The sequence below is a fragment of the Sediminibacterium sp. GW821-FHT12F12 genome, assembly GCF_058806635.1.
Map to the genome: position 1 here is coordinate 57,672 of NZ_JBXAPW010000004.1, position 57,671 is coordinate 115,342.

The window sequence follows — 57,671 nt, forward strand, 5'->3', positions numbered from 1 at the left end:
CCATTATTGCGCAGTTGTTTGCGGAATGATTTTAGTTCAGGTTCATTATGAATGCGAGGTCGAATTATTCCTAAAAATAAAAATTAAACACCCTCAGTAATTCATTTTTCGAATGAATTACTACCATGTATTTCTACTCACTTCAGTGAGTAGAAATACAAAAAAGCACCCCCTCCTTGCTCTGCAAGGAGGGGGTGCTCAAGCAGCTTAGCAAGGGCGGGGTGGTTATAGATGCCTGCATAAAGGCAATCATCAGACTACTACCCGCAACTAAAAAATAATTTTTAATCACAGCCGTCTAACTAAGCTTGTAAAAAATGACTCAGAGCCCTTATAATATTGAATTACAGCGAAATTTCAATATAGGAGAACTACCCCCGATATTGAACAACTGAATTTTGGCTTGTAGCCCTTTACTGGAAAAAGATACGGTCTGTTTAACCCCGACTTTGGTCGGACAATAATGGTTTTTAAAATATATTTGCAAATGTATATCAACAAAGAATCGGAGCTGATCGGAATGAAAAATAAGTAAGTGTGGTCATTGCTATACCTTAAAGGGAATGAATGAGATTGGAATTAATAATGATAAATTAATTGTATGAAAAAAAATGCTGTTATTCTTGTTTTCCTATTTGTTTGTACTGCGCCTTTTGCCCAGTACAAAACGATTCAGGATATGCTGAATACCTTCAACCCTTTGCAAATGGTGCATTTAACGGGGTCTTCTTTTTTGAAATTCCACGATCACCAGCTTGTTAAACACGAAGATTTTGTGGATAAGTTGATGGTGTACAGGCATGCATCCAAAAAACTGGCCAACGATATAGCCAAACGGCTTACAGACAAGGACTGGCCCGCCTGGATCAAAGACGGTATTTCGCCCGAAGAAGAAGCCGTGTTTTGTTCCATGGTAGGAGTGCATATGCCGGACGTGTACACCTATAATGCCACTGCCCTGATTGCATTTGTTCCCGATCTGAATTTCATGCTTCCCGAAACATATAAGTTTAAGACTCCTTTTTATTTTTTCCTCCCGAACGAATATTATTTCGACAAGTTCGATCCCCGGTACAGCGACAGTACAACCATCAATCAGGCCAATATCGACCGGTGGAATCAGGAATTATTGAAAAAATATCCTTATAAACTACCCTATGTGTTTAATGTGCAATCGGCGTTCTTCAATAATTATGGTTCACTCAGCCAATTCCTGGACGGCACTTATTTTACGGCAGATGATCTCAATTTGATAGACGCAGTTCATCTGGCAAAAAATACGGGCATCAACCCGCAATGGATCGAACATTTTTCCTGGAATAAAAATTTACCGGCTGGTTTAAGCAGTTTAAAAGCGGAGGAGTACAAACAGTTGAAAGCGTACGAACTCTACTCCGAAATAGCTGGTTACAGCTACGACAGAACCAAAGACAGGTTCGCCATTCTAAAAAATACGTACTACTTTATACCGGAGGCCGAAAACAAACACCTGTCCGATAAAATTGCATTTGGCCCCAATCGCGGTGTTTTTGGTAAAATTCGGGGATACTATAATACCGGTCATGAATATGTGAAGTACGACAGGGTAGACACCACAAAATTCAGCAAGTTTCAAGACAATTATACCGAGTACCTGTTGCCTCCTTCCCGTGAGGGAAAAATGGCCGCCATTTTAAGAGATTACCTGAACGGATTTAAAAATATTGGGAAAGGCGGTGGTAAAGAAGAAGAGAATGCAGACGCATCTTATCGTGAAGTGTATTGGTACGATCAGCTTAGTGATTACGGCCCCGAAATGGTTACACGAAAAAAAGCCGACGGCAAACTCATTTACAATGCTACGATGACCCCGATGGGTGCACAGGCCTGGACCTATGAACAGTGCAAGAAATATTCCGATGAACTATATTATTTTTTAACCAGATCCAATTTTTTCTGGGGGATGAAAGGCTTCAGTGGTGTAAGAAAACCTAAGATTAAATATGAGTTTGAGAAAACCCTGACTGGACAGGAAGCGATTGCCGGTAAATTCATTACCCAATACAGTTTTGTACACTCGGATAACTACGAAAGTCAATATGCATACGATACTGCACTGGCTGGCCGCTATGTAAACAACCTGGCCATCCGGGTGGTCATTCGAGAAGTGCCGGAGCATCCCAACAACTTCTACGTAATGCTGTTGATACTCGAAAAATAGTGGATGCTGCGACCGGGTTACATTAGTTAACCCAACGCCTGCAATATATCCGCCAGTATATCATCTCTATGTTCCAGTCCTACACTGATGCGGATCAATCCCGGGGTGATGTTGACCAATTGTCTTTCTGCTTCAGATAATTTGGCGTGGGTGGTGCTGGCAGGGTGTGAAGCAATGCTCCGTGTATCTCCGAGATTGGCAGTGAGCGATAACATTTGCAGGTTGTCCAGAAATTGACGACCGGCTTCCAGTCCGCCTTTTAATTCAAAACAAACAATACCGCCACCGTTCTGCATTTGTTTTTTGGCAATGGCATGGTGCGGGTGACTGGCCAGAAAAGGATATCGCAAAGATGCGATCTGCGGATGGCTCTCCAGCGATTGGGCTATGAACAAAGCATTGGATGCATGCCGTTCCATCCGCACATCGAGTGTTTCGAGGCTTTTGCTTAATACCCAGGCGTTGAAGGGCGATAAAGCCGGTCCGGTACTTCTGCAGAATAAATAAATCTCTTTGATCAGGTCTTTGCGGCCCACTACCACACCACCTAATACACGTCCCTGGCCATCTAACCATTTGGTGGCAGAATGCACTACCAGGTCGGCACCGAATCTGATTGGTTGCTGATTGACCGGTGTGGCAAAACAGTTGTCTACGTTTAAGATGATCTTATGTTTTCTGGCGATCCTGCCGATCATTTCCAGGTCAAGGATATCGAGGCCGGGATTGGTGGGTGTTTCGAGGTAAATCATTCTGGTATTGGGGCGGATGGCCGCTTCCCAGTCAGCTTCCGTTGCATTGGCACCTACATACGAAGATTCAATACCGAATTTGGGCAGGTATTTGGCAATCACCGTGTGTGTACTTCCAAAAATAGCATTGCAGGCCAGTAAATGATCGCCCTGTTTCAGTAAAGCCATAAAAGAACCAAATACGGCACTCATGCCGGATGCAGTGGCATACCCTGCTTCGGCACCTTCCAGTGCACACATTTTATCGGTAAACTCCTGCACACCCGGATTGCTGAAACGACTGTAAATATTATCATCCGTTTCATCCGCAAAAGCGGCACGCATCTCTTCTGCATTGTCAAAACAGAAACTGCTCGTCAGGAACATCGGTGTCGAATGTTCCATCTCATTGGTTCTTTCTGTCTGTATGCGGATGGCGTTTGTCTGGTTGTGCTTTGACATATTATCGGAGTTTACTTGTATATAATTTTATAAATCAGATCGATTCAGGTTTTGCAGATTAACGGATTAGCGGATGGCGGATTTGCGGATTCATTGTTTTGTACTTAATCCGCGAATCCGCAATCCGTCATTCGCTAATTCATTACCTCTACGTCCCACTCAATCGTACATCCCGCAGCACGTAGGGTGGCGGCAACGGAACAGTATTTATCGAGGGAGAGGGCACAGGCTTTCCGGGCTTTCTCTAAGGAAACATCACCGCCAAACTGAAATTGGATATGTACTTTTTTCCACAAAGCAGGTTCTTTATCCGCTTCCCGCTCACCATCAATGATCATTTTGAAAGAACGGATGGTCTGGCGTTGTTTTTGTAAGATAGAAACAATATCCACTCCACCACAACCACCCAGCCCCATCAGCAGGGTTTGCATGGGGCGGATGCCGGAATTGTGTCCACCGATGGTTTCTGCCGCATCCATACGAAGCGAATGATTGTTAGTATCTCTGGCTTCAAATGCATAGGCATCATCAACCCGGGTGATCTCAATTCTGGCCATTTCCAAAGATTTATGCAAATGTAATTTAAGCTTAGCCTTATTTTGCTGTTGAAATACGGAATAATCGATATGAAATTTTTTGACTCCCAGACAGACTTCACACTCGAGAACGGAAAGGTATTGCCTTCACTGCGTGTGGCATATCATACTTACGGACAGCTGAATGCAGATAAAAGTAATGTGATCTGGGTTTGTCATGCACTAACAGCCAGCTCAGATGTTGCTGATTGGTGGAAGGGTTTGGTAGGAGAGGGTAGCCTGATTAATCCCGATCGGTATTTTATCGTTTGTGCCAATATCCTTGGTTCCTGTTATGGAACTACGGGCCCATTGAGTAATGACCCTGCCACAGGTAAACCCTATTTTTCTTCTTTCCCACAGGTTACTATCCGCGATATGGTGCAGTCTTTTATCCTCTTACGCAAACACCTGGGAATAGATAGGATCCATTTACTGATGGGCGGCAGTATGGGCGGTTACCAGGCGCTGGAGTGGGCCATGATGGAGAAAGAAGTGATCGGGAAATTATTCCTGATTGCCACATCCCCTTCAGAGAGTGCCTGGGGCGTGGCGGTGCATACGGCGCAAAGACTGGCCATAGAAGCAGACAGTAGCTGGCAGGATTTTACACCTGGTGCTGGTGCGAGAGGGTTAAAAGCAGCCCGTGCCATTGGTATGTTAACGTATCGTAATTATGGTACGTTCCAGGATAAACAGACAGATCCTGACCCGGAAAAGATAGACGATTTCAAAGCCTCTTCCTATATCAATTACCAGGGCGATAAACTGGTGAAACGGTTTAATGCCTATAGTTACTGGTTACTCACGAAAGCCATGGATAGCCATCATCTCGGCAGAGGCAGGGGTGGTGATCTCATCAAAGTCTTACAATCTATCAAACAACCTACTTTGATCATAGGGATCCGGAGTGATATCTTATGTCCGCTGGATGAACAGCAATTCATGGCCGATCATATTCCCCATACCCGTTTTTATGAAATTGATTCTGCCTACGGGCATGATGGATTTATTATTGAAACGGTACAGATCAGCCGGTTTCTTAATGAGTGGATGAGTGAATGAGTGAATGAGTGAATGAATGAATGTTTTTTTAGCGTTTGCGTTCGGTGTAGCCGGAGGTGGAGGGGTTGAAGATGGCTTCCGGAACGGGTTTGGTGGAAATGTCAGTGGCTTTGAGGGTGGAACGCAGATTTCCCTGTGTCATAGTTACTTCGAGTGCCATACCGGGTAATTTACTGACTATATCTGCATTGATAATACCAAGGCCGGCGCCACCCTGAATCTTATCTGTGTACCAGATCGTTAGTGCAGTAGAACGGCCGCCTTTACCAACCAATGTTGCCAACGCTTTGGTACAATCGTAGCCCAATATTTTCTTTTTCTCTTTGGTGAATACGATGGCGGGTCCACTATTGGTCGACTTATTTTTTTGTTTATCCGCTTCAGGTTTGTTGGAACGGGTAAAAGTTTTCTGCCCCATTGCGTCCATCAATACCAATACATTTTTGCTGTCGCTGATGGTCTTCATATTGTACAGCGGCGAGGCCATTTCCATCACGGTCCTGTCCTGTTTGAAATAGACGTTTACAGAAGAATTGCCCAGCAAGGGATTGGCCATGCCGGAGTCATCGCCCTCAACCGTCATACTGTATTTCACCAGACCTTCCCTGATCTGTGCCTGCACAAGCGTAGTAGAGATCAGCAAACCCAGCAAAAGGAATAATCGGTTCATCATACAACAAGCTTTGCAACAAAATAAACATTATTGCGGATGATATACGCGTGCCGCGGTTCTGTACACTTCTTTTTTATCGAGTGTCATGGTTTTAGTTTGCTGACGGGTGTACATTTCCATTTGGTCTGTATAGTGCGGAGAGTCTTTTCTGGCAGAAGCCCCGTAAGTATTGATAGATTCGATGATGGGCCCGACTTTGGTAAAACGTACCAGTTCAATATACGCATCGCCCTGTGTGCCTTTCCACATACCATTTTTATAGGGAACTGAATACATAGGTGCCAGTACATCGGGTAAACCCGGCAGCGGTAATTCTTTATCACCCCTTACCAGTTTCTGGATCTCGCCCAGCTGTAGATTGGTACGGCCAAAATATTGCAGCATTTCTGCTTTTACCGAACGGAGAATAGCAACAGATTGAGCCTGCGTTAAAATACTATACCGGTTGTAAAGTGTGGGATTACGTGTAACAGTAGCATATACCAGAAAAAAAGTACCGGCCCCCACACTTTCGGCTGATGCACTTTTATCCCATTGTTGTAATTGGGTAATCAGTTCGGCTACATCCGGGTATTCACTGTACTGTAACAGAAACAAAGAATCGATGCCCGTTGGAAAAGCAAATTTAGCGGGGTACTGTCTGTCGAATTTGATTTTCCGGAAGTTCTCAAACGAAACTTTATCATAGGCCGACAGCATTTCTGAGAAACGTTTACTGCGGTTGTTCTCCAGGGTTTCGTAACCCATTGTAACATCTTTGATCACGGGATTCTCCAGCCCTTCGGTTGAATGAAAAGGGGAGTGGTTGGTATTGAATACAAAACCACTGCCAGGCTGCAATACCTGCGGCAGATCTTTCAGTGGATGCAATTGGTTCCACAAAGTAGCACTTGTGTTTCCGGGTAGGGTTGATTTCCAGTTATACTTTGCATCGCGGATGGGAATGCGGCCATTGCTGATATAATAAATGGTATCGTACCTGTCGGCATACACAATATTGTAACCGGGGATGGCCAGCATTTCGAGTGCCAACTTGAACTCAGTAAAATTCTTTGCTTTGTTAAACCGGTACCATTGTTCCAGCCCACGTATATCCATCTGTGCCGGCATACGAATGGAGAAAGTGCCTCGTTCCGTGATTAAAGTAGGGCCATATTTACTCCAGTATACTTTTTTTTTCACCCCCACCCGTATCGCACCCAGTTTTACTTTCAGCGGGGCCGTTCTCTCTTCCAGTTGTTCCCATTTACCATCAAAACGGTATTCGAGTTTGTTAGCAGGATTGATCTCTAATTGATAAATGTCAAGTTTATCCGGTGCATTCACCGTATGTGCCCAGCCCAGGTTTTCATTCACCCCGTGCAGGATGCAGGGTGCCCCCGGAAAATTAGCACCCAGTATATTCCATCCTTCTTCACTGTTCAGGTGTGCTTCGTAAAAAGCTACAGGACCTTCCAAAGGCTGGTGGGCGTTGATGTTGAGATATACCTGTCCGTCAGTAGTCTTTTTACTGTTAAAAGCAAACGCATTGCTGCCCGCGGTTTTAAAATTCTCCAGTAAAGGCACTTTGCCGTTAAAGATGGAAGCCAATGCATTATCAGCGCCGGAAAGCACACATAACTGCAGCACCGAATACTGCACCATGTCTTTGGGAGTAACCGGAAACGCTTTTTTCAACAATATTTCTTTGGGATGCGCCGCCGCATACGCATTTAATCCGGCGCAATAACCTTCCAGTAATTTTTTGAAAGCAGGACTCAGGTCAGACTCGTATTTTTCTTCCACCAGTTCAGGTATACGGAGCAGGTGAATGATATAGTCGATCTGTGCACCTTTTTTTCCCTGGTATTGAGCCAGCATGGCTTTGCCGGCCAGCAGCGACTGCTGGATAGTGGCAAAATCATCTTCAGCATGTGCCCAGGCAAGTCCATACGCTACATCAGGATCCGTTTTGCCGAAAATATGCGGCACCCCCCATTGATCGCGAACGATATCTATTTTAGCCGCATCAAATTGTGCGGAAGCGAAAAGACATACAAAGGATAATCTGCAGAACAGCAAAAAGCGTAGAGGCATAACAATCAGTTTAGGACAAAACAAATCTAACCATAATAAGTTCAGAAATTATTTCCGGATACTGTTATTACCTTTACCCGCAGGAACCAATCAACCAGTAAAGGAATCCACCAGTAAACAAATAAACCAATAAACCATCCTCCCATGGGCATCTGGAAACAAATCGCTGAATATCTCTACATCAAAAAAAGAGATCCCAATGAACCCCGCACACAATGGATGAAATACATGCATGGGATGAACCGCATCTCACTCATCATGTTTCTGCTGGCGGTACTGATCATCCTTTTTAAACTGGTGATCCTGCCTTTATTCTGGTGAGGGATTTATTTGCGAACAAAATCGCAGATGATCCGCGCTGCCTGTGCAGACGCATGGCCACCGGCTGAGAGGAGTTCTTTCAGTGCACGGTAATCGGCCTGTAAATTTTTCTGTTTTTCTGTATCGTTGAGCAGGAGCGAGAGCTCGGTAACGAGATTTTCGGTAGTGAGTGCATCCTGTATCAGTTCCTTCACTACTTCTTTATCCATGATCAGGTTCACCAGCGAAATGTATTTGATCCTGATCAGCCTTCTGGCAATCTGGTAACTGATCGCACTACCCTTATAACAAACCACTTCCGGTACCCCAAACAAAGCCGTTTCCAAAGTAGCGGTACCACTGGTTACCAGTGCCGCCTTGGCCTGTAACAGCAGGTCGTAAGTCTGGTTGCGAACCGCAGATACATTTCGATAGGCCGCCATGAAGGGAGCATAAAACGCATCATCCAGCCCGGGTGCCTGCGCCACCACAAACTGGTAATCCGGAAAGAATTTTGCTACTTCCAGCATAATGGGTAATTTTTTCTGTATCTCCTGTTTCCGGCTTCCGGGAAGAAGAGCTATGAGTTTGGCGTTGGTAGTAATATTACCCTCCCTAACTCCAAACTCCAAACTCCTAACTCCTAACTTTTTCTCCTCCACCACTTCCACCAACGGGTGTCCCACATAGTCTACTTCCCAGTTCCATTTATCATGATAATAGGCTTTTTCGAAGGGGAGTATGCAGAGCATTTTATCGATGCACTGTTTCATTTTTCTAACCCGGTTCTCTTTCCAGGCCCAGACCTGGGGAGAGATATAATACACCACTTTGAAACCATTCTCTTTGGCCCATTCGGCAATGCGCAGGTTAAAACCGGGATAATCGATTAATACCAATACATTGGGTTGATACGAAAGGATATCTGCTTTGCAGAAACGGATATTTTTCAGGATGGTGGGCAGGTTCTTTATTACTTCCGCAAAACCCATAAAAGCAAGGTCGCGGTAATGTTTTACCAGTGTGGCGCCGGCAGCCTGCATCAGATCGCCGCCCCAGCAGCGGATCTCTGCCGAAGGATCTGCCAGGTACAACTGTTTCACCAGGTTGCTGCCATGCAGATCCCCGCTGGCTTCGCCGGAAATAAGATAATACTTCATACCCCTGCAAAATACCGATTTCGGTCGGGACGCTGAAGCGGCCTGACCGATAATCGGTATTTTTAATTGGTAGTTAGTAATTAATAGTTAATAATTACTAATTATTAGTTAGCAGTTAATTGTCAGGTGTCTACACCTGAAAACCGGCGAACGCATCACTCTTAAAAAATCCACAAATTTGTTCAGATACCCCTCTCAGACTAAAAAAATAGTTTTATAACTAAAAAATTAGTTTATATATTCGTACTGTCATTAATTTCTCCTCCATGAAGCCATTAACCAAAGCAGAAGAACAGATCATGCACACGATCTGGAAACTGGAAGAAGCTTTTTTGAAAGACATAGTAGAAGCACAGCCCGAACCCCGCCCGCATTCGAATACGGTGGCAACGATATTAAAGATTCTCGTAGAGAAGGGTTTTGTAGGCATCACGCCCATTGGCCGGGTGCACCAGTATTATCCGCTGGTATCCAAAGAGGAATATTCTTCCAGCACCATCCGCACACTGGTGGATGGTTATTTTGAGGGATCCTTTACCGATGCGGTTTCCTTTATGGTAAAACAGAAAGACCTGAGTGTAAAAGAACTGGAACTGCTGTTGCAACAGATCAAACACGCTAAAAAATAATTGTATGCTTACAACTGCCTATTACTTTTTACAGGTAATACTCTGTAGTGGTATCATGATGGGGTATTACTGGCTGGTATTGCGTAACAAACGTTTTCATCATTATAACCGTTTTTACCTCCTGGCCATTGCTTTACTGGTTTGGCTAGTGCCATTGATAAAAATTCAGTGGCAGTATCAAACGGTAAGCCAAGATCTGACTATGGTGCAGCTTTTGTCTGTTGTAGCAGACAGCAATACCCGGATCGAAGAGGCGGTTACCCGAAGCGGTTTTCGCTGGAGCTGGGAAATGGCTGCCTGGGGTGTCTATCTCACTGTTGCAGCGGTATTACTGGGCGCCATGGTAATTGCCTTTATCCGTTTATACCAGTTGCTGAAAGCTCATTCCTGCAAAAATGTGGGCGAAGTGTACCTGATCCTGACACAGGCCAAAGGCACTCCTTTTTCTTTCTTCCGTTATATTTTCTGGAATGAGGAGATCGATATCCGCAGCGAGGCCGGCAAACAGATCCTGCAACATGAATTAACGCATGTGAAACAGAAACATTCGGTAGATAAGATCATTATTCAATTGGTTCTGGTAGCGGGCTGGTTCAATCCCTTTTTCTGGTTACTGAAGAAAGAGATGGAAATGATCCACGAATTTATAGCCGATAAAAAAGCCGTTACAGACGGAGACACTGCAGCATTGGCGCACATGTTATTAACCGCAGCTTATCCCAGACAGCAATTTGCTATGACTAACCCTTTCTTTTTCTCGCCTATTAAAAGAAGACTGCAGATGTTGGCCAATAACCGTAACCCCCGATTCAGTTACCTGCGCCGACTGGTGGTATTACCGCTGCTGGCCATAGTGGTGGTGCTGTTTGCGTTCAGAAGTAAGGAACAAAGAGCGGGAGGACCAATCTCAGTAGCTACGATGATGGAGAAAGTGGTGGATGTAGTGGCAGGTAATCAACCGCAGCGGAGTGTCAGTGTTGCTAATATTGCGATGCTGGATCGTACCTATACTGTTGTACTCATTCCTGGACATGGAGGCGAAAACAAAGGAGGAGTTGCTGCTGATGGCACCAAGGAATCCATGTTGACGCTTGCATTGGCAAAAGCTGTGAAAGAAATGAATAGGAATGAAAATATCCGCATCATTCTGTCCCGCGAAACTGATCAAACTATGCCTTATACAAGGGCAGTTGAATTAGCCAATCAACATCATCCCGATCTGGTTTTGTTATTGCATGTTAATGAGTTTTTGGTAAAACAAAACAGTAATAGAACAAAAGTGCAGGATCCTCTTAGTGGCATCCGATTCTATATTCCGGATGCCGCCTCATCTAATCAATCACTGTTAAGCCGGATGTTAGCCAGCGAGATGGCTTTTACCATGACCACGCTGAAATCTCCTGTAATGGGGATCCGGTCAAATAAGACTACGAATTTTATATTGAATCAATTGAATAGCCCATCTGTGCTGATCGAAACTGGTTTTATGAGTAACCCGGCCGACCTTGCCAAATTGCAGACAGAAAGCTACCGGAGAGAAATGGCAGCTTCCATTTTGAATGGGGTGAATGAATACCTCGTGAAAAGTAAAAAAATCAAAACCGATACAGTTATTATTAAAGCTGATACCATCACCGTAAAAGACGGAAATAAGCTGGTCATCATGAACGAAGGTGGCAAAGTGCAGGTAGAAAATATTAGTAAAGCAGCCACTACTGATTTACGTAATTCAATTACTGATGCATTGGTAATTCTGGATGGGAAAAAAATTGACAATGAGATCTTAGAGCTGATTGATCCGTCTAAAATTCAATCTATCAATATTTTGAAGAATGAATCTGCTAAGGCTTTATATGGCGAAGAAGGGAAAAATGGCGTAGTGATGATTACCACTAAAAAAAACGGAAATAAGGAAGAGGGAACAGTTGTTGTAACTGGTTTTAGAGCTAAACCCACAATAACATCCGTTAGCAACTATCCATCCGACAAATCAATAAATGGGATTGTCGGTCAATTTGGTTCCAAAGTAAGTGCTGTTCGCAAGTATCCGGATACATTGGTATGGGTATCTGGTATCAATAACTATAAGATCCCCAGCAACGTTTGGGTATTGATAGATGGAGAACCGGGTAATCTCAATGATGTAAAACCGGATGAGATTGCAGAAGTGCGTGTTATAAAAGACGCTGCTGCAACCGCCAGATATGGGGAAGCAGCTAAAAATGGAGTGATAGAAGTGGTTACCAAAAAAGCAGCAGAAGCGATGAAAGCAGTGGAAGCACCAGCAATCAGAAAAAAACTAGTAGGCGTAAAGCTTTTTACCAAGGCAGAAACCCCTCCTGCCTTTCCGGGTGGCCCATCAGCCTGGGCAAAATACCTGGAGCGTAACATGCGGCGCGATCTGCCCGCACAAAACGGGGCGCCTCCCGGTAAATACACAGTAACAGTCTCTTTTGTTGTGGCGGCCGATGGTGGGATCAGTAATGTAGCTGCACAGAACAATCCCGGTTATAAAACGGTAGAAGAAGCCATCCGGCTCATCAATAAAGGCCCCAGGTGGAAACCTGCTTTACAGAATGGTGTACCGGTACTATATAAGCATAGTCAGTCCTTTACCTGGGTGGTAGAAAAGTAATGCCGACAGATAGGTATTGATTCCTGATAGAAAGTAAAAGTTTCCTCAAATTGATCGATAGCCGGCTCCTCAAAGGAGCCGGTTTTTTATATTTGGGAATACTAAAACCCTGTTTTTTTCGTTATTCAGTAACAGTTACCCCCAATGAAGACAAGACAGCTTTTTTCCCTCATCCTGCTTTTGTTGCTGCTCGTATCGCAGTCTGCCCATGCGCAGACCGATAAAAGCAAGACACTGAAGCATCCCCTGAAACGGATCGTGATCGATCCCGGGCATGGTGGTCCGTCTGCTATTGCGGGAAAGTTCTATGGGGCTTCGGGTAAACACATGGAAGAGAAAGACGTGGCCCTCGCCATTGGCCTCAAACTGCGTGATGTATTGAGTGCAGAGATGCCGGATATTGAAGTGATCATGACCCGTACGACGGATGAGTACAATAGTCCGATCGTAAAAGCCAATAAAGCCAATGCCGCCAAAGGCGATCTGTTTATTTCGATTCACTGTAATGATGTATCACCCATCCGTCATTCAGAAATTACCGGTTACACTACCAAAACAGTGAAGCGGAAGGGTAAGAAGGTCAAAAAAAGAATTCCGGAATATCGTACCTGGTACACACCCAACCCGGCACAGGGTACCGAAACCTATATCTGGGGAGTAGGCAAAACCAAAGACAAGGAAGAAGCACTGATGGAGAATAACTTCAGTGATACCGCTATGTTGATCGTGGGAGAGCAGGATAATAACCCTGCCATGAAAATGATCAATTCCATGCGCACACAGGAATACGCCAACCGCAGCCGCAAACTGGCCGAAACAGTGGAAGAAGAGTTTGTGAAATCAGGTCGTGTGAGCCGTGGGGCCAAACAAAGAGACGAAAAAGGGATATGGGTATTACAGGCGGTAGCCATGCCGGCCATCCTGATTGAAGTAGGGTTCTTGTCTCACCCCGAAGAAGAAGCATTCATTACCAGCGATAGCGGACAGCAACAAACCGCCGAAGTCATCACACGCGCCATTAAGCGTTATCGCCTCTCGCTCGAGGCCCAGGTAAACGGAACCACCCTTCCAGCAGGAGTGCAGTAAGATTTACAAAAACCATTTAAAAGCCAGTGCTACAACAGCATAGATACAGGTAGCTATAAAAATGCCTGTGGCAGTTTTGTCTTTCCGCTGGTTGATATAGAGGGTGAATACCACCACGTTGGCGATCAGTGCCAGACTGATGATGCCGGATAAGAGTGATTTCTGCATCATCAATACCTGCCAGAATTCCTGCACCGAAAACACGCGGAACCTTGCCAGGTAATAAGCAGCAAAACCCACAAAAGGGGCCAGGAAACCCAGCACCAGGCCCAGTGTACGGTTGTCTTTGGTCAGCATCAGAATTTCCAGGATTTTTCGAGTTTCTTCTTCAGCGTATAGTTGGTCAGATCGAACTGAACGGGAACTACGCTCACATAATTATTCTTCAACGCCCATACATCGGTGTCCCTACTTTTATCAAAATTCACAAACTCGCCGGTTAACCAGTAATACCTTTTTCCATGCGGATCTTTGCGCTCGTCAAATTCCTCTTCGTATTTGGCATAGGCCTGGCTTGCTATCTTAATACCTTTGATCAGTTTTTCGCCACCTTTGGGAATATTTACATTCAGGCAAAGATGTTTATCGTGTGGTTCGCTGTTTAACACATGCTCTACCAGGATTCTTGCGTATTTTTTGGCAGCGGTAAAATCTGCTTCAATACTCAGGTCCAGCAAACTGAAACCGATACTAGGAATACTTTCAATTGCCGCTTCCAGTGCCGCAGACATCGTACCCGAATAAATTACATTGATAGAATGATTGGCGCCGTGGTTGATGCCACTCAGACAGATATCGGGTTTGCTGTGTATCACTTTATCAACCGCCAGTTTCACGCAATCTACCGGTGTGCCGCTACAGGCCCAGGTTTCAACTCCTTCGCTGTCAAATACACTTACTTTCTGCAAACGCAGGGGATTGCCAATAGTAATGGCATGTCCCATACCACTTTGCGGTTTATCCGGTGCCACAACTACGATCTTACCCAAACCCTTTACAGCTTCTACCAGGGCGCGGATGCCCGGTGCGGTAACGCCATCATCGTTGGTGATCAGGATCACCGGTTGTTTCTTCTTTATAGACTTCGCTTTTGCCATAACTGCAAGATACGATTAAGATTTCTGAGAGATGTTAAACCTGTATAAAATCCCTCTGTGAAACTCCCCAACTCTGTGTATTCTCCGTGTTGAAAAAGAATTTGAATAACCGACAATTTTTCAACACAGAGTACACGGGGTAACAAAGGGGCGCAGCGTACTCTTATTTCTTTTTGGCTTTTTTAGTTTCGGTAGCAGGCCAGACGGCATATTTGTATATGGGGAACTCCACAGGTTTTGTATTCACCCCATTCTGATCCAGATACGCATCAAAGAAATTCCAGTTCAGCAAGCCGTCATCCGATTGTGGTTCCAGCATATAAAAGATCAGGTTGGTAAGGGGCTGGGCCATGTCTACTTTAAAATCGCCTTTCTGCACTTTTTTGGTAACCTTTTCAAAATGCCCTTCGGCTGAAGCCATATTATGCCCTTCAAATTTCCGCTGGGCTTTTGTCAATTTCTCCACTACAAAAACCGTTGCCTCAATCGTTTGGTCTTTTTCTAGCTTCTCCAGTTTTACACCCTGTTTGATCAGGTGTTCTGCAATGGCTGACTGTGCAGCCGGAATAATATATCCACGCGGAACGATGCTTTGTACGGTGTCTTTAAAAGCACCGTAATAATTCACATCATCATAGGTAACCACATTGCCGTTTTTGATCCAGCTTTTACTGCCATCGGCTTTGGTGAAAGAAGTGTATTGGTATGATCTGAAACCGTTTAGTTGCTGGGCAGTAGGCACCATTTTAAAACGGACACCCTTGGTGGCTTTACCCGCATTGTCCAGTACGTTCCTGATGGCGGCGGCTTCAGCTTCCTGGTTAATACGGGCGATCTCTTTGCCATGCTGGTTGAAATGCGCCAGTATCTCGTTTACAAATGTGTACGTGCTGTAAATGCGCTGGTAAAAACGTTCATGCGCAAATGACTCACTCAGAATGGCCATTCGGTTACGCAGTCCCAGCTGGTTAATGATATACCGGGGATGATGGTTATAGGTATAAAAATTTTTCACCGGCCATCCTTCCCGCACATTAAAATCGCCGAAGGGACCAAAGAACAAACCATTTTTCTCTTTTACACTTTTGGTGATGGCGGGCAGCATTACCTCATTGGTATAACGGTAAGTAGCAGGCTCCCCTGCATACAGGTAACTGGGCGCCCAGGTAAGGGAATAGCCGTGCCAGGTGCCATTGGTGGTATGCAGATCAACCGTTACCTGCGGATCCCAGGCAGTGATCACGTTCCGGATCAGCGCTTCTGTTTCGGGTGTTTCCATTTTAATGCCATCGCGGTTCAGGTCCAGTCCCTGGCCGTTTTCGCGGATACCGGTTTCCAGTGGACTGTTTTCCTGGCTCGGACGCAGGCCCGGCGCCATTTTATCATTGCCATCTGTATTATAGATGGGGAGGAAGAGGATTACCTGGTTATCGAGTAAATTTTTTTTATTGCCCAGCAGGATATCGCGTAACAGCATCAGTATCGCTTCTTTACCATCCACTTCTCCGCCATGAATATTTCCCTGTATATAGATCACCGGTTTGCCGGAAGCTTTGGCCTGTTCGGGTGTGCTGATGGCAGGATGGGAGAGAATAAGGAGAGGTATATCCTTACCCAATGTGCTTTTGCCGATGCTGGTTACCTGTATGTCCTGACTTTTGGCTTTGATGGTATTGATGAAATTGATCACATCGCCGTAGGAAGATGTTTTTTCAAAATTGGAACGTTCGGGGGTAAGGATCAGATCGTCTGTCCATACCTGTTGTGCCTCTGCGGCAATGCCACTAACGGCGAGCAACAGGGTAAAAAGCCTTTTTTTCATGTGCCATTTATTTTGGGGCAGGAAAGTACAGGAAAGGTGCAAGTCTGCCTAAAAATGAAGGGGAATTTAGATGAGTGGGCGAACGCTGTGGCAGTTGATTGCCCGACCACAGGTGTTCGGAAGATGTTTAGTACTCTTTTATACAATTCTTTACTCGGGACTAAAGTCCCTGATAAAGAATTGTAATCTGATGTCTCCGCCGCTCTGAAGAGCGGGGCAAAAGGGAAAAGACAATTTGCCACGCTCTTCAGAGCGTGGATGCAAAGAATAGACCTATTTCTTGTTGGGACTTCAGCCCCGGGTAGCAAAATAGAATGTTCCGAACACCTGTGATTGCCCGACCAACTGTCAGCCTTTTCTAAAAAAAATAAAAATAAATTTTGCAGTTAGCTAAAAATATTAGTAAATTGCTAACTAAATCAGTTAGCTATGTCAAACGCCGGAAAAAATCTCCGTTACCTGCGCAAGCTGCGCGGCTGGACACAGGAAGAGTTTGCCAATAAACTCAAGATCAAAAGATCATTGGTAGGGGCTTATGAAGAAGAGCGTGCCGAACCCCGTCTGGAAGTGATGGAACAGATCTGCAGCACTTTTAAATTAAGTCTGGAAGATTTTCTTTTCAAGGATCTCTCAGCACCCAAGGCCCTCAGTTATCTTGAGAAAAGAAGGCAGCTGAAAATGGTGAACGAAGTATCTGAGATCCGTTTTGTGCCCGTAAAAGCCGCTGCCGGTTACCTGGCCGGTTATGGTGATCCGGAATTTGTAGATGAACTGAATACGTTTACCCTGCCCATGCTGGGCCCGGGGCAATACCGCGCCTTCGAAATCGTGGGTGATAGCATGTTGCCTACTCCCAGTGGCAGCGTGATTGTGGGAGAGAAAGTAGACGACCTGGAAGATGTGAAGAACAGTAACACCTATGTGGTATTGTCTAAAAATGAAGGGGTGGTCTACAAGCGCATCATGAAACACAACCGCGTAAAAAACAAACTCACCCTCATCAGCGATAATCCACAGTACGAACCTTACAATGTAAGTGCCGAAGATGTGCTGGAGGTATGGAAGGCGGTCTATATCATGCAGAAAGCCAATGCGGGGCCACGCTGGGATGTAAACCAACTGGCGGGAATGGTCAATAACCTGCAGGAGCAGGTGAGCAGTTTGAAGAAGAAATTGAATTAAATAATTATCGGATATTACCATGATAAAAGCAATGCAGCCCATAACAGGGCTGTTTTTGCTTTCCATTCATACAATTTTTCTAACCCGCCCGCTCTTATCCTTACTTTTGCGGCACTGTAGACTGTATGAGAAGATTGTTGCCCCTTATTGCTATTGCACTTGTATTTACCACATCCGCCCAGGAAAAGAAATTAGCGGCGCTGCGTATCCATACGCCTATTAAAATTGATGGGCTGCTGGACGAAAAGAGCTGGAGCCAGGCGCAACGGGCCGACAGTTTTATCACCAACTCTCCGCAGTTTGGCTTGCCTGCCGCACACCAGACCCATGCTTATATCCTTTATGATGATCAGGCTGTTTATGTTGGCGCTTATCTGTATGATGATCCGCAGCATATCCGCAAACAACTGACCTCGCGCGACGGGGAGCAGCGGAAAGACGTGGATTATTTCAGTGTATTCTTTGATACCTATAACGATGACCAGAATGGATTCCAGTTTCTCGTTACTTCCCGCAATGTGCAGTCGGATGGGCGATTGGTGGCCAGTATGGTATCCCAATTCGGATTACCCACGGATTACAGCTGGGATGCTGTTTGGGAAAGTAATGTAAAACAGCAGAAAGATGGCTGGAGCGTGGAAATGAAGATCCCGTATTCGGCCCTTCGTTTTTCGAGGAAGGAAGTGCAGGATTGGGGAATCAATTTTCAACGGTACATACGCCGCCGGAATGAAGGTTCTTTCTGGAACAAAGTAGATCCCAACCAGGGTGGTTTTGTAAACCAGTTTGGTAACCTTGCCAATGTGCAGAATATAACCCCGCCTTTGCGCTTGTCTTTTTTGCCCTATATCACTTCCGGTTTCAGAACGGTTCCCTATGCTGATGGATCCAGAAAAACAGATTTCCTCCGCAACGGGGGGATGGATGTGAAATATGGTTTTAATGAAAGTTTTACGCTGGATGCTACAGTGATTCCGGATTTTGGTCAGGTGATATCTGATAATGTGGTCTTGAACCTGACTCCTTTTGAAGTGCAGTTCCAGGAGAATCGTCCCTTTTTTACAGAGGGGATCGAATTGTTCAATAAAGCAGGTTTGTTTTATTCCAGGAGAGTGGGAGGTACACCGGTAGGTTATAGCGATGTGCGGAATATGGTATCTGCCAATCCGAATCTCGAGATCATCTCCAATCCCGGTGTAACGCAGTTGATAAATGCATCCAAATTTTCCGGGCGCACCAAAAAGAAACTCGGTATCGGTGTGTTTAATGCCATTGGTTCTTCCATCCACGCAGTGGTAGAAGATAAAATTACCAAAGCCAGCACCACCATCGAAACAGAACCGCTCACCAATTATAATATCCTTGTACTGGATCAGGCATTGGCTAACCGTTCTTCGCTCACTTTCACCAATACCAACGTGTGGCGGGCTGGTGGCCGAAGAAATGCAAATGTTTCCGGAGTAGATGTGAATCTCTTCGATGCAGGCAACCGGCATAATTTTGTATGGTCAGGCAAATACAGCCAGGTGACGGGGGTAGACCAATACAACGGATTCAGTAATTTGATCAGCTACGGAAAAGTGAGTGGTAAGTTGCAGTACCTGCTTTCCAACAGTATCAAGTCTGAAAGATACGATCCAAACGATCTGGGAATCCTGCGCTCACCCAACGAGGTCTCCGGTATCGGCAAAATCAGTTACAACGTTTTTACACCCACCAAACATTTTCTTAGTTATAACTACAGCCTTACAGTGTTGCCCGTGTACCTGTTCAAGCCGTTCAAGTTGTCCAACTATGTGTTGCAGGCGAGAGCATTTTATTTTTTCCGCAACTTCTGGGATGTAACCTTCAGTGCCAACTGGCAGCCCATGTGGCAACGCGACTATTTTGAGCTGCGTACGCCCGGACGCATGATGAAGAAAACGACCTACTGGCATATCAGTGCCAGTGGCAGCAGCGATAGCCGGAAACGTTTTTTCTTCCGCTACCAGGCAGGTTTTGCAGAGTCGCCCCTACCCAACGATCCTTATTTTACGATTCAACTGGCGCCCCGTTACCGCTTTGATGAACATTTCAGTCTTGATCTGGATGTACAGCGGGTACACGATAATGGTAACTATGGCTTTGCTTACCGCGATGCTTCCGGTGAACCGATTGCGGGCAGAAGGGCCACTACCAACCTTACTTCCATTGTGAATGCCGTGTATAATTTTTCTTCGAGGATGAACCTGTCGATGCGGGCAAGGCATTACTGGAGCAGGGTGATTTATTCCCAGTTCTTTAATGTAGATGCCAATGGCGATCTGATCGATCGTCCGTTCGAAACCGGCCGCGACCAGAACTTTAATGCCTTTAATCTCGATATGTTTTATACCTGGGATTTCAAGTACGGCAGTAAATTCATTATTGGATACAAAAACTGGTTAGGCAACGATTTCCCCGTCAGCGGTTTGAACTATAAAAGTTATATGGGTAACCTGGGCCAGATCTTTCAGCAGCCGCATGGGAATGAGTTGACTTTCCGACTGATCTATTACCTGGATTATCTCACCCTGCAGAAAAAGAACAAGGCAGCTATTCCTTTATAAAAAAATATCTTTCGCCAGCCGGAACGTATTGCAATGTGCTTCTACGATCGTTCTGATATCAGGAGAGTATCCGCCGCCCAGGGCTACAGTTACCGGAATGTGGTGCTGCTGTAATAATTCAAAAACAATGGCATCTCTTTGTTTGCAGCCTGCCAGGCTCAGTTTCAGCTTACCGAATTTATCTGTAGCAAGGATGTCTACTCCGGAGAGATAAAAAGCAAAATCAGGGTTAACGGTTTCGATCAGTTTAGGTAATGTATCAGATAAGATACTGAGATAGGTTGCATCATCCGTTCCATCTGCCAAAGGAATATCGAGATCGGATTCTTCTTTGTGAAAAGGATAATTATGGCCGCCATGCATACTGAATGTGAATACCCTCGGTTCGTTGGCAAACAGGCTGGCCGTTCCATTGCCCTGGTGTACATCCAGATCGATGATGAGGATCTGTTTGGCCAGCTGTTGCTGCAGCAGGTAATTGGCTGCTACGGCCATATCATTCAGCAAACAGAATCCCTCGCCCCGGTCGCGGAAAGCATGGTGTGTGCCACCGGCTACATTCAGTGCCACACCTGATTTCATCGCGTATATACAGCAGTCAATGGTTCCCTGTGTAATCATCAGTTCCCGCCGGGTAAGAGCAGGCGATTGTGGAAAGCCGATCTTTCTTTGTTCCGAGGCACTGAGGGTTTGTTGTACCAGTTTTTGCAGATAATCTGCATCATGTGTTAGCAATACGATCTCTTCTTTACAGGGCTTGGGTGAAAATAGCTGGTCGGCAGTAATACTGCCTTCATGTACTAATTGTTCCGGTATCAACTCATATTTCAGCATGGGAAAACGATGCCCTTCCGGCAGCGGGTGTGCATAGATGGGATCGTAGGCGATACGGATCATTGAATAGAAACTAAAGATTGGTTCACAATAGCATACACGGTATCTGCTTTCTTCTTTCTGATGATCGCCAGGCCGCTGAATTTACTGAATGCCGGCAGTATCGCCATTTCTTTACCGAAATAATAACAGGGGAACTGCAGGCTTTGTTTACCCAGTCCATTAATATGCACGCCGGGATGAAGATGTCCCGAGAAAATATAGTTTTCTCCATTGGCTTCGGCTTCTTCCGGATCGTGCACAAAATCAAAACCTGCCACAGTGTAAGTACCCGTCTGTATATCTATCCCGGCCTGCGCATACCATTCATTGGTTAGTATATCATGATTACCCTTTACCAGAACAAAAGCCAGTTTCCCCAGGTCTTGTCGCCATTTCAGAAACCAATCCATTTCTTTATTGGCCACACTGTGAAACAGATCGCCCACGGCAATCAGTTGCCTGGGTTTAAAATAACTGATCTGCTCCACCAGTCTTTGCAGATCTTCTTTATAAATTTCCTGTGGTACAGCAATCCCATGTTTTCTGAAATGTCCGGTCTTGCCAAAATGCAGATCGGAAAGGATCAGTGCCTGCTGCTCTTCCCAAAACAGACAGCGCTGGGGCGATAACCAGAAGTGTTGGTTACGAATGATATGTGCAAGAGGGGCTGTCATATGAGCGGCAAAGATAAAGGCTGTATGCTAAACTGGTCTGATGTGTCTTGTGAATGGGTTTTCCCGCAAAGGCGCGGAGGCGCAGGTGTAGAACTGTTGATCAGAGATAGTAAGTATTGCAACGAAGCAAAAATTATTTTTCCAGTTGTTGCTGCATCTTGCGCACCCGGTCTTCCAGTTTTTCAGAGGAATAGTGGTTGCGATTCAGTCCATCTACAATTATGGGGAAGGAGAGGGGTGTCAGTTTTTCCGGAAATGTAAGAACGATCTTGCTCTGGCCGATCCGTTGCATGGCCAGACGTAACCGCACTTCGTCCATCTGCTGCAGCAATACTTCCTGGTAGGCCTGTTTCAGGAGAATATTATTCGGATCATACTCATCAAATACTTTGAAAAGTAGAGATGCAGAAGATTGCAGGTGCCTGGCTTTCTTTTTTTCTCCCGGCATTCCCTGGAAGATCAATCCGCCGATCACCGCAATATCCCTGAATTTCCTTTTAGCCATTTCTGTATTATTCACACTTTTCTGGATATCAGTCAGCAGGTTATCGGGTGAAAATACATCACGCACATTGCTGTCATCCACCGGTACCGGCTGGTCGCTCAGTAATTCAAATCCATAATCATTCATGGAAATAGAAAAAGTGATGGGCGTGATCTGCCCGATGCGGTAAGCCAGAATCGCGCTCAACGCTTCGTGTACCTGCCGGCCTTCGAAAGGATAGACCAGCAGGTGAAACCCGTTTTTATCTTCCAGTTGTTCTATCAGCAATTCATTGTCGCGTGGAATATGGGATAACTGTTGCTGCAGATCAAACAATCCATGTAAACTTTGCAGTTCAATGCTGTCTTCTGCCACCAGTGCTTTGTTAAAGGTTTCGCGTAAGATCCTGCCGAGGTTAGCTGTCAGGCTCATCCGGCCCCCCATCCAGGAGGGTACGATCGTTTTTTTGGAGTTGGATTTACGCACCATCACCTGCATGTCTTTGATCATCACCAGTTCCAGGTTTCTGCCCGCCAGCGTAAATACATCTCCCGGTTCCAGCCTGCTGATAAACCATTCTTCGATCACACCCACATAGCCGCCATTCATCATTTTTACTTTCAGCATAGCATCGCTTACGATGGTGCCGATATGCATGCGGTGCCTGAAGGCGATACGACGGTTTTTGATGAGGTACAATCCATTCTCCACTTCCACTTTCTTATACTCATCATATTGCTGTAAGGCTTTGCCACCAATGGTCAGATGCAGCAGAATTTCCTGCCATTCTGTTTCCGTGATATCCGAAAAACAATGCGTATTTTTTATTTCGCAGAACAAAGCTGCCTGTTCAAATCCTTCTCCAATAGCTAGTGTGCAGAGGTATTGCAGTAATACATCAAAACAAAGCAGCATGGGCTCACGGCTTTCAATAGCCATTTCATCAATGGCTGTTTTTAATGCTGCTACTTCGAGCAATTCAAGTGAGTGTGTGGGGAGAAAATAGATTTTACTGATTTCGCCGGGCCGGTGTCCGCTTCTTCCTGCCCTTTGCAGAAAACGTGCAATGCCTTTGGGCGAACCTACCTGCACCACGGTGTCTACGGGCCTGAAATCAACACCGAGGTCGAGGCTGGAAGTGCATACAACGGCCTTCAGTTTCTCTGTATGCAAGGCTTCTTCTACCCATAAACGAAGTTCCTGTTCAATACTGCCATGGTGCAGGGCAATGGCCCCAGCCAGTTGCGGCGCCACATTCAGTAAGGTCTGGTACCAGGTTTCGCTCATGCCCCTGGTATTGATGAAGATAAGTGTGGTACGGTTCTGTTCAATGATCGGGATTAATTTCTCCGCCAGTTTAATACCGAGGTGACCGGCCCAGGGGTATTTTTCGATCTCATCGGGCAGGATAGATTCTACCACGATCTGTTTGTTAATGGACGCGCGTATGATTACTCCCTCCTGCTGCAGGGGAGCTAATAATACGTCTTTCGCTTCGGATAGGTTACCGATGGTGGCACTGATGCCCCATACGCAGGCCTGCGGGTAGTCAGGTGCCTGGCAATGCACGATCCTGCTCACGGCCAGCTCTACCTGCACTCCGCGTTTACTACCCAGTAATTCATGCCATTCGTCTACGGCAATAATGCGTAAACGATGAAAGATCTCAGGGTATTTTTTCTGGGCGAGTAAGAGGTGCAGACTTTCCGGTGTGATAATGAGCACTTCCGGCATGTTTTTTTTCTGCTTCAGTCTTTCAGCTGTATCTGTGTCGCCGTTTCGGATACCAATTTTCCAGGGCAGTTCCAGTTCTGTGATCACTTCTTCCATGGCACGGCCAATATCTTTGGCCAATGCCCGCAAAGGCGTGATCCACAATAATTGTAAGCCGTTATTTTTTTTCTGGAGATATTGTTCAGGATGTTCATTGATGAACTGGATCAAAGCGCCCAGGAAAACAGAATAGGTTTTACCGCAACCCGTAGGCGCATTAACCAATCCGCTTTTACCGTTGATGATTTCCTGCCAGCTTTCTTCCTGAAAGGCAAAAGCTGTAAAGCCTTTGGCCTGCAGCCATTGGTTAATTACCCGGTATCCCTTGGTTTGCTGAACTTGCATGAATATAGGCTGCTTATCTGTGCTGTAATTTACAGGATTCTGATCCGGCAGAAAGCAGGATTATGGGTTGCTGCTTTTCAACAGCCTGTTTTGCCGGCATCGGTTGCTGCAGTATTGGATAGACTCCCAGTTTTTCTCCCATTTTTTTCGCCAGCTGAATGGCCTGCCGCAGATTTTGCAGGTTTTGGAGGGTAGGTAAGATTTATTTCCCTTGACTGCTTTCATGAACTGCACAACAAATTAGCCGGGCGATGGTTGTTATCAATTCACAGATTTTACTTTACCATCCTGTTTGCGCACGAGATAGAGTTTTTTGTTTTCGAGGTAGTTGGTTACTGCGTTGTTCTCTTCTGCCGTTACCGCCTGTATATCAAAATCGTTGAAGAGTTTGAATTCTTTGGCAGATAAATTGTTTTTCAATTCCGGTCCGTACCTGATCAGTAGTTTACTGAACCGGTACATGGTTTCAAAACCTTTAAACACCAGGTCACTGGCGCGACCTGCAAAACGGGCCCTGTATTTTTCGCTTAACTGGCTGCTGAGTTTGTCCTGCCTGAAATAGTTATAAGGAGTTGTGTACACCATATCAATACCCGTACCGATATCTCTCAGTGCATCCCAGGTGGGCATGCCAATGACCACTGCGGGATATTGCTTTGAACTGCTGAGTGCTTTGGATAACATCAAACCGAAACTTTCATTCAACGTGCCGCAGATCACTACATTCCGTTTGGTGCTGTCGAGGTAAGCGGTTACCTGCTGCGTGGTAAAACTATCTGTCAGTTCAATGGTTTTGAGCTTTAAGGGAATACCGTCTGTTCTTTTGTTCAGGTTGCCCAGAATCGTCTGGATCTGGTCTTCCGTTACCCCCTTCCTGCGAAACAGGGTGATATTATCCAACGGGTAAGTTCTGTGCACATATTTATACACAGCTTCAATATGTGCCGTTAAAGTAGGGTTCAGTAATACGAAATTGGGATTGTCTTCTATACCACCATCATTGGGATAGGTAGCAGAAATGAGCAGGATATTTTTCTCCTTCGCAAAATCTGCCAGTGGTTTGATATCATTCCGGTTGTTGAAAGACGCAATCAGTAGAGAAATATCCTGTAGTTCCGGTTGTTCCAGCAGTTCGTCAATGTCCATATTGCTGCTCTTGGTATCGTAGATCAGTACTTCTATCGCTGTTTTTTCGGCATTCAGGGAATCAATGGCCAGCATCACTCCATTGTAAAAATCGAGACCCGGCAACAGGTATTTGGGCAGGTTGGCCTTACCCAGTTTATAGGTATCGTTCGCAAACGCAGAATCAATATAGAGCGGCGCAAATACGGCAACCTTTATGGATTTGACAGCAGAAGTATCCTGTGCCTTTGCAGACAGCAGGTACCCGAGACAAATACAAACCAGCCATAAGTGCTTCAGGTAATGCATACAAATAGTTTAGTGCCCGCGTTTATTCCCACTCAATGGTAGCCGGCGGTTTGCTGCTGATATCATATACCACGCGGTTAATACCCCTTACGTTGTTAATGATCTCATTCGAAATATGTGCCAGAAATTCATAAGGCAGGTGGGCCCAGTCGGCTGTCATGCCATCTACAGACGTTACGGCCCGCAGCGCTACGGTAAATTCATAGGTTCTTTCATCTCCCATTACACCTACGCTCTTTACAGGTAATAAGATGGTACCTGCCTGCCAAACGCTGTTGTATAAATTGAATTCTTTTAACCCTTTAATATAGATGTCGTCTGCCGCCTGCAACAAAGCCACTTTTTCTTCGGTTACTTCGCCAAGGATACGGATAGCCAGTCCCGGACCTGGGAAAGGATGCCGGTTAATCATGTCTGCCGGTATGCCCATTTCCAATCCTACTTTGCGTACCTCATCCTTAAACAGATAACGGAGTGGTTCTACCAGTTCGAGGTGCATGATATCGGGTAATCCGCCCACATTGTGGTGCGATTTGATGGTTTGCGATGGGCCATGTACACTTACGCTTTCGATCACATCCGGATAAATGGTTCCCTGGCCCAGAAATTTCACACCCTGTACTTTTTTGGATTCTTCATGAAATACATCAATGAATAAACCACCAATTACTTTCCTCTTCTGTTCCGGGTCCGATTTGCCTTTGAAAGCATCGTAGAACATTTGTTTGGCATCAATCCCGGTTACATTCAGTCCGATAGCATGATAGGTATCAAGCACCTGCTGAAATTCATTTTTACGTAACACGCCGTTATCTACAAAAATTCCATGTAAGCGGTCGCCAATGGCTTTGCTGATGAGGGTGGCGGCAACTGTACTATCAACACCACCGCTCAGGGCCATGATCACATGACTATCGCCGATCTGCGCTTTCAGTTTTTCCACTGTTTCATGTACAAAGGAAGCCGGCGTCCAGTCCTGACTGCAACCGCAGGTCTGGATCAGAAAATTATTAATGATCTTTTTTCCTTCGGTTGAATGGTACACTTCCGGATGAAACTGAATGCCATATAAAGCTTTGGTATCAGAGCCTGTTTTGCGGAAACCTGCCACCGGAATACTTTCTGTGGTAGCGAGGATCTCAAAACCTTCGGGTAACTGGGTGATGGAGTCGCTATGACTCATCCATACCTGCGATTGTTCTGCCACGCCTTTGAACAGTGCATCTTCCTTGTGGATATGCAGTTTGGCGCGACCATACTCACGTTTGTTCGATTTATCTACCCTGCCGCCAAATAATCTGGCAGTCAGCTGTGCGCCGTAACAAACACCCAGTACCGGTACTTTCTGTATAAAAGAAGCAATATCCACCGAAGGGGCTTTCTCCTCATTTACACTGAAGGGAGAGCCGCTCAGGATGATCCCCTTTAAACCGGGTTCTATCACAAAAGATTTCTGGTAAGGAATAATCTCGCAGAACACATTGGCTTCACGAACGGCCCGGGCAATCAGCTGGGTAAACTGGCTTCCAAAATCAAGAATGAGTATTTTTTCTGTCATGCACGCGAAGGTAACAGAAATTTTTAAGGAGGAAAGTCCGTTATACGGTTCTAAATGGGGATAAAGGGTACCGGGATTTCCTTGCGATTGTTTAACTTTCAATTCCTAAACCAATACTATGAAACATATTCTTCTTTTTCTTACTGTGATAATGCTGACGGCCACTTCCTGCCGTTGGTTTGGATATAAAAGGGTGGTGGGTAATGGTAACCTGGAAACCCAGGACCGCCCTATTCAGCGGGCAGAAAGGATCAAACTGGCGGGTAGTTACGATGTGGAAATTACGCAGGGACCCACCACTTCGGTGAAAGTAGAAGCGGACGAAAATATCCTGCCCTTTATTCTTACCAGATCAGAAGACGGTTTTCTGATCATCAAGTCAAAAGATCATGTAAGTCTCTCTACAGACAATACCATCAAGATCTTCATCACCACACCCAAACTGGAACAGGTAAACCTGGCTGGAAGCGGTAATATTATCGGGAAAAATAAGTTCACCGGTGGCGATAATCTTACGCTGAAAATTGCCGGTGCCGGCGATATGAAGATGGATGTAAATACCCCCAGTATTGAAGCCGAGATTGCGGGTAGTGGTTCTATGACGCTAACAGGCGAAACCCGCGACCAGCGGATCCGTATCAGCGGGGTAGGTGATTATATTGGCGAGGCACTCAAATCCGAAAACGCCGTTGTAAAAATTGCAGGCAGCGGAAATGTAAAACTGTTTGCTGCCGCAACACTCGATGTAAATATTGCCGGAGTAGGTTCTGTGTACTATAAAGGAAGTCCTGCGGTAAAACAACATGTAGCCGGAAGCGGGGAAGTGAAAAAGCTGGAATAACCCATTGGCCTGCTGTTGATTGCAGCCGGAATAGCCCAAAGGAAAACCGGCAGACTGAAATATTTTCTTTATTTTCAGTCAGTAATTAACTGCGAAAATGTTGGTGAAACACAGAATTTTATTGGTGGAAGATGAAGTGAAACTCAGCAAGATCATTTGTGAAGAATTAAACGCAAATGGTTATCAGACCGATGTTGCCGGAGATGGATTGGAAGCCTCCCGCTTATTTGCTGAAAACAACTATGCCCTGGTGTTACTCGATATCAACCTGCCCTATAAAAACGGATATGTACTGTGCCGCGAATTCCGCGACCAGAACAATAAGATTCCGATCATCATGCTCAGCGCCGCAGGAGAGATCCATGATAAAGTTGAGGCCTTTAATATTGGTGCAGACGATTATATTGTAAAACCCTTTCATTTTTCAGAATTATTTGCCCGCGTAAAAGTATTCCTCAAACGATCAGAACTGCCTGTCCAGTCGGATAAACTGACAGTGGAAGACATGGAGATCAATTTCCTTAATAAAACAGTTACCCGCGCCGGAATAGTCATACCACTTACCGCCAAAGAGTTTACCCTCCTGTCTTTGCTGGCCCGTAACCGCGACCGTGTTATTTCCAAACAGGAGATCCTGGAAAAAGTATGGGATCTCAGTTTTGATACGGGAACCAACACGATTGAAGTGTATATCAGTTTTCTGCGCAATAAAATAGACAAACCTTTCCCGCTGAAACTGATCCATACCAAACCCGGGTTTGGCTACTATATCAAATAAATATTGCGGGCCATGAACCTGAAACTCCGTTTTGCATTACTGTTTACTTCTTTTGTGGCAGTAATCCTGTTCATAGCCTGTATTGCCATTTATATCCTCGTCTACAAGGTCCGCGAAGATGACTATTACAAACGGGTGAGTAAAGAGGGGATAGAAGTATATAATATTTTCACTGATATCAGAAAGGAAGACAGGCAGGTCTCTTACAGGCTCATCAAAGAGATTCACGACAATGCTTTGTTATACGAGAAGGTTTTTATTCTCGATTCAACAGGCAAATTGATTTTCCGTTTTCCGGATACAATCAGCATGCCGCTTTTCCACGGAAGCCTATCCCAGCTCCGGAGTGAAAAAGAAATCCGTTCGATAGACGCCAATAACTACCAGCAGGTTGCCATGTATTTGCCCGAAACCAGCTCGTATGTGTTTGTGTCAGGGTATGACCGGTATGGCTTTGAGAGACTGGGGCTGATACGATTGATTCTGATTGTGGTATTCCTTGGTTCATTGGTGTTGGCTGCGCTGATCTCTTTTTTATTTGTACGGCAGGCGGTAAAACCGTTGAAGGACCTGGGTTCGCAAATGAAGAAAACGACCGTTCAGAATCTGACAGAACGTGTGCCCGAAACAACAGCTAAAGACGAGATCAATGATATTGCCCGGAATTTTAATACAATGCTCGAAAGGCTGAGCAAATCCTTCGAATTCCAGAAAAATTTTGTGTACCATGCTTCGCATGAGTTGCGAACACCCCTCGCCATCATGTTATCACAAACAGAATCGGCACTGAATAAAGAGCTTTCACCTTCGGAATACAAAACCACCCTGCTCTCGCTGAAAGAAGAACAACGGGAACTGATCGAATTGACCAATTCGTTGTTACTGATCTCCCAGTTTGAACAGTTGGAGTTTATGCAGGACTGGCCCCGTCTGCGGATAGATGAGCTGATCTATGAAACGGTAAGTGCCTGCAAAAAAATGTTCCCTAACCTGGTGATCGATATTGTTTTTGCCCATGTGCCGGATGATGATGATGATTTTGTGATCCGGGGTAATGAATCCCTGCTGAAATCTGCTTTCACCAACCTGATCAAAAATGCCTATACGTATTCGGTAGACCAAAAAGTACATATTACCATCGATGCTGCGGGAGAATCCATATCCATACACCTCGATAATACAGGAACCCAGTTACCGGCCGATGAAAAGGAGAGTATCATGATTCCTTTCTTCAGAGGGGGCAATGCCCTTACTACCAAAGGGTATGGGCTGGGTTTGTCCATTGTGTACCGGTTTATTGCCGTCCACAAGGGAACTGTTAGTTATGCGCCCATTGCCAGCGATGTGAACCGATTTACCGTTACCCTCAACAAAGCTTCTACACAGAACCGGGCATAAAAAAACCATCCGGCTAAACAGCGGGATGGTTAGAAATAAATTATAAGGATCAATTAAGCGAGGGTAGCCGCTTTTTTGGTCAGTTTGCTTTTCAGATTGGCAGCTTTGTTCTTATGGATGATACCACGCTTAGCCAATTTGTCGATCATAGAAGCTACGTTGGGTAAAGTTTCTTCGTAGGTCTTCTTGTCGGCGCTGGCCTTCAGGTCACGGATCGCATTACGGGTTGTTTTTCCGTAGTAACGGTTACTATCGCGACGCTTGGTAGCTTGTCTCACATCTTTCTTGGTAGCTGAATGATTTGCCATGTATTGTTTTTTTCAGGACGGCAAAGGTAATACCTGGAAGTCAAATTTGAAAATTTAATACAAAAAAACTGAAAAAACCCTGAAAACCAGTTGATAAATCACTCGCCGGACAGATCCAAAGTCTGATTTTCAGCGGCAGGGGACGAGCTGCAAAGCTGGGTACCAACTGATTTCGAGTTCCGGACTTTTCCGGTTTCACCCTGTTTTTTGGCTTTTTTTCTGCCTTCAATGACCGATATTTGCCCACTATTTGACCAAAAGCTGTTCAAAACCACGAAATGAAGGACTTTTCATACATAACGAACTCGCATCCCGCTTATATCGAAAGCCTGTACCAGGACTTTGTAAAAGATCCCGCCAGTGTGGATCCCGACCTGAAAAAATTCTTCGAAGGATTTGATTTTGCGGTCAGTAACGGCCTGAATACAACGGTTGCCGCCCCTGCGGCGGGTGCGGTTCAGGCAGGCTCAGGTATTGACTGGATGAAGGAGATCAGGGTATACCGTCTGATACTGGGTTACCGTAACAAAGGACATCTGCTGGCCAAAACCAACCCCATCAGGCCCAGAAGAGACCGGGGGGCCAACCTCGATCTTGCTTTCTTCGGATTAGGGGAGGCTGATATGGACACTATTTACCAGGCCGGTAATATTCTCGGACTGGGAGCTACATCGCTGAAAAATATCCTGACGCATCTTCAGAACATTTATGCCAACCATGTAGGCATTGAATTCAAATATATCGGCGACCAGAAAAAGATCGACTGGTTAACCGAAGAAATGGAGAAAAAATTCGCCGAGTCTGTACCCCTCTCACAGAAAAAAAGAATTCTCGAGAAACTGAACCAGGGGGTATTGTTCGAGAAATTCCTGCATACCAAATATATCGGCCAGAAAAGGTTTTCACTGGAAGGTGGAGAAACCACTATTGCGGCACTGGATGCTATCATTAATATGGCAGCCAACAATGATGTACATGAAGTGGTGATTGGTATGGCGCACCGGGGCAGACTGAATATCCTGGCCAATATCATGGGTAAAACCTATGAGCAGATCTTCAGTGAGTTTGAAGGAACCGCTACGATGGACCAGACCATGGGTAGTGGTGATGTGAAATACCATATGGGATACGGTAGTGAAGTGCAGACGGCAGATGATAAAACCATGCACCTGAAACTGATGCCCAATCCCTCGCACCTCGAGGCGGTGGATCCGGTAGTAGTCGGTTTTGCGAGAGCCAAGGCAGATGTATTGTATCAGAGTGATTTTGATAAAATTTTACCGATCCTGATTCATGGAGATGCTTCTGTGGCAGGACAGGGAATTGTATATGAAGTACTGCAGATGAGTAATCTGCGGGGATATTATACAGGTGGCACTATTCATTTTGTGATCAATAACCAGATCGGCTTTACCACTGATTTTGATGATGCAAGAAGTGCGGATTACTGTACATCGGTAGCTGCCATGGTGCAGGCACCAGTGTTGCATGTGAATGGAGATGATGCAGAAGCAGTAGTGAAATGTGCAGAGATAGCCACCCGTTATCGCCAGGAGTTTAACAGCGATATTTTCATCGACATGGTTTGTTACCGCAAACACGGGCACAATGAAGGCGATGATCCCAAGTACACCCAGCCGCAGTTATATGCACTGATAGATAAACACCAGAACCCGAGAGAGAGTTATACCAATTACCTGATCGAGAACGGGGAGGCGGATGCAAGAGAACTGGCCAAAGAAATGGAGAAAAAATTCTGGGCCGATCTGCAGGAGCGTTTGGATGAGGTTAAACAGAATCCATTACCCTATCACTACCAGCAGCCGGAACTGGCCTGGAAAAGTTTGCGTAAAGCCAAACCGGAAGATTTTGACTCCTCTCCATCAACAGCCATTGGCGAAGAAGATGCGTTTAACCTCTTTCATAGTCTGATGAAATGGCCCGAAGGTTTTCAGCCATTGAAAAAAGTAGAAAAGTTATTACAGGACAAGATCAAAATACTGGAAGCCGAACAGAAAGTAGACTGGGCCACCGCCGAGTTGATGGCTTATGGTTCTATTCTGCTGGATGGTAATATCGTTCGTATGAGCGGTCAGGATGTACAGCGTGGTACTTTCAGCCACCGCCATGCCATCCTCCGTGATGAGAATACCAATAAAGGCTATAACAGGCTGAATCATTTCCGCGAGAACCAGGAAAAATTCCGGATCTACAATTCCCTATTAAGTGAGTACGGAGTACTGGGTTTTGAATATGGGTATGCATTGGCTAACCCCAACGCCCTGGTAATCTGGGAAGCGCAGTTTGGTGATTTCTCCAACGGCGCACAGACCATGATAGACCAGTTTATTGCAGCAGGCGAACAGAAATGGCAGCGCCAGAACGGAATGGTGATGTTATTGCCGCATGGTTACGAAGGGCAGGGTCCGGAGCATAGCAGTGCCCGCATGGAAAGGTTCTTGCAGATGTGTGCGGAGTTGAATATCGTGATCACAAATATCACCACCGCCGCCAACCTCTTTCATGCGTTAAGACGCCAGTTAACCTGGAGCTTTCGCAAACCACTGATCAATTTCTCCCCTAAAGCCAACCTGCGTAATCCGGTTACGTTCAGTCATATCAGCGAATTCACCAGGGGTGGATTCAAAGAACTGATCGATGATAGTTTTGTAACAGATGCCGCTGACGTTAAAAAAGTATTGCTCTGTACCGGTAAGCTCTATTTTGAACTGGCCGAAAAACAGGCAAAAGAAAACCGGAAAGATATAGCCATTGTACGACTGGAGCAGGTATACCCGCTGCCACAAAAACAACTGGACGTACTCCATAGAAAATACAGCAAAGCCACCTGGTTCTGGGTACAGGAAGAACCGCTGAATATGGGAGCTGCTTCTTTCCTGCAGATGAACCTGAAGTCGATCAACTTTGGTGTTATCAGCCGTAATGCCAGCGCATCCACCGCTACAGGGTACCATAAAGTACATGTACAGGAGCAGTTGGAGATTATTGAAACCGCTTTTAATATTTAAAAGTCAATTAGTAATTAGTAGTTGGTAATTAGTAATGGACGTTCTGTAACGGATAATAAAATATAAACTGAAATAATTTTTTATGATCGATATAAAAGTGCCTACTATCGGCGAATCCATCAGTGAAGTAACTCTTTTAAAATGGACCAAAAAAGACGGAGAGTGGGTAGAACGCGATGAAGTGATTGCTGAACTGGAAAGTGAGAAAGCCACTTTTGAAGTGAATGCCGAAAAAGCAGGTATCCTGAAACCGCTGGCCAAAGAAGGTGATACTTTAACCATTGGTGATGTGCTGGCACAGATAGATGAAACAGCGGCCAAACCTGAAGGCGCTCCTGCAAAAGAAACGGCACCGGTTGCTACTGCTGCCCCCAAACCCGTAGCCAATGAAGCACCGGTTACAGCAGTGCCCAACGATATCAAAGCTACACCCGTTGCTTCTGCCATCATCGCAGATAAAAAAGTAGATGCGATTTCTATCAAAGCTTCCGGAACTGGCGGAAAAATCATGAAACAGGATGTGCTGGAAGCATTGAATAACCCGGGCAAAAAAGCTTTCGCCGGTAATGAACTATTTACCCGCGTAGTACGCCAGGAAAAAATGAGCAGCCTGCGCAGAACCATCAGCCGCCGCCTGGTAGAAGCCAAAAATACCACGGCCATGCTCACCACTTTTAATGAAGTGGACATGACGCGGATTATGGATGTGCGCAAGCAATACAAAGACAAGTTCAAAGAGCAGCATGGTGTAAACCTGGGATTCATGAGCTTTTTTGCCAAAGCCTGCGCTATTGCACTGGGCGAATGGCCTTCTGTAAATGCTTATATTGATGGCGATAATATTGTGTATCACGATTATGCGGATATCAGCATTGCGGTAAGTACCCCCCGTGGACTCACCGTACCGGTAATGCGGAATGTAGAAAGTCTGGGTATGGCTGAGATTGAAAAGAAAGTGGTAGAACTGGCCGGTAAGGCAAGAGACAGCAAACTGACTGCCGAAGACCTGCAGGGAGGAACTTTCACTATCACCAATGGTGGTGTGTTTGGCAGTTTGATGAGTACGCCGATCATCAATATCCCACAGAGTGCTATTCTGGGTATGCATAAAATACAGGAACGTCCCATGGCGGTGAATGGCCAGATAGTGATCCGCCCCATGATGTACCTCGCACTCAGTTATGATCACCGTATCATCGACGGAAGGGAAAGCGTGAGTTTCCTCGTAAGGGTGAAAGAACTGCTGGAGAATCCGGAATTACTGTTGATGGGAAAGGATCCTGTAAAAACATTACTGGAAGTATAACCTGCTTTTCCGCCAGTATAGGGGGATAAAGTAGCATCACTTATATTTGAGCCTGTTGCCGGATGGTAACAGGCTTTTCATTTCCTTTAAGAGCAGTCATGCGTTATCAATCTTATTTTAATACTGCACTCTCGCTTATCCGTTTGTATGATGGAACGGTACCGCTTGTTCATTTTCTGAAAAAATATTTTTCGGAGCATAAGAAGCATGGCTCACGCGATAGAAAACTGATCACACATCTTTGTTATAGCTACTATCGTATCGGGCATGCGCTTCTGTCACTGGATCCCGAAGAGCGCCTGCGTATCGCTATCTTTCTCTGCGAGGAAACAGCAGGTGATTGGGCGGGATTATTTGAACAGCAGTGGCTGGCTGCATGGAGTGTTTCCTTACCGGGAAAAATCAATTGGCTACAAAAAGAATATCCGGGATTTACCGTTGCATCTGTTTTTCCGTGGATCGAACAACTCAGTGAGGGAATAGAACCGGAGGCGTTTATCCTTTCTCATTTTACCCAACCTGATCTCTTCTTGCGTATCCGTCCGGGAAAACAGCAACAGGTACTGGCCAAACTGGCTGATCAGCCTATCGCATTCTCTCAGCCAACTGCCAACTGCCTCGCGTTAGCCAATACCACCAAAATAGATGGCTTGCTGGATATTGATAAAGAAGTAGTGGTCCAGGATTACAGCTCCCAACAGGTAGCAGGCTTCTTCTCACTCACTATTCACCACTCACCACTCACCCTATGGGATTGTTGTGCAGCCAGTGGTGGAAAATCTTTATTGGCGATGGATACTTTGCCGAAGGTTGACCTCACCGTATCCGATATCCGCCCAAGTATTCTCAGAAACCTGAAAGAAAGATTTGACCGGGCAGGGATCAGACATTATCAATCTTTCATTGCAGACCTGACTCAGTCCCCACTCACTACTCACCACTCACCCTTCCATATTGTTCTCTGCGATGCACCCTGTAGTGGCAGTGGTACCTGGGGACGTACGCCCGAGCAGCTGTATTTTTTTACAGAAGAAAAGATCACGGAATATGCGGCGTTACAAAAGAAGATCATCAACCACGTAATACCTCATGTGGCGAAGGGCGGATACCTGTTATATATTACCTGCTCTGTTTTCAGAAAAGAGAATGAGGAACAGGTACAGTATATTCTGGAAAACAGAGAATTTAAATTGCTGAAAATGGAATTGCTGAAAGGGTATGGGGTAAAAGCAGATTCTATGTTTGCTGTTTTGCTGGGGAGGGGTTAAAATAGTTAAACCTGTTTTTAACTATTTTAACCCCTCTAACAAATATCGCTACCCCAACACTAACTCCCCCCGCTGAATAATACCACCCCCGATCACATCATTGCCTTCGTAAAAAACAGCACTTTGTCCGGGGGCAATACCTTTTACGTTTTCATAGAAGCGTGTGCGGATACCGTTGTTGGTGGTGTATAAATTACTGAGTGCTCCTTTGTCTTTGTAACGGATCTTGGTAATGGCTTCCATGCCATCGGTGATACCATCGTACTTGATCCAGTTGATCTTGCCGATCTGCATATCGTTCTGCTCCAGGTCGCTTTCATCGCCCAAAACAACCGTATTGGTATCGGGGTTGATCGCGGTTACATATACCGGATGCCCCATGGCAATTTCCAGACCCTTGCGCTGGCCGATGGTATAGAAAGGATACCCTTTGTGCTGTCCCAGTTTCTTACCTGTTTTATCAACGAACCAGCCGCCATTCACTTTTTCTTCCAGTCCTTCTACCCGGCTTTTCAGAAAACCGCGGTAATCGTTATCAGGTACAAAACAGATCTCGTAACTCTCGCTTTTTTTAGCGAGTTCCGGATAACCCAGGTCAACCGCCATCTGGCGGATCTCCGATTTGCGGTAACCGCCCAGGGGCAGGATGGTACGGCTTAACAGTTGCTGGTCTAATCCCCAGAGCACATAACTCTGGTCCTTGGTTTCATCCAGTCCTTTACTTATCACATAACGGCCATTATCATGCTGGCGGATCAAACCATAATGTCCGGTGGCGATGAATTCGCAATCCAGCGCGTCGGCTCTTTTTAATAAGGCCCGCCATTTGATATGCGTATTACACATCACACAGGGGTTGGGGGTACGGCCGGCGAGGTATTCGTCCACAAAATTCTCGATCACAAAATCGCCGAACTCTTCGCGTATATCCAGAATAAAATGTGGGAAGCCATGGTGCACGGCCGCCTGCCGGGCATCATTAAAAGAATCAATATTACAACAGCCGGTTTCCTTGGAACTGGTTCCGCTGCTGGCATAGTCCCATGTTTTCATGGTTATACCCACCACTTCATACCCTTCATTATGCAACATCAGGGCCACCACGGTACTGTCTATACCGCCACTCATTGCCACCAAAACCTTTCCTTTACGGCTCATATACTGTGTTTTCATCCCGCAATGCGGGAAAGCATTAATCTGCAAATTTAAAACAAGTATCCGTAAGAACCGGGTTCAATGGGGCTATTGGTATTTCGAAAGCGGAAAAAATAACAATGAATGGTAAAAAATAATATATAAATTTAAATACACAAACCGCTTGTATGAAACAGATCCTGTTGGTTTTCATGGTTTCCGTTATATCGGTTACGCTGCTTGCGCAAGCTCCGGCCAGTAGCCAGGGTACCCCGGTTCAGATAAAACTGGAGGACCTGGTGATCAAAGATTCCGGCGGAACCATCTATCCTGCCGAACTGGCCAAGCGTTTAATAGGGACAGGAAAGTATACACTCCGGATCTCGAAAGATAGAACAACTGCTTTTTTGGCCATGCTTTCAGACGCCGAGATAGAGAAGAGAAATGCTTCGCTTCCCAAACCCGCAGAGAGTAAATTCTTCAAAACGGGTCAAAAGATCGCTTCTTTCAGTGAGCGGGACATGAACGGAAATAAGTTTTCGCTGAAAGAACTGGTGGGGAAAGTGGTGGTACTGAATTTCTGGTTTATCAATTGTCCGCCCTGTCGCATGGAAATACCCCAGTTGAATGAGTTGGTGGGTAATTACCAGCAAAATCCGGATGTGGTATTTATCGCAGTGGCGCTGGATGAGAGATATGATATCCGGGAATTCTTGAAAACCAATCCATTCCGGTACAATATCATTGATGGAGGGAGGTATATAGCTTCAAAATATAATATCAATCTGTATCCTACACACCTGGTGCTGGATAGAGAGGGAAAAGCTGTTTTTCACAGTTCCGGATACAGTATGGGTACGGTTCCCTGGATCAAAAAATCGATCGATGCCTCCCTCGCGGGAACAATCCTGCCGTAAAGCTGTAGACCCTGATTAGTTTACCCCAAGTTATACAGTGAAAATAAAACCGATTATGCGGTAAATACGCATTTTCTGTATTTTCAATTTTTGGATATTTACAAAAACAACCCTATTATGATAAAGCTTCAGGTCATCGGCAACTTAGGAAAAGATGCCATTGTGAACAATGTAAACGGAAAAAACGTGATCAACTTCACGGTTGCCCACACAGAAAAATACAAAGATGCACAGGGTAACCAGAAAGACAGGACCACTTGGGTGGATTGTGCTTACTGGACAGACAGAACCGCGGTAGCACCTTATCTGAAAAAAGGAACACAGGTATATGTAGAAGGACAACCCGATGTGCGTACCTATACCACGGGCGATGGCCGCCAGGGGGCATCCTTAACACTACGCATCTCCAATGTACAGTTACTGGGAAGCCGTAATAATGATGGTGGCGGTAGTAACGACGGTGGTGGCAGTAGTTACCAGTCGGGAGCTCCTTCCTATTCCCAGCCGGCCACAGCCGCTCCATCGGCCAGTGATCTTACAGAGCCATTGGACGACCTGCCATTCTAAGAAAGTGATTGATTTGATCGGGAAAGGAGATGAGCGCAGCACATCTCCTTTCTTTTTATCTTAGGTATCTATTTCAATCATATGAAGAAGGGATGTCTGGTTTTTTGTGGTTTATTCATTATGCTGACCTTATCTGTTGCGCAGGTAAAGAAAATGCAGACAGATGTATTGGTGGTAGGCGGATCTACCGGGGGCATAGCGGCCGGAATACAGAGTGCCCGCAGTGGTGCCAAAACCATCATCGTAGAACAAACGCAATGGCTGGGAGGTATGTTAACAGCCGCCGGGGTTAGCTGTACCGATGGTAATCATGCATTACGCAGCGGCATCTGGGAAGAGTTCAGGCAGGCACTGTACAAACATTACCAGACCCATAATCTTTTTGCAGGCTGGGTAAGTGAAACCTGTTTTGAACCTCACGTAGGCGATAGTATTTTCAAAGCCTGGGCCGCAAAGGAAAAAAATATACAGGTAGTGTATGGCTGGTATTTTGACAGGGCTATAAAGAAGGGAAACAAAATCATTGGAGCAGGTTTTGTAAACACCAGAGGAGAAAAACTGGAAGTAACCGCTACCGTTACTGTAGATGCAACCGATCTGGGTGATGTATATGCGGCGGCAGGTGTACCCTTTGACCTGGGTACGGAAGACAGTACACAAAGCGGAGAAAAAATCGCTCCGGGTAAAAGCGAAGTGATACAGGATCTTACCTGGGCGGCTACCCTCATGGATTTTGGTAAGGGAGCTGATAAAACCATTCCTGCACCACCGGGCTATGATGCTTCCCAATATTACTGCAGCACCAGCGATGCGCCCTGTAACAGTAAACCCTATGCGCTGGCTACACAGAAAGTGCTGGAATATGGTAAACTGCGGGTAAGCAAAGGTGCAGCTGATAAGTTTATGTTGAACTGGCCCGCTCATGGCAATGATTATTACCTGAATGTGGTTAATATGAAACCGCTGGCGCGGGAGGCGGAATATACCAAAGCAAAAAATTTTACGCTGGGTTTTATTTATTTTCTGCAAACAACCCTGCAACAAAAACAAATCGGATTGGCAGAAGATGAGATGGATAAGGGCATGGCATTCATTCCTTATCATCGCGAAGGCAGAAGGGTGCAGGGGGAAGTGCGGTTGAATATTGACCATATCCGCAAGCCTTATCAATACAACCTGTACCGCACCGGTATAGCTGTGGGCGATTATCCGGTAGATCATCACCATGCACAGTATCCGGGTAAAGTGCCGCCGATCCCGTTTCCACAAGTGCCATCGTTTTCAATTCCATTAGGAGCATTGATTCCGAAGGGAGTGGAGGGGCTGGTAGTTTGTGAGAAAGGAATTTCAGTGAGTAATATCGCGAACGGAACCACCCGTTTGCAGCCGGTGGTATTACTAACCGGACAGGCCGCCGGCATCATTGCAGCGCGGAAAGCGGGGGAGGGAACTAAATATATCACCGGCATCCGCATCCGAGAGATCCAGAAAGAACTGTTACAGAACAAATGTTATCTCATGCCTTTTGTGGATGTAACACAGGACGATCCTGCCTGGGAAACCATACAATGGATCGGTGTGAAAGGGTTGATCAAGGGAGTAGGAAAAAGTATTGGCTGGGCCAACAAAACTTATTTTTATCCGGATAGCCTGATGGGAAGCAGTGAATTACTGGAAGGGATGAAAAAAGCTTATGGAATCACAGGTTACAGAGAAAGTACACAAACAAAATATGTGAGCCTGGCACTACTCTTGCGGTTACATCAATCAATGATGACCGGAAATATTTCAAGAGATGAAGAAACTGCGAAGTTGCTTGATATGAATACCGCACTGCAAAAATTTCAATTGGCAAAGAAAACCAATCAATTGCCGCTGACCCGCAAAGAAGCAGCTGTTTACCTCGATTACCTCTTCGGTAATTTTGATAAGGATGTTTGTTTTGATGGCAGTTTCTGCCAGGTGCTCAGATAGTATTTCTTTTATTACATCATAATAAGGTGATAATTCATGCATCATCAGGTATTATTACGCAGTAATAATACCTGATGATGCAATAGTCGCTCGGCTCTGCCGAGTGACTATTATAACTTGGCATCCAGCCAAATCCTGCACCATGAGCGAATTGCGCAAAGCCAATTATGATGCCGTTTTCTTCGTCACCCTAACCGTTGTAGGTTGGATAGATGTATTTACCCGGAAACAATATTGCGAAGAATTGGTAAAAAATATGCAGTACTGTCAACAACACAAAGGATTGGAATTATATGCCTATGTAATCATGAGTAATCACATGCATTGGGTGGCTGTACAAAAGCAGGGAGCGCTGAATCATCTGCTGCGGGATTTTAAAAGCTATACGGCCAAACAGCTGCTTGCTATGATTTATGATAACCCCAAAGAAAGCAGAAGGGATTGGATGAAAATTGTTTTTCAGTACAACGCTAAGTTTCAAAAACAGCATGCGGAGAATATGTTCTGGCAAAAGACGAATCATCCGATTGATTGCTTTAATCAGAAAGTGTTATGGCAGAAGATCAATTATATTCATCAGAATCCTGTGCGGGCGGGTTGGGTTACGGAGCCGGGGCATTGGTGGTATAGCAGTGCGAATCCACGGTCTCCGATTGTGGTGATGGAAGTGTGATGGTAGTTTGTGGGTTATGGAATTTTTTACGGCCTGAGGCCGGGGGGATAGTAGTCACTCGGCAGAGCCGAGCGACTGCTGTTGCGGGCAACAGTTAAGAACAAAGAATGTATCTTCGGCACTGCGCAGGATTTATTCATCTTTAGATTTGTATATGCTATTTTCTTACGATCAGTTATATCAATTCACTTACGCTGTTTTCAGAAGTATCGGCTGTTCCGATGAGCATGCAGCCACTGCCACCCGTGGGTTGATTGCTGCGGATATCCGTGGTATAGACAGTCATGGCGTAGCGCGGTTAACCGGTTATGTACGTTTATGGGAAGCGGGTCGTGTAAATGCTTCACCCGTGCTGCAAATCGTACACGAAACACCTTCTACGGCCGTGGTGGATGGAGATGCGGGGCTGGGACTGGTGGTAGCCCCCTTTGCCATGCAGCTGGCTATTGAGAAAGCGAAAAATGTAGGTACGGGCTGGGTGAGTGTACGTAACAGTAATCATTTTGGTATTGCCGGGCACCATGCCATGATGGCACTGGAACAGGATATGATTGGTATGGCTATGACAAATGCCAGTGCCCTGGTGGCACCTACGTTTTCGATAGAGCGGATGTTGGGTACCAATCCCATCGCGGTAGCCATACCTGCGGGTCAGCAACCTGCTTTTGTAGCCGATTTTGCTACCACCACCGCAGCCAATGGCAAACTGGAGATCCTGCAGCGCAAAAATGCAGATACACCTTTGGGCTGGGTGCAGGATAAAGAAGGAAACGAAACAACAGATGCGAATATCCTGAAAAAGCAAGGGGCTTTACTGCCGTTGGGGAGTGATCGGGAGCATGGCAGTCACAAAGGGTATGCGCTGGGCAGTATCGTGGATATTTTTTCTGCGGTGTTAAGCGGTGCTTCCTATGGTCCATGGGCACCACCTTTTCCTGCGTATGTTCCCATGCCTGAAAATATGCCGGGACAGGGACTCGGTCATTTCTTTGGGGCCATGCGGGTAGATGCTTTTCGTCCGGCAGAGGAGTTCAAACAACATATGGACAAATGGATCCAGCGTTTCCGTTCGGCTACGCCAGCGGCAGGACAGGAGCGGGTGCTGATTCCCGGCGATCCGGAACGAGAGATGGAAGCAGTGCGGATGAAAGCGGGGATTCCCCTGGTAGATAGTGTGGTGGAAGATTTACAGACGCTGGCCGCCAGGTTCTCATTGCAATTATGATACCTTTTTTGAGTAGGGTATTTATATGCTGAAATAGCTCCACAAAACCTCCCATGCTACTGGCTTCAGTGGCAAATATGGTTCGTTTATGCTAACAGCTGTTCACAAAATACATCCCTCCTCATTTACAGGCAGGCTGTACATTTGTACCTGATTTTTTAACAACAAAACAGGCAAGGGGGTTACACATGAAAGTAATGAAGTTTGGAGGCACCAGCGTTGGTAAGCCGGAACGTATGCACCAGGTATCGCAACTCATCACCAAAGATGCAGAACCAACCATCGTTGTATTAAGTGCGCTCAGTGGTACTACCAATGCATTGGTAGAGATCAGTAATAATTTATCGCAGGGTGAAAGGGGATTGGCGAAAGAGCATATCGATAAACTGGAAGCACATTACCGCAGTTTTGTGATTGATCTGCTGAAGCAGGAAACAACCCGTGCCAAAGGCAATGCCATTGTAACCGAACATTTTGAATTTCTCAATATTATTTTACGGATCTCTTTCAGTGAAGCGCTGAACAAAGATATCCTCGCACAGGGTGAGCTGATGAGCACAAAACTATTCAGTACTTACCTGGAAGAGCAGGGTATTGATCACTTGTTGTTGCCGGCGCTCGAGTTTATGTCTGTTGATGCAAATGAAGAGCCGCAACTGAGCAGTATCAGAACCAAACTAACACACCTGTTGCAGGAGCATAAGGATAAAAAATTATTCATTACCCAGGGATATATCTGTCGAAATGCCAAGGGAGAAGTAGATAACCTGAAACGGGGAGGCAGTGATTATACCGCTTCGCTGATTGCTGCGGCAGTGCATGGTTCTGTTTGTGAGATCTGGACAGATATTGATGGTATGCACAATAACGATCCGCGGATCGTTGATAAAACCGTTGCCATCAAGCAGCTGAGTTTTGATGAAGCGGCGGAGCTGGCTTATTTCGGTGCCAAGATACTGCACCCAACCTGTATCTGGCCCGCACAGCAGGAGAATGTACCGGTTAAATTGCTGAATACGATGGAGCCGGATGCACATGGAACCGTGATCACCAAAGAAGCGGGTAGCGTAGGAGTAAAAGCGGTTGCTGCCAAAGACGGTATCATCGCCATCAAGATCAAGAGCAGCCGGATGCTGCTGGCCTACGGTTTCCTGCGTAAAGTATTTGAAGTGTTTGAAAAATACCATACTTCCATCGATATGATCACCACTTCAGAAGTGGCGGTATCTGTTACCATCGATTCGGATATCTACCTGCTCCAGATCGTTCGCGAACTGGAACCATTTGGTACGGTAGAAGTGGAAGACCAGCAGACCATCGTATCCATTGTAGGTAACGAGATCGCCAAAACAGAAGATGTATTACATAAACTGTTCACGGCGGTAAGCGAGATACCGGTAACCATGGTTAGTTATGGAGGTAGTCCGCATAATATTTCACTGCTGGTTCCCAGCGCCTATAAAACCAAAACATTACAGTTGCTGAACAAAGGACTGTTTGGTTTATAAATCAACTATGGCTAATAAGATCATCATCAACCGGAAAAGTGAATGGCGCAACCGCAACCGTGGGTTCCAGGTATTTATCGATGGAAAAGAAGTAGGTAAGATTACCAATGGCAGCTCGGAAGAATATCAGGCTGAACCCGGTACGCATACAATACAATGTAAGATTGCCTGGTGCAGTAGTCCTGCAATTACCATTGTAGTAAAAGATGGGGAGAACAGTTTTGTAACCGTTGGCTCAGCCATGAAATTTTATAACATAGGAATGGTGCTGGCGCTGCTGGTGATCGTTGCCGGCTTTGGCATACCTTCTTTCCTGCATGTGCCGCTGCCGGCTTATTTTGGAACAGTGCAGCTCGCGGTATTCCTGCCTTTTCTGGCGTACCTGTTATATTATCAAACCCTGGGGCGAAAGAACTATATCACCATCACCGAGGATGCCAATAATATTTTCCGGTAAGAGCAGCGAAAGCCACTGATTGTTCAGTGGCTTTTTTCATACCACATAAAAGCGTAGTATTGTATAACTAAATTTATAGTTATGCGGTTGGCTCCTCTGCTTCTGATTGGATTTCTGCTGTGGTCATTAACGGGATTTGCACAGGTTGATCTGGGAGGAAAGGTATTGTCGTCCGATAATAAAATTCCGGTAGCATCGGCCAACGTATATATCAGCAATAGTTCCGTAGGTACCGTTACCGATGAAAAAGGGCAATTTGTCATCCGGAATTTTCCCGCCGGCAGGTACGATCTGGTGGTTTCCTGTATCGGGTACGAAACACAGGTGATCACGCTTTCTTCCAGCCAGTTACCGCCAGTTTTAACCATCCTGCTTAAGCCAAAAATCAATGAATTGCAGGAAGTGATCGTTGAACCTTATGAAAAGAATGGCTGGGAGAAATGGGGCAGTTTTTTTATGGAGAATTTTATCGGTACTTCTGCCTTCTCCAGGGATTGTAAACTGTTGAATAAAGAGGTGATTAAATTCCGTTTCAGTAAAAAAAATAATACACTGAAAGCCATTGCCAACGACCGGCTGGTGATCGAGAACCGGGCTTTGGGCTATGTGTTGAAATACGATCTTACCCGCTTTGAATACGATTTTGGTACAAGGATCTTTTTATACCAGGGATATCCCTTATTTGAAGAGATGGAAACCAAAAGAAAAGGTTTACAGAAACGATGGGCAGAGAACCGGGAAGATGCTTACTATGGTTCCGTGATGCATTTTATGCGCAGCCTGTTCCGCAATAAACTGGTAGAACAGGATTTTGAAGTGCGTAAACTCATCAAATTACCCGATGCAGAGAAGAAACGGGTAAGGGCCCTGTACCGCGCCCAGGCGGTGAATGCTGCTATCAACGGAACGGTAATGGTCGATGGCCAGTTGCCCGGTCTGCGCCGCGATTCTGCAGCCTATTACCGCAAAGTGATGAACGAACCGGAATCAATGAATGTACTCATCAATACCATTCTGCCTGGAGATAGTATTGCTTATGCGTTGGATAGTGCTACGGTAGGATTGGAATTCAACGATTACTTGCAGGTAGTATATACCAAAAAGAAAACCCCACCCGAATACCAGAAAATGTTGCCACGTGGTGTAACGAGTATCCTGCTTACTTCTGAACTGTTCAGAACCTCTGCCAATCCCATCATGGTGCTGGCCAGCGGTAATTATTTTGAAGGTACAGACCTGATCACTTCCGGTTACTGGGCCTGGTCTGAAAAGATCGCGAATCTGTTACCGAACGAGTATTGGCCCTCGCCCAAAAAATGAAAAGGGAACTTGGTTCCTTTGCGTGCCATTTTTCTCACAAACTTGCAGTAAAGCAGGCAGATCCCTCTTTTCCTCTTTCTCTCTTTTAGCTCTTAGTGAAACAAAGACTCCTGCTTATTAGCGAAATGGCTGAAAGTGCAAGAAGTTTCGCTAAGAGAAGGACAAGAGAGAAAGAGAATAAAAAAGGGTAGCCGTTTTATGCTGGAAGTACAGCATATAGATCCATTTTGAAATTCCAATCCGCATCCTTGCCATCATGTTCAATCATCTCCTAAGGGAAATAAAAAAGGACACAGTGTTTGTACTGTGTCCTTTTTCATTTGTATGATTATATCAGATGATCAGTAACGCATCTCCATAACTGAAGAAACGGTATTTGTCTTTGATGGCTTTTTTATACGCTTCCATCGCCAGGTCATAACCGGCAAAAGCACAGGTCATGATGAGCAGACTGGTTTTGGGTAAATGGAAATTGGTAACCAGACTATCCGCCACATTGAATTTATAAGGTGGGTGGATGAAGTGGTTGGTCCAGCCCTCGCTTGGTTTCAGCATTTTCTGCGCGGTAAAACTGCTTTCCATGGCACGCATGGTAGTGGTTCCGATAGAGCAGATGCGGTGGCCGGTTTCTTTGGCTTTGTTTACAATATTGCAGGCCTGTTCGTTAATGGCGTAGTATTCTGCATCCATCTTGTGTTTGCTCAGGTCTTCTACTTCAATGGGGCGGAAAGTACCGAGGCCGGTATGCAGGGTAACTTCTGCAAAACGGATCCCGAGGATCTCACAACGTTTGATCAGCTCTTTACTGAAGTGTAAACCGGCAGTAGGGGCTGCAACGGCACCTTCATGTTTGGCATATACGGTCTGGTAGCGTTCTTTATCTTCTTCATCCGGCTTGCGCTTGATGTATTTGGGTAGAGGGGTTTCTCCCAGATGCTCCAGCATTTTTTTGAAGCTCTCATCATCATCATCCCACAGAAAACGGATGGTACGGCCACGGCTGGTGGTATTGTCGATTACTTCGGCAACCAGTTCTTCGTTTTCGCCGAAATAGAGTTTATTGCCTACACGGATCTTTCTTGCGGGATCAACGATCACATCCCATAAACGGTTGGGTTTATTCAGTTCACGAAGCAGAAACACTTCGATCTTGGCACCGGTTTTTTCTTTACGGCCATACATTCTTGCCGGAAATACCTTGGTGTTATTTACTACAAATACATCCTTGTCATCGAAATACTCTAAGATGTCGCGGAAATGCCTGTTCTCCATATGCCCGCTTTTACGATCAACAACCATCATACGGCTGTCTTCTCTTTTTTTGGTCGGGTTCTGTGCAATCAGGTTCAGTGGAAGGTCAAACTTGAATTGGGATAATTTCATGTGTCTAATCCTGTTTTAAGATGATAGCCACAATCAGTTTGTTGTCCCGCCAGAGCGGCAGGAGGCACTAACTTCATGTTACGGCATGAATTTCAGAAGTCGGCAAAGGTAAGATAAGATAGGGAATATGCCAATTTGAACCAATATCACCACCTGATAACTGTGGATATCTTACCGGCTGATTCCAGGAATAGAAGATATAAGTCTTTGTGTATAAGCACTTTGTGGATGATTGTACACTTCATCGGCTAATCCCATTTCCTCTATCCGCCCTTTGTTCATGACCATGATCCTGTCGCTGATATACCGCACCACCGACAGATCGTGCGAAATAAAGATTGCCGTGAACCCGAACTCTTTTTTCAGGTCGTTCAGCAGGTTTAGCACCTGGGCCTGCACACTTACATCGAGGGCCGACACACTTTCGTCGCAGATAATAAAGGAAGGCTGCAAAGCCAGTGCCCGGGCAATCACGATGCGTTGTCTTTGTCCGCCACTGAATTCATGCGGATAACGATGGTAATGTTCCGGCAGCAGGTTCACTTTTTCCAACAGTTCCACCACTTTCTCTTTTCGTTCTTTCCGGTGAGAGATCAATCCATGTACCTGCAAAGGTTCCGCAATGGCGTCGCCGATAGTGATGCGGGGATTCAGGGAGGAGTAGGGGTCCTGGAAAATGATCTGCATATCTTTCCGGAGGGCTGTGAGCTGTGAGCTGCGAGCTGTGAGCAGATCGGTATTTTTGTATTGGATAGATCCTCTCGTAACATCGATCAATCTCAGCAGGGCTCTTCCTAAGGTGCTTTTGCCACAACCGGATTCGCCTACTAATCCGAGTGTTTCTCCTTCAAATAAGTCAAAGCTCACATCATCTACCGCTTTGGTATACGCGGTTACTTTTCCAAGAAATGTTTTTTTTGTGGGGAACCAGACTTTGATATTTCTGACAGAAAGGAGAGGTGAGTGGTGAGTAGTGAGTGGTGAGTTAGGTTCCGGTTTTACCGTGAAACGCTGAGTATTCACTCCTAACTCCAGACTCCCAACTCCAGACTTTTCTTTTATGTTCCCTGTACTGTCCACCTCCATAAAATCACTCACTACCGGTAAACGTTCTCCTTTAGGGTGCAGCATGGGGCGGCAGGCGAGTAAGGCTTTGGTATAGGGGTGTTGCGGGTTGGTAAAAAGCGCAGAGGCATTGTTCTGTTCTACAATTTCTCCTTTGTACATAACGGCCACACGGTCGGCGATATCAGCTACTACGCCCAGGTCGTGCGTGATAAAAATCACACCCATCTGGTTCTGTAACTGCAGTTCGCGGATCAGTTGCAGGATGTTTTTCTGCACGGTTACATCCAGTGCTGTAGTAGGCTCATCACAGATCAGCAGATCGGGCTCACAGCTCATGGCCATGGCAATCATGACCCGCTGTTTCTGTCCGCCGCTTAACTGATGCGGATACCGTTGATACATGCCCGCCGGATCAGGCAACTGCACTTTTTCAAACAATGCGATGGTTCTTTGGGTAGCTTCTTCGTTGCTGACTTTGTTATGCTGCAGAATGGCTTCGCGCACCTGGAAACCACAGGTAAGCACGGGGTTCAGCGAGGTCATGGGTTCCTGAAAGATCATGGCTACCCGGTTGCCGCGGATGGATTGTAATTGTTCGCGGGGTACCTGCAACATATCCAGGGTTTTATCGCCATAGGTCAATAAGATCTCTCCGGAAGTATAGATGGCAGGAGGGGCGGGCAATAATTGCAGTATGGACAGGGAGGTTACTGATTTACCAGAACCAGATTCGCCCACAATGGCCAGTAACTCGCCGCGGGAAACAGATATATTGATATTCTTTAATGCTTTTGTGCGGGTGCTATCTGTCAGAAAATCGATACTGAGTTGCTTGATGGTTAGCAGGGGCTGGGGCATGGGTAAAGATAAATGGGAAAATGATTGGGTAGCTAAAATCTGTTGGTGGAGGGGCTTCTCTTTTATAAATGACGGGTTTTCCAGCGAAAAAAGCAGGTTACTGTAAAATAACTTTTCAACAGGTATTTTTTACACAAACACTACCATTATTGACGCCCTTTCACTTACTTTTGCGCTCACAATTGTTAGTTTCTGAAAACTGATAAAGCGTTTCTGTAAAAATCAGCTTATGATCCGAAAATCCTGGTGGAAGATAGCAAGTTTCGTTTTACTCCTGTATACCTGCTCTTACGGCTTTATGGTTGAAGTGCCTTCCCCGCCAGGTGTTCCGCTTAAAGAAACCATCCGCAATCTTTTTTTTCATGTAGCTATGTGGTTCGCCATGATGGTTTGTTTTACGGTTTCCGTAGTATATGCCATCCGTTTTTTGCGTAAACAGGATGCCGTTGACGAAATCTATTCTACTGAGTTTGCCCGTACAGGAACAGTGTTGGGTGTGCTGGGCTTGCTTACCGGCATGATCTGGGCTAATTCTCAATGGGGCAAAGCCTGGAGTGGTGATGCCAAGCAGAACGGTACCGCTATTGCCTTACTGATCTACTTCGCTTATTTCGTATTGAAAGGAAGTTTACAGGATGAAGAGAAACAGGCAAGGATTGGGGCAGTGTATAATATTTTTGCTTTTTTCATGCTGTTTCCTACTATCTGGATCCTACCAAGATTGGCTGAAAGCCTGCATCCAGGCGGATTGGGCAGCGAAGGCAACCCTGGATTGAATCCGAAAGATACCAGTAACTCTATGCGCACAGTTATGTATCCCGCTTTTATTGGCTGGTCGTTGTTAAGTGTATGGATCACTACTTTACGGATCCGGGTACAAATGATTAATTATAAAAGATTAAACCATGAATAAACTGGTAAAAACGATTAGCCTGATATTGTTGCTGGTAATCAGCACAAATTTACAGGCACAGGAAACAGTTGCAGAAGATACTGCAGGTCTCATGCGCAGCAATGGAAAGATCTATGTAGTGGTGGCCGTTGTGGTAACGATATTGCTGGGGTTGTTCGCGTATGTATTTAACCTGGACAGGAAGATCAGTAAATTGGAGAAAAATTTGTGATGGTGAATGGTCAATAGTGAATAGTAGTATTTGCTTTATTGCCCATTGACCATTGCCAATTCACCCCAACAGTTTCAACAAAGCTCAACGGCAGTTATGCTGCCTGTTACATAAAGTCAAAATTAAAACTATTACTCATGTCAAGTCAACAAGCGTATAGCTTCTTTCAAAGCGTAGAAAAGAGCTTTGATAAAGCTACAAAGTTTACCAAGTGGGAAAAGGGATTGCTGGAGCAGATCAAAGCCTGTAACAGTGTGTACAGCATGCGTTTTCCGGTGAAAATGGATGATGGCAGTATCGAAGTGATTGAAGCGTATCGTGTGCAGCACTCGCAGCACAAATCGCCTTGTAAAGGCGGGATCCGTTTCAGCGAGGAAGTGAACCAGGATGAAGTAATGGCACTGGCATCGCTGATGACCTACAAATGTGCGATCGTGAATGTGCCTTTTGGTGGTGCCAAGGGCGGTATCAAGATCAATCCCAGAAAACACAGTGTGTACGAACTGGAAAAAATCACCCGCCGTTATACAAGCGAGCTGGTGAAGAAGAATTTTATCGGACCTGGTATTGATGTGCCTGCGCCTGATTACGGAACCGGTGAAAGAGAAATGGCATGGATCGTAGATACCTATCAATCACTGAAACCCGGTGAAATTGATGCAGCCGGTTGTGTTACCGGAAAACCGATTACACAAGGTGGTGTGCGTGGCCGTAAAGAAGCTACCGGACTGGGTGTATTCTTCGGCATCCGTGAAGTACTGAATATGCCGGATGTAATGGCCAAACAGTGTATGACCGTAGGGGTAGAAGGTAAGACCGTTGTGGTACAGGGATTGGGTAATGTGGGTTACCACTGCGCCAAGTTCTTCCGGGAACATGGTTCCAAAGTAGTATCCATTGCAGAATACGAAGGTGCCATCTACAATGCCAATGGTTTGAACGAAGAAGAAGTGTTCCAGCATAGAAAAGCAACCGGCTCTATCCTGAACTTTCCAGGTGCTACCAACCTCGCTAAAAGCGGCGATGCACTGGAACTGGAATGTGATGTGCTGATTCCTGCGGCACTTGAGAATGTGATTAACGGAGAGAATGCAGAACGCGTAAAAGCCAAAGTGATCGGCGAAGCAGCTAACGGTCCGTTAACACCCGAAGCGGATGAAGTATTTGCGAGAAAAGGGATCCTGGTAGTGCCTGATATGTACCTGAATGCGGGTGGTGTAACCGTATCTTATTTTGAGTGGTTAAAGAACCTGAGTCACGTACGTTATGGAAGGATGGAGAAAAGGTTCACAGAGAATATGAACGAAAGAATTCTCGAGCAGATGGAAAGCCTGACATCAAAAAAAGTGGAATCCAGCGAACGTAACCGGATCATGCACGGTGCGGATGAGATAGACCTGGTGCATAGCGGACTGGAAGAAACCATGATTGGTGCCACCCGCGAGATCATGGAGATCTGGAAAAACAATCCGGAGATTCCTGATATGCGAACCGCTGCTTATGTATGTGCCATTAATAAAGTGGGCACTACGTATGCGGAACTGGGGATCTTCCCATAGGAACAGATGAACAGATGAATATCGAACAAGGAACAGACGAATATCGAAGTTCTTTTTTCGTCTAACTATATCATTTCAAAAAGCCGTTGTTTTTGCAGCGGCTTTTTTATTTGCATTGATCCTTATTCGTAGACCTTATTTTTTGTAATAGCTGAGCCAGCATTAAGAAAACGAGGGGAAACGGGTAATGGGGGCTGCTGTTCCGTTGCGTAAGTCGAAGCCTGCTGTATCTGATCCGTTGGTGATGATGATATAGCTGGCCCGGAGGCTGATATTGTAGTTGAGTACCTGTTTGAGTACAGCTTCGCTTAAGGGTACGCCCATTTCTTTGCATTCGATGATCATCCACGGGGTTGATTCGCGGTAAATGAGAATGTCGAATCTTTTTTTCAGTTCACCCAAACTGATTTCTTTTTCAACGGCAATTAAGGAAGCGGGGTATTGTAAGTTTTGTACCAGGTATTGCAGCATATTCTGCCGTACCCATTCTTCGGGCGTAAGGCGGACCCATTGTTTACGAAAGCTGTCGAAGATCCATTCTTTTTCATCCTCTTTTTTAAAACGGAAATCGTGTTGTGGATAGCTGACAGGGATCATGGGCTTGGTGATAGCGGCTAATTTTTGTAATTTAGCCAATTATTTTTTTCAAAGATACCTATGTGTATCTCTCAAATCAACGGATTATGAAAACAAAAGAAGAGATCGTTAATAACTGGCTGCCCAGGTATACGGGAGAAGTACTGGAAAATTTTGGCAAGTATGTGTTGCTCACTAATTTCAGCAATTATGTAACCATGTTTGCCCAGTGGAACAACGTAAAAGTAGTGGGCACTGACAGACCCATGCAGTGCGCCACGGCAGATGGGATTACCATTATCAATTTCGGGATGGGCAGTCCGGGTGCAGCTACCGTAATGGATCTGTTAACAGCTATCCAACCCGAAGCGGTCTTGTTTCTGGGTAAATGCGGCGGGTTAAAACGAAGGAATAAAATTGGCGACCTGATTCTGCCCATTGCGGCCATCAGGGGAGAGGGTACCTCGAATGATTATTTTCCGCCGGAAGTACCTGCCATGCCGGCCTTTGCTTTGCAGAAAGCCATTTCTACCACTATCCGTGATTACCAGGTAGATTACTGGACGGGTACCGTATATACCACCAACCGTAGGGTATGGGAACATGATGAAGAGTTTAAAGCTTACCTCACCAGAGTGCGTGCCTATGCCATTGATATGGAAACAGCAACCATTTTTACAGTAGGTTTCTATAACAAGATCCCAACCGGTGCCTTATTGCTGGTGAGCGATCAGCCGATGATTCCGGAGGGTGTGAAAACAGAGGAGAGCGATAAAAAAGTAACTTCCCAGTTTGTGGAGAACCATTTAAAGATCGGGATTGATTCATTGAAACAACTGATCAATAAGGGTCAGACGGTGAGACATCTGCGGTTTTAGCATACGTTCTTCTATGTAATATCAGCGTATCATAAGCATAGTATTATAGGGATTAGCATTCAGGCCGCTTTAGTGTCACGACTGCTAATCCCTCCAGAGAAAGGGGAAAAGAATAACGGCCAGCGCGATTACCATGAGGTCGAGTCCGGCCAATAAGCCCACCATTTGCCACCAGCCACCCTGTATTACGGATGCGAAAGCGGTGGAAGAGATCTTCATCAACAACAATAACTGTGGTATGATAATGGGGAAGCCCATGATGGCCATCAGGGCTGCTTGTTGTTGCGCTTTAGCCGCGATAGCCGCCAGGAAAGTAAATACCAGACTCAGACTGATGCCTCCCAGACAGGTAATGAATATAAAAGTGAGGCCATTTTCCAATGGGTTGCCGAGCAATACGGTGAAAACAGCAAGACTTAACAGGCTCATTACCACCATCAGTAAGGCATTGAACAACAACTTCGACAATACAAAATCCCTCGCACCTGCAATAGAGTAGAAATAGAGCATACGGCCCTTGCTTTCCTGCAAAAAACTCTTGGCCACGGCATTGATACATACAAATAGCTGTATTACCCAGAATAAACCGTTCCATACTTTTTCTTCGGGCTGATCCATAGAAAGATAGACCACAAAAATGGTAGAAGCCACATACAGCAGGATACCATAAAGTGTGTACTGCTGCCTGGTTTCGAGCAGCAGGTCTTTCTGCATCAGGGATAATATCCTGTGGTTAGTTCTCATGGGCACATTTGCGGCATCGGGGTTCGTAGGTCTCTTTCTCGCCCAGTAGTACCTGTCCTTCCTGGGCTGTTTTCCGGAACGAAACATTGGCAATATTGCCGCAGCGCATACAGATAGCGTGGAGTTTCGTGATATAGTCGGCAATAGACAAAAGGTAAGGCATCTGTCCAAAAGGGCGGCCGAGGTAATCCATATCCAGGCCGGCCACAATTACGCGTACACCCCTGAGTGCCAGTGTTTCACATACATGGCGGATCTCATCGTCGAAGAACTGGGCTTCATCTATGCCCACCACATCTACCCCTTCCGCCATCAGCAGGATGGTCTGGGAGTTATCAATAGGCGTAGATTGGATGGCGTTGGCATCATGACTCACTACATTGTTTTCGTCGTAACGCACATCTATGGCAGGTTTGAAGATCTCCACTTTCAGATTGGCAATTTTGGCCCTTTTCAGTCTGCGGATCAGTTCTTCGGTCTTGCCGCTGAACATACTTCCGCAGATTACTTCAATCCAACCCCTTCTTTCGCCTGATATATTCGGTTCAATAAACATCCGTAAAATAAATTAAACAGGAAAACGTTTGTAACTTTAAGCAAACCCAACTAATTGGTAACCCCCAAATGTATTACATCCAATGGAAAGAGTGGGCACGTTGATCAACAAACTGAAAGAACAATTTGAACAGCAGGCTGATACCGATAAACTGGCGGTAACGGCGCAGATGCTGTTGGCAGAGTTACAGGCCAACCAGTCTGCACAATCCAGCGGCAGCAAGGTTTCTGTGGTGCTGCCCTCCGTATCTGTTCATGCCGCTCAGCCGGTTGGTGAACCCGAACAGGCCGTTCCGGAAAAAGCAGAAAAACCGGCTGCTAACTGGCTGTTTGAAATGCCGGTAGAAATTCCCACATTACTACACCAGACTGCCAGTCCGGAGCCCGCCGTTACCAGCGAAAAGCAAACCGTTAAAAAAGAATCATTTGAATTTAACACACTGTTAGCTACCCATACCGAGAGCCTGAATGAAAAACTGAAGGAAGAAAGGGTAGAAGTGGCGGCTGCTTTGCAGGGTACCCCTATCCGTGATCTGAAAAAAGCCATCGGCATCAACGATCGGTTCCTGTTTGTGAATGACTTATTCAGGGGGGATGAGAATATGTATGAGCGAAGTATCAAAACCATTAACAGCTTCAATATTTACCCCGAAGCGCAGTACTGGATCCAGCGGGAGCTGAAAGTGAAACTCAGCTGGCCCGATCATAGTGAGGCGGTGAAAATCTTTGATCAGCTCGTTAAAAGACGTTTTTCCTGAATCAGCCTCAGCACTTTATCTGTAGCACCCGCTTTCGATTTTACATAGTGGCCCGCTGCCCGGGCAGCAGTTGCATACATCTCCTTTTTCTCCAGTAATTCCTGCAGCAGTTTTTCCAGTTCCAGCGCATCTTCAATCACAAAAGCACCTCCCTGATCAATCATTTCTTCCGCTTCGGCATATTTATCATACACGGGGCCAAATACAACGGGGATCTGATATACGGCGGCTTCCAGGATATTATGGATGCCATCGTCTCCAAACCCTCCTCCCACATAAGCAATTGTGGCGTAATGGTATAAGCGGCTGAGCATACCCATGTTATCGATGATCAGCACATTCAGGTCTGCAGGGATGGGTTCGTTTTTTTCGAGGGCATTCCGGTAGGCTGAGAACAGCATGGAATGTTTGTAGAGTTGCAGGCACTCTTCCAGTCTTTCGGGTTCAATGTCGTGTGGCGCAATGATCCAGCGGGTTTCCGGGCGAGTGTTGGCAAAATGGTCCAGTTCTTCATCGTCTTCTGTCCAGGTACTGCCGGCTACGACGGTGGGATATGCCCCACAGAACTGTTCTATCACCGGGATCGGCTCAAATCTTTCTGCAATGGTAAGCACACGATCGAACCGGGTATCACCACTGATGATCACATTGTTTGTATAACCGATGGATGCCAGCAGTTGGGCAGCCGTTTCGTTCTGCACCAATAGCCAGGAGAAAGTTGCCAGCATTTTGCGGTGAAGGGATCCGTACCATGTAAAAAAGGGTTGATCCCCGCGGAAAATACCGGATACCAGCAGCAGGGGAATTTCTCTGTTACGGATCTCGGTCAGGTAATAAAACCAGAATTCGTATTTGATGAAAACCACCAATGAGGGTTGTACAATATCCAGAAAGCGGTCTGCATGACGGGGCGAATCCATTGGTAGATAAAAAATATGGTCGGCGCCCTTAAAATCTTTACGGATCTCATACCCTGACGGAGAAAAGAAAGTAAGCAGGATCTGGTGGTTGGGATATGATTTTTTGAGACCTTCCAGCACCGGCAGCCCCTGTTCGAATTCTCCCAGCGAGGCGCAATGGATCCAGATGACCGGGTGTGGATTTTTATAAAAGGCAGCAGATAGCTTTTCAAATAGTTTTTTTCTGCCCAGTACCCATAATCTTGCTTTGGCATTTCCCAGACCAATAATCCGGGCGATAATGGGGTATAGCCAGATGAATAAACGGTAGAGCAGCATACGGGTGGCTTAATACTGTAAAGAAACAAATAAAACGGCTTATACAGCAGATGGCTTTTATACCTGTGGTACGCAGATATAGCCCTTTTGCAGTAATTTTGACGCTCGTAAATGCAGAATTTTATGCGGCCGATACAAATGGTGGATACCCGTACCCAATACGGGAAGATTAAAAAGGAGGTGGATAGTGCCATACAGGAAGTACTGGATAGTGCCGCTTATATTAACGGGAAGCCGGTACAGGATTTTGCCAATGCCCTGAGTCAATATGTAGGGGTAAAACACACGATCCCCTGCGCCAATGGTACCGATGCCTTGCAGATAGCCATGATGGCATTGGATCTGCAGCCGGGAGATGAAGTGATCACGCCTTCTTTTACTTATATCGCTACTACAGAAGTAGTGGCATTATTAAGACTGAAACCGGTTTTTGTAGAGGTAGATCCCCGTACTTTCTGTATGGACCCTGCCGCCTTGCGCAAAGCGATCACTCCCAGAACTAAGGCAATTGTGCCGGTACATCTGTACGGTCACGCTGCGCCGATGGAAGAGATTATGGCCATTGCCCGCGAATTTGGTTTGTATGTAATTGAGGATAATGCACAAGCCATCGGTTGTGATTACCGTTTTGCGGATGGTAGTGTACAAAAAACGGGTAGTATAGGAACGATTGGAGCCACTTCTTTTTATCCCAGTAAGAACCTCGGCGCCTTTGGCGATGGGGGGGCTATTTTTACGAATGATGCAGCACTGGCGAATAAATTGAAGATGATCGCCAATCACGGACAGCAAAAGCGGTATT

At 45.7% G+C, this 57,671-nt stretch carries 50 protein-coding genes (1 of these 50 only partly in view); 28 read left to right on the forward strand and 22 right to left on the reverse strand.

All coding sequences use genetic code 11. From position 1 onward, the window contains the following. The first annotated feature begins 601 nt into the window (after window positions 1–601). Window positions 602–2,200, forward strand: a complete 1,599-nt coding sequence (locus tag AC1RNB_RS07845; RefSeq protein WP_493082114.1) for a hypothetical protein — start codon at window positions 602–604, stop codon at window positions 2,198–2,200. A gap of 26 nt (window positions 2,201–2,226) precedes the next feature. On the opposite strand, the gene AC1RNB_RS07850 is transcribed toward AC1RNB_RS07845, so the two are convergent. Both AC1RNB_RS07850 and AC1RNB_RS07855 read right to left on the reverse strand, forming a co-directional pair. Beyond that, on the reverse strand, window positions 2,227–3,393 hold the full coding sequence (locus AC1RNB_RS07850) for a trans-sulfuration enzyme family protein (protein ID WP_493082115.1): 1,167 nt from the start codon (window positions 3,391–3,393) through the stop codon (window positions 2,227–2,229). Between the two features lie 134 nt (window positions 3,394–3,527). Next, window positions 3,528–3,950: an OsmC family protein gene (locus tag AC1RNB_RS07855; protein WP_493082116.1), complete on the reverse strand. Its 423-nt coding sequence runs from the start codon at window positions 3,948–3,950 to the stop codon at window positions 3,528–3,530. A 69-nt stretch (window positions 3,951–4,019) separates the two neighbouring features. Between AC1RNB_RS07855 and metX the strand changes: the two genes are divergently transcribed. Beyond that, window positions 4,020–5,033 (forward strand): homoserine O-acetyltransferase MetX, encoded by a 1,014-nt coding sequence (gene metX / locus AC1RNB_RS07860; RefSeq protein ID WP_493082117.1) that lies wholly within the window; start codon window positions 4,020–4,022, stop codon window positions 5,031–5,033. A gap of 28 nt (window positions 5,034–5,061) precedes the next feature. On the opposite strand, the gene AC1RNB_RS07865 is transcribed toward metX, so the two are convergent. Both AC1RNB_RS07865 and AC1RNB_RS07870 read right to left on the reverse strand, forming a co-directional pair. Next, window positions 5,062–5,706 carry a hypothetical protein gene (locus tag AC1RNB_RS07865; protein WP_493082118.1) on the reverse strand — a complete coding sequence of 215 codons (645 nt, stop codon included), beginning with the start codon at window positions 5,704–5,706 and terminating at the stop codon, window positions 5,062–5,064. A gap of 27 nt (window positions 5,707–5,733) precedes the next feature. Continuing rightward, entirely contained in the window at window positions 5,734–7,782 is a 2,049-nt protein-coding gene (locus AC1RNB_RS07870; RefSeq protein WP_493082119.1) for a penicillin acylase family protein, read from the reverse strand. Between the two features lie 144 nt (window positions 7,783–7,926). On the opposite strand from AC1RNB_RS07870, the gene AC1RNB_RS07875 reads away from it, so the two are divergent. Next, window positions 7,927–8,103 carry a DUF6728 family protein gene (locus AC1RNB_RS07875; RefSeq protein ID WP_493082120.1) on the forward strand — a complete coding sequence of 59 codons (177 nt, stop codon included), beginning with the start codon at window positions 7,927–7,929 and terminating at the stop codon, window positions 8,101–8,103. A gap of 5 nt (window positions 8,104–8,108) precedes the next feature. On the opposite strand, the gene lpxB is transcribed toward AC1RNB_RS07875, so the two are convergent. After that, a complete protein-coding gene (lpxB, locus tag AC1RNB_RS07880; RefSeq protein WP_493082121.1) occupies window positions 8,109–9,242 on the reverse strand; it encodes a lipid-A-disaccharide synthase in 1,134 nt (377 codons plus the stop codon). A 266-nt stretch (window positions 9,243–9,508) separates the two neighbouring features. On the opposite strand from lpxB, the gene AC1RNB_RS07885 reads away from it, so the two are divergent. From AC1RNB_RS07885 to AC1RNB_RS07895, 3 genes are all read left to right on the forward strand, one after another. Continuing rightward, window positions 9,509–9,871 (forward strand): BlaI/MecI/CopY family transcriptional regulator, encoded by a 363-nt coding sequence (locus tag AC1RNB_RS07885; RefSeq protein ID WP_493082122.1) that lies wholly within the window; start codon window positions 9,509–9,511, stop codon window positions 9,869–9,871. Between the two features lie 4 nt (window positions 9,872–9,875). Next, window positions 9,876–12,506 (forward strand): N-acetylmuramoyl-L-alanine amidase, encoded by a 2,631-nt coding sequence (locus AC1RNB_RS07890; protein WP_493082123.1) that lies wholly within the window; start codon window positions 9,876–9,878, stop codon window positions 12,504–12,506. Between the two features lie 144 nt (window positions 12,507–12,650). After that, complete coding sequence (locus AC1RNB_RS07895) at window positions 12,651–13,592, forward strand: N-acetylmuramoyl-L-alanine amidase family protein (protein WP_493082124.1); 942 nt, start codon at window positions 12,651–12,653, stop codon at window positions 13,590–13,592. A gap of 3 nt (window positions 13,593–13,595) precedes the next feature. Here AC1RNB_RS07895 and AC1RNB_RS07900 read toward each other — a convergent pair whose 3' ends face one another. The 3 genes from AC1RNB_RS07900 to AC1RNB_RS07910 all read right to left on the reverse strand — a co-directional run bounded on the left by AC1RNB_RS07900 (window position 13,596) and on the right by AC1RNB_RS07910 (window position 16,511). Continuing rightward, complete coding sequence (locus AC1RNB_RS07900; RefSeq protein WP_493082125.1) at window positions 13,596–13,889, reverse strand: hypothetical protein; 294 nt, start codon at window positions 13,887–13,889, stop codon at window positions 13,596–13,598. Further along, on the reverse strand, window positions 13,889–14,689 hold the full coding sequence (gene surE, locus AC1RNB_RS07905) for a 5'/3'-nucleotidase SurE (protein ID WP_493082126.1): 801 nt from the start codon (window positions 14,687–14,689) through the stop codon (window positions 13,889–13,891). Before surE ends, AC1RNB_RS07900 begins: the two co-directional genes overlap by 1 nt. A gap of 163 nt (window positions 14,690–14,852) precedes the next feature. Next, window positions 14,853–16,511 (reverse strand): M14 family metallopeptidase, encoded by a 1,659-nt coding sequence (locus tag AC1RNB_RS07910; protein ID WP_493082127.1) that lies wholly within the window; start codon window positions 16,509–16,511, stop codon window positions 14,853–14,855. Window positions 16,512–16,940: 429 nt separating this feature from the next. On the opposite strand from AC1RNB_RS07910, the gene AC1RNB_RS07915 reads away from it, so the two are divergent. After that, complete coding sequence (locus tag AC1RNB_RS07915; RefSeq protein ID WP_493082128.1) at window positions 16,941–17,693, forward strand: helix-turn-helix domain-containing protein; 753 nt, start codon at window positions 16,941–16,943, stop codon at window positions 17,691–17,693. Window positions 17,694–17,818: 125 nt separating this feature from the next. Then, complete coding sequence (locus AC1RNB_RS07920; RefSeq protein WP_493082129.1) at window positions 17,819–20,281, forward strand: DUF5916 domain-containing protein; 2,463 nt, start codon at window positions 17,819–17,821, stop codon at window positions 20,279–20,281. Here the strand turns inward: AC1RNB_RS07920 and AC1RNB_RS07925 are convergent. From AC1RNB_RS07925 to guaA, 6 genes are all read right to left on the reverse strand, one after another. Next, window positions 20,276–21,178 carry a histone deacetylase family protein gene (locus AC1RNB_RS07925; protein WP_493082130.1) on the reverse strand — a complete coding sequence of 301 codons (903 nt, stop codon included), beginning with the start codon at window positions 21,176–21,178 and terminating at the stop codon, window positions 20,276–20,278. The genes AC1RNB_RS07920 and AC1RNB_RS07925 overlap by 6 nt on opposite strands. Further along, the gene (gene pdeM / locus AC1RNB_RS07930; RefSeq protein WP_493082131.1) at window positions 21,175–21,831 is read right to left on the reverse strand and encodes a ligase-associated DNA damage response endonuclease PdeM; all 657 of its coding nucleotides are present in this window, start codon (window positions 21,829–21,831) and stop codon (window positions 21,175–21,177) included. Before pdeM ends, AC1RNB_RS07925 begins: the two co-directional genes overlap by 4 nt. A gap of 133 nt (window positions 21,832–21,964) precedes the next feature. Next, window positions 21,965–24,433: a ligase-associated DNA damage response DEXH box helicase gene (locus tag AC1RNB_RS07935; RefSeq protein WP_493082132.1), complete on the reverse strand. Its 2,469-nt coding sequence runs from the start codon at window positions 24,431–24,433 to the stop codon at window positions 21,965–21,967. 60 nt (window positions 24,434–24,493) lie between these two features. Then, a complete protein-coding gene (locus AC1RNB_RS07940; protein WP_493082133.1) occupies window positions 24,494–24,658 on the reverse strand; it encodes a DUF2256 domain-containing protein in 165 nt (54 codons plus the stop codon). Window positions 24,659–24,694: 36 nt separating this feature from the next. After that, window positions 24,695–25,867, reverse strand: a complete 1,173-nt coding sequence (locus AC1RNB_RS07945; RefSeq protein ID WP_493082134.1) for a hypothetical protein — start codon at window positions 25,865–25,867, stop codon at window positions 24,695–24,697. 22 nt (window positions 25,868–25,889) lie between these two features. Then, window positions 25,890–27,425 carry a glutamine-hydrolyzing GMP synthase gene (guaA, locus tag AC1RNB_RS07950; RefSeq protein ID WP_493082135.1) on the reverse strand — a complete coding sequence of 512 codons (1,536 nt, stop codon included), beginning with the start codon at window positions 27,423–27,425 and terminating at the stop codon, window positions 25,890–25,892. 118 nt (window positions 27,426–27,543) lie between these two features. Between guaA and AC1RNB_RS07955 the strand changes: the two genes are divergently transcribed. The 3 genes from AC1RNB_RS07955 (at window position 27,544) to AC1RNB_RS07965 (ending at window position 30,442) form a co-directional block, all read left to right on the forward strand. Then, window positions 27,544–28,266, forward strand: coding sequence for a head GIN domain-containing protein (locus AC1RNB_RS07955; protein ID WP_493082136.1), 723 nt, complete (start codon window positions 27,544–27,546; stop codon window positions 28,264–28,266). Between the two features lie 103 nt (window positions 28,267–28,369). Beyond that, window positions 28,370–29,044 carry a response regulator transcription factor gene (locus AC1RNB_RS07960; RefSeq protein WP_493082137.1) on the forward strand — a complete coding sequence of 225 codons (675 nt, stop codon included), beginning with the start codon at window positions 28,370–28,372 and terminating at the stop codon, window positions 29,042–29,044. A gap of 12 nt (window positions 29,045–29,056) precedes the next feature. Continuing rightward, a complete protein-coding gene (locus AC1RNB_RS07965) occupies window positions 29,057–30,442 on the forward strand; it encodes an ATP-binding protein (protein WP_493082138.1) in 1,386 nt (461 codons plus the stop codon). Between the two features lie 53 nt (window positions 30,443–30,495). Here the strand turns inward: AC1RNB_RS07965 and rpsT are convergent, their stop codons facing one another. Continuing rightward, the gene (gene rpsT / locus AC1RNB_RS07970) at window positions 30,496–30,750 is read right to left on the reverse strand and encodes a 30S ribosomal protein S20 (protein WP_493082139.1); all 255 of its coding nucleotides are present in this window, start codon (window positions 30,748–30,750) and stop codon (window positions 30,496–30,498) included. A 278-nt stretch (window positions 30,751–31,028) separates the two neighbouring features. On the opposite strand from rpsT, the gene AC1RNB_RS07975 reads away from it, so the two are divergent. The 3 genes from AC1RNB_RS07975 (at window position 31,029) to AC1RNB_RS07985 (ending at window position 36,353) form a co-directional block, all read left to right on the forward strand. Continuing rightward, window positions 31,029–33,779 carry a 2-oxoglutarate dehydrogenase E1 component gene (locus AC1RNB_RS07975; protein WP_493082140.1) on the forward strand — a complete coding sequence of 917 codons (2,751 nt, stop codon included), beginning with the start codon at window positions 31,029–31,031 and terminating at the stop codon, window positions 33,777–33,779. Between the two features lie 82 nt (window positions 33,780–33,861). Next, window positions 33,862–35,085, forward strand: a complete 1,224-nt coding sequence (gene odhB / locus AC1RNB_RS07980; protein ID WP_493082141.1) for a 2-oxoglutarate dehydrogenase complex dihydrolipoyllysine-residue succinyltransferase — start codon at window positions 33,862–33,864, stop codon at window positions 35,083–35,085. Between the two features lie 98 nt (window positions 35,086–35,183). Further along, a complete protein-coding gene (locus tag AC1RNB_RS07985) occupies window positions 35,184–36,353 on the forward strand; it encodes an RsmB/NOP family class I SAM-dependent RNA methyltransferase (RefSeq protein ID WP_493082142.1) in 1,170 nt (389 codons plus the stop codon). A 48-nt stretch (window positions 36,354–36,401) separates the two neighbouring features. Here the strand turns inward: AC1RNB_RS07985 and mnmA are convergent, their stop codons facing one another. Next, window positions 36,402–37,511 carry a tRNA 2-thiouridine(34) synthase MnmA gene (gene mnmA / locus AC1RNB_RS07990; RefSeq protein ID WP_493082143.1) on the reverse strand — a complete coding sequence of 370 codons (1,110 nt, stop codon included), beginning with the start codon at window positions 37,509–37,511 and terminating at the stop codon, window positions 36,402–36,404. Between the two features lie 164 nt (window positions 37,512–37,675). Here mnmA and AC1RNB_RS07995 point away from each other — a divergent pair, with 164 nt between their 5' ends. From AC1RNB_RS07995 to AC1RNB_RS08030, 8 genes are all read left to right on the forward strand, one after another. Continuing rightward, window positions 37,676–38,404, forward strand: coding sequence for a TlpA family protein disulfide reductase (locus tag AC1RNB_RS07995; RefSeq protein WP_493082144.1), 729 nt, complete (start codon window positions 37,676–37,678; stop codon window positions 38,402–38,404). A gap of 117 nt (window positions 38,405–38,521) precedes the next feature. Further along, a complete protein-coding gene (locus AC1RNB_RS08000) occupies window positions 38,522–38,971 on the forward strand; it encodes a single-stranded DNA-binding protein (RefSeq protein ID WP_493082145.1) in 450 nt (149 codons plus the stop codon). Window positions 38,972–39,052: 81 nt separating this feature from the next. Then, window positions 39,053–40,945 (forward strand): FAD-dependent oxidoreductase, encoded by a 1,893-nt coding sequence (locus AC1RNB_RS08005; RefSeq protein ID WP_493082146.1) that lies wholly within the window; start codon window positions 39,053–39,055, stop codon window positions 40,943–40,945. A gap of 142 nt (window positions 40,946–41,087) precedes the next feature. After that, the gene (locus AC1RNB_RS08010) at window positions 41,088–41,618 is read left to right on the forward strand and encodes an REP-associated tyrosine transposase (protein ID WP_493082147.1); all 531 of its coding nucleotides are present in this window, start codon (window positions 41,088–41,090) and stop codon (window positions 41,616–41,618) included. A 154-nt stretch (window positions 41,619–41,772) separates the two neighbouring features. Beyond that, window positions 41,773–42,843 (forward strand): Ldh family oxidoreductase, encoded by a 1,071-nt coding sequence (locus AC1RNB_RS08015; protein ID WP_493082330.1) that lies wholly within the window; start codon window positions 41,773–41,775, stop codon window positions 42,841–42,843. Between the two features lie 188 nt (window positions 42,844–43,031). Beyond that, window positions 43,032–44,351, forward strand: coding sequence for an aspartate kinase (locus tag AC1RNB_RS08020; protein ID WP_493082148.1), 1,320 nt, complete (start codon window positions 43,032–43,034; stop codon window positions 44,349–44,351). A 7-nt stretch (window positions 44,352–44,358) separates the two neighbouring features. Next, window positions 44,359–44,808, forward strand: coding sequence for a hypothetical protein (locus tag AC1RNB_RS08025; protein WP_493082149.1), 450 nt, complete (start codon window positions 44,359–44,361; stop codon window positions 44,806–44,808). 81 nt (window positions 44,809–44,889) lie between these two features. After that, window positions 44,890–46,128, forward strand: coding sequence for a carboxypeptidase-like regulatory domain-containing protein (locus AC1RNB_RS08030; protein ID WP_493082150.1), 1,239 nt, complete (start codon window positions 44,890–44,892; stop codon window positions 46,126–46,128). Window positions 46,129–46,461: 333 nt separating this feature from the next. Here the strand turns inward: AC1RNB_RS08030 and queA are convergent, their stop codons facing one another. Together queA and AC1RNB_RS08040 are read right to left on the reverse strand one after the other, a co-directional pair. Continuing rightward, on the reverse strand, window positions 46,462–47,511 hold the full coding sequence (gene queA, locus AC1RNB_RS08035) for a tRNA preQ1(34) S-adenosylmethionine ribosyltransferase-isomerase QueA (RefSeq protein WP_493082151.1): 1,050 nt from the start codon (window positions 47,509–47,511) through the stop codon (window positions 46,462–46,464). Between the two features lie 171 nt (window positions 47,512–47,682). Further along, window positions 47,683–49,437 (reverse strand): ABC transporter ATP-binding protein, encoded by a 1,755-nt coding sequence (locus AC1RNB_RS08040; RefSeq protein WP_493082152.1) that lies wholly within the window; start codon window positions 49,435–49,437, stop codon window positions 47,683–47,685. A 229-nt stretch (window positions 49,438–49,666) separates the two neighbouring features. Between AC1RNB_RS08040 and ccsA the strand changes: the two genes are divergently transcribed. From ccsA to AC1RNB_RS08055, 3 genes are all read left to right on the forward strand, one after another. After that, window positions 49,667–50,350, forward strand: coding sequence for a cytochrome c biogenesis protein CcsA (gene ccsA / locus AC1RNB_RS08045; RefSeq protein ID WP_493082153.1), 684 nt, complete (start codon window positions 49,667–49,669; stop codon window positions 50,348–50,350). After that, window positions 50,343–50,561, forward strand: a complete 219-nt coding sequence (locus AC1RNB_RS08050; RefSeq protein WP_493082154.1) for a CcmD family protein — start codon at window positions 50,343–50,345, stop codon at window positions 50,559–50,561. The genes ccsA and AC1RNB_RS08050 overlap by 8 nt, the downstream gene beginning before the upstream one ends. Window positions 50,562–50,698: 137 nt before the next feature. Beyond that, on the forward strand, window positions 50,699–52,120 hold the full coding sequence (locus AC1RNB_RS08055; RefSeq protein ID WP_493082155.1) for a Glu/Leu/Phe/Val family dehydrogenase: 1,422 nt from the start codon (window positions 50,699–50,701) through the stop codon (window positions 52,118–52,120). Window positions 52,121–52,282: 162 nt separating this feature from the next. Here the strand turns inward: AC1RNB_RS08055 and AC1RNB_RS08060 are convergent, their stop codons facing one another. Continuing rightward, entirely contained in the window at window positions 52,283–52,756 is a 474-nt protein-coding gene (locus AC1RNB_RS08060) for a type I restriction enzyme HsdR N-terminal domain-containing protein (protein ID WP_493082156.1), read from the reverse strand. A 47-nt stretch (window positions 52,757–52,803) separates the two neighbouring features. Between AC1RNB_RS08060 and AC1RNB_RS08065 the strand changes: the two genes are divergently transcribed. Then, window positions 52,804–53,574: an AMP nucleosidase gene (locus tag AC1RNB_RS08065; protein WP_493082157.1), complete on the forward strand. Its 771-nt coding sequence runs from the start codon at window positions 52,804–52,806 to the stop codon at window positions 53,572–53,574. 84 nt (window positions 53,575–53,658) lie between these two features. Here the strand turns inward: AC1RNB_RS08065 and AC1RNB_RS08070 are convergent, their stop codons facing one another. Next, window positions 53,659–54,318, reverse strand: coding sequence for a heme exporter protein CcmB (locus tag AC1RNB_RS08070; RefSeq protein ID WP_493082158.1), 660 nt, complete (start codon window positions 54,316–54,318; stop codon window positions 53,659–53,661). Further along, window positions 54,308–54,874, reverse strand: coding sequence for a thymidine kinase (locus AC1RNB_RS08075; protein ID WP_493082159.1), 567 nt, complete (start codon window positions 54,872–54,874; stop codon window positions 54,308–54,310). Before AC1RNB_RS08075 ends, AC1RNB_RS08070 begins: the two co-directional genes overlap by 11 nt. A gap of 82 nt (window positions 54,875–54,956) precedes the next feature. On the opposite strand from AC1RNB_RS08075, the gene AC1RNB_RS08080 reads away from it, so the two are divergent. Next, window positions 54,957–55,631 carry a DUF8457 domain-containing protein gene (locus AC1RNB_RS08080; protein ID WP_493082160.1) on the forward strand — a complete coding sequence of 225 codons (675 nt, stop codon included), beginning with the start codon at window positions 54,957–54,959 and terminating at the stop codon, window positions 55,629–55,631. On the opposite strand, the gene AC1RNB_RS08085 is transcribed toward AC1RNB_RS08080, so the two are convergent. Further along, window positions 55,604–56,869, reverse strand: coding sequence for a 3-deoxy-D-manno-octulosonic acid transferase (locus AC1RNB_RS08085; RefSeq protein ID WP_493082161.1), 1,266 nt, complete (start codon window positions 56,867–56,869; stop codon window positions 55,604–55,606). The genes AC1RNB_RS08080 and AC1RNB_RS08085 overlap by 28 nt on opposite strands. Window positions 56,870–56,992: 123 nt before the next feature. Between AC1RNB_RS08085 and AC1RNB_RS08090 the strand changes: the two genes are divergently transcribed. Next, window positions 56,993–57,671 carry the 5' portion of a DegT/DnrJ/EryC1/StrS family aminotransferase gene (locus AC1RNB_RS08090; protein WP_493082162.1) on the forward strand. 452 nt of this gene lie beyond the right edge of the window, so 679 of the gene's 1,131 nt are visible here — the first part of the coding sequence; the start codon lies at window positions 56,993–56,995; the stop codon falls past the right edge of the window.

Coding starts and splice junctions, on each gene's coding strand:
- lpxB (WP_493082121.1), bottom strand. CDS start 9,242: ATGAAGTATTATCTTATTTCCGGCGAAGCCAGCGGGGATCTGCATGGC.
- AC1RNB_RS07945 (WP_493082134.1), bottom strand. CDS start 25,867: ATGCATTACCTGAAGCACTTATGGCTGGTTTGTATTTGTCTCGGGTAC.
- surE (WP_493082126.1), bottom strand. CDS start 14,689: ATGGCAAAAGCGAAGTCTATAAAGAAGAAACAACCGGTGATCCTGATC.
- AC1RNB_RS07900 (WP_493082125.1), bottom strand. CDS start 13,889: ATGCTGACCAAAGACAACCGTACACTGGGCCTGGTGCTGGGTTTCCTG.
- AC1RNB_RS08010 (WP_493082147.1), top strand. CDS start 41,088: ATGAGCGAATTGCGCAAAGCCAATTATGATGCCGTTTTCTTCGTCACC.
- AC1RNB_RS07995 (WP_493082144.1), top strand. CDS start 37,676: ATGAAACAGATCCTGTTGGTTTTCATGGTTTCCGTTATATCGGTTACG.
- AC1RNB_RS07965 (WP_493082138.1), top strand. CDS start 29,057: ATGAACCTGAAACTCCGTTTTGCATTACTGTTTACTTCTTTTGTGGCA.
- AC1RNB_RS07940 (WP_493082133.1), bottom strand. CDS start 24,658: ATGAAAGCAGTCAAGGGAAATAAATCTTACCTACCCTCCAAAACCTGC.
- AC1RNB_RS07885 (WP_493082122.1), top strand. CDS start 9,509: ATGAAGCCATTAACCAAAGCAGAAGAACAGATCATGCACACGATCTGG.
- metX (WP_493082117.1), top strand. CDS start 4,020: ATGAAATTTTTTGACTCCCAGACAGACTTCACACTCGAGAACGGAAAG.
- AC1RNB_RS08000 (WP_493082145.1), top strand. CDS start 38,522: ATGATAAAGCTTCAGGTCATCGGCAACTTAGGAAAAGATGCCATTGTG.
- AC1RNB_RS07890 (WP_493082123.1), top strand. CDS start 9,876: ATGCTTACAACTGCCTATTACTTTTTACAGGTAATACTCTGTAGTGGT.
- AC1RNB_RS07985 (WP_493082142.1), top strand. CDS start 35,184: ATGCGTTATCAATCTTATTTTAATACTGCACTCTCGCTTATCCGTTTG.
- AC1RNB_RS08075 (WP_493082159.1), bottom strand. CDS start 54,874: ATGTTTATTGAACCGAATATATCAGGCGAAAGAAGGGGTTGGATTGAA.
- AC1RNB_RS08055 (WP_493082155.1), top strand. CDS start 50,699: ATGTCAAGTCAACAAGCGTATAGCTTCTTTCAAAGCGTAGAAAAGAGC.
- AC1RNB_RS08050 (WP_493082154.1), top strand. CDS start 50,343: ATGAATAAACTGGTAAAAACGATTAGCCTGATATTGTTGCTGGTAATC.
- AC1RNB_RS08040 (WP_493082152.1), bottom strand. CDS start 49,437: ATGCCCCAGCCCCTGCTAACCATCAAGCAACTCAGTATCGATTTTCTG.
- pdeM (WP_493082131.1), bottom strand. CDS start 21,831: ATGACAGCCCCTCTTGCACATATCATTCGTAACCAACACTTCTGGTTA.
- AC1RNB_RS07895 (WP_493082124.1), top strand. CDS start 12,651: ATGAAGACAAGACAGCTTTTTTCCCTCATCCTGCTTTTGTTGCTGCTC.
- odhB (WP_493082141.1), top strand. CDS start 33,862: ATGATCGATATAAAAGTGCCTACTATCGGCGAATCCATCAGTGAAGTA.
- AC1RNB_RS07850 (WP_493082115.1), bottom strand. CDS start 3,393: ATGTCAAAGCACAACCAGACAAACGCCATCCGCATACAGACAGAAAGA.
- AC1RNB_RS07955 (WP_493082136.1), top strand. CDS start 27,544: ATGAAACATATTCTTCTTTTTCTTACTGTGATAATGCTGACGGCCACT.
- AC1RNB_RS07845 (WP_493082114.1), top strand. CDS start 602: ATGAAAAAAAATGCTGTTATTCTTGTTTTCCTATTTGTTTGTACTGCG.
- AC1RNB_RS07855 (WP_493082116.1), bottom strand. CDS start 3,950: ATGGCCAGAATTGAGATCACCCGGGTTGATGATGCCTATGCATTTGAA.
- AC1RNB_RS07870 (WP_493082119.1), bottom strand. CDS start 7,782: ATGCCTCTACGCTTTTTGCTGTTCTGCAGATTATCCTTTGTATGTCTT.
- AC1RNB_RS07975 (WP_493082140.1), top strand. CDS start 31,029: ATGAAGGACTTTTCATACATAACGAACTCGCATCCCGCTTATATCGAA.
- ccsA (WP_493082153.1), top strand. CDS start 49,667: ATGATCCGAAAATCCTGGTGGAAGATAGCAAGTTTCGTTTTACTCCTG.
- AC1RNB_RS08025 (WP_493082149.1), top strand. CDS start 44,359: ATGGCTAATAAGATCATCATCAACCGGAAAAGTGAATGGCGCAACCGC.
- AC1RNB_RS07865 (WP_493082118.1), bottom strand. CDS start 5,706: ATGATGAACCGATTATTCCTTTTGCTGGGTTTGCTGATCTCTACTACG.
- AC1RNB_RS08030 (WP_493082150.1), top strand. CDS start 44,890: ATGCGGTTGGCTCCTCTGCTTCTGATTGGATTTCTGCTGTGGTCATTA.
- AC1RNB_RS07915 (WP_493082128.1), top strand. CDS start 16,941: ATGTCAAACGCCGGAAAAAATCTCCGTTACCTGCGCAAGCTGCGCGGC.
- AC1RNB_RS08005 (WP_493082146.1), top strand. CDS start 39,053: ATGAAGAAGGGATGTCTGGTTTTTTGTGGTTTATTCATTATGCTGACC.
- queA (WP_493082151.1), bottom strand. CDS start 47,511: ATGAAATTATCCCAATTCAAGTTTGACCTTCCACTGAACCTGATTGCA.
- AC1RNB_RS08070 (WP_493082158.1), bottom strand. CDS start 54,318: ATGAGAACTAACCACAGGATATTATCCCTGATGCAGAAAGACCTGCTG.
- AC1RNB_RS07920 (WP_493082129.1), top strand. CDS start 17,819: ATGAGAAGATTGTTGCCCCTTATTGCTATTGCACTTGTATTTACCACA.
- AC1RNB_RS08020 (WP_493082148.1), top strand. CDS start 43,032: ATGAAAGTAATGAAGTTTGGAGGCACCAGCGTTGGTAAGCCGGAACGT.
- AC1RNB_RS07925 (WP_493082130.1), bottom strand. CDS start 21,178: ATGATCCGTATCGCCTACGATCCCATCTATGCACACCCGCTGCCGGAA.
- AC1RNB_RS07910 (WP_493082127.1), bottom strand. CDS start 16,511: ATGAAAAAAAGGCTTTTTACCCTGTTGCTCGCCGTTAGTGGCATTGCC.
- guaA (WP_493082135.1), bottom strand. CDS start 27,425: ATGACAGAAAAAATACTCATTCTTGATTTTGGAAGCCAGTTTACCCAG.
- mnmA (WP_493082143.1), bottom strand. CDS start 37,511: ATGAGCCGTAAAGGAAAGGTTTTGGTGGCAATGAGTGGCGGTATAGAC.
- rpsT (WP_493082139.1), bottom strand. CDS start 30,750: ATGGCAAATCATTCAGCTACCAAGAAAGATGTGAGACAAGCTACCAAG.
- AC1RNB_RS08085 (WP_493082161.1), bottom strand. CDS start 56,869: ATGCTGCTCTACCGTTTATTCATCTGGCTATACCCCATTATCGCCCGG.
- AC1RNB_RS08065 (WP_493082157.1), top strand. CDS start 52,804: ATGAAAACAAAAGAAGAGATCGTTAATAACTGGCTGCCCAGGTATACG.
- AC1RNB_RS07935 (WP_493082132.1), bottom strand. CDS start 24,433: ATGCAAGTTCAGCAAACCAAGGGATACCGGGTAATTAACCAATGGCTG.
- AC1RNB_RS08015 (WP_493082330.1), top strand. CDS start 41,773: ATGCTATTTTCTTACGATCAGTTATATCAATTCACTTACGCTGTTTTC.
- AC1RNB_RS08080 (WP_493082160.1), top strand. CDS start 54,957: ATGGAAAGAGTGGGCACGTTGATCAACAAACTGAAAGAACAATTTGAA.
- AC1RNB_RS07875 (WP_493082120.1), top strand. CDS start 7,927: ATGGGCATCTGGAAACAAATCGCTGAATATCTCTACATCAAAAAAAGA.